The sequence below is a fragment of the Burkholderia sp. BCC1644 genome (assembly GCF_902833225.1).
Lineage (GTDB): Bacteria > Pseudomonadota > Gammaproteobacteria > Burkholderiales > Burkholderiaceae > Burkholderia.
The window spans coordinates 55,554-112,222 of the sequence record NZ_CADFEI010000012.1; the positions used below are offsets into that span (position 1 = coordinate 55,554).

Sequence of the window (56,669 nt, forward strand, 5' to 3'; positions counted from 1 at the left end):
TTCGCGGGCCGCCCATGAACCGAAACGCCGCTTCTTCCGTCCTCCTCGAAGTGATCGCCACGACCGTCGGCGATGCGAAGGCCGCCGCCCGCGCGGGCGCCGACCGCCTCGAACTCGTGACCGCGATCACCGAAGGCGGGCTGACGCCGAGCGTCGGCCTGATCGAGGCCGTCGTGGCCGCCGTGCCGATTCCCGTCAACGTGATCGTGCGCCCGCACAGCCGGTCGTTCGTCTATGACGCCGACGACCTGCGCGTGATCGAGCGCGACGTGCGCGCGGCCGTCGCGGCCGGTGCGAACGGTGTCGTGTTCGGCGCGCTCGACGCGCGCGGCGACGTCGATCTCGGCGCGCTGGCCCGCGTCGCGGCCGCCGCCGATGGCCGTTCGCTCACGTTCCACCGCGCGTTCGACGTCGCGCGCGATCTCAACGCCGCGTTCGACGCGTTGCTGCGCGTACCGGCCGTCACGTCGGTGCTGACGTCGGGCGGCCATCCGTCGGTGCTCGACGCGGTCGCGACGATCACGCGGCTGGTGCGGCAGGCGGCCGGCTCGACCTGCACGGTGCTGGCAGGCTCCGGGCTCACGATCGACGCGGTCGGCGATTTCGTCCGTGCGACCGGCGTGCGTGCGGTGCATTTCGGCTCGGGCGTGCGGCCGCGCGGCGAGGTGCTGGCGCCCGTCGACGAACAGCGCGTCGAGCGCGTGCGCGCGGCGCTCGACGGCGCGGCGGCGCACGTGTGACGTGCCCGGCGGCGGCCGCTGCCGCACACGCCGGCGCCACGCAACAGAACATGAATCGCGAGAGAGGGCCGCATGACCGACGCAACACAGGACGAGCAGGGCGGCGCGGACGATGACACCGCGCCCGGCTGGGACGCGATCGACGGCGCGCTCGCCCGCCTCTATCCGGGCCAGGAGCCGAAGCACTACGGCACGCTGGTCAAGTGGCGGCTCGGCGGTCCCGATCCGCTCGACGGGATCAGCGTGTGGAAGCGCGCGGAGCCCGTCCCGCACTGGCATTTCGTCACGTACGGGTTGAGCGAGCTGTATGCGAAGGAGTCCGACGATCCGGCCGTCAGCGGCTTCGGGTTCGAGCTGACGATGCGCGTCGCGTGCGCGGCCGGCGACGCAGAGCCGCCGCGCTGGGTGTTCAGCTTCCTGCAGAATCTCGCGCGCTACGTGTTCCAGAGCGGCAACGCATTCGACGACGGCCACTGGATGACGGCCAACGGACCGATCGCGCTCGATACCGGCACGGCGCTCTGCTCGATGGGTTTCGCGTTCGATCCGGAACTGCCGGCGATCGACACGCCGCACGGCCGCCTCGCGTTCCTGCAGGTGGTCGGGCTGACGCTCGACGAAGAGCGTGCAGCGAAGCGCTGGCGCACGCGCGCGCTGCTCGACACGCTGGCGCCGCACATGCCGCTCTGGGTGACCGATCTCGGCCGCGCGTCGCTGCTCGAGCGCGCGGACGTGCGCGAGCAGGTCGACGCCGGCACGCAGCGCGACGGCTCGGCGAGCGGCTACCTGTTCACCGACGTGCTCGGATGGGACACGCGCAAGCGGCTGCTGCGCGCGCCCGTGATCGAGATCGCCGTCGGCGCGCGGCAGGTCGAGGAACTCGTCGCGTTGCTGCCGTTGCGGCTGCCGTTCGACCGCCCGTTCCGCCTGGTCGGTCACGACGGCGCGGTGCGGTTCGTGCACGGCGATGCGAACGGCGTGACCGACGAAGACGGCACGCTCACCCTGCGCCTGACCGACGCGACGGTGCAGGCGCTGGCGCGTACGCTGAAGCCGCGTGCCGGCGAGTATGCGATCGACGGGCTCGACGGCGTGCGCTGGCGCGTCGAGAAGACGGTGATCCGCGACGCGAAGGGCAATCCGGTGCAGACGATCGGCTAAGCCGCTGCCGCGCCGTCGCGCTGCCACGGGCGCGGCGGCGTCACGTATTCCGCACGAACCAGGTCCGCTTCGCGGTGCCGAGCAGTGCGCGATAGACGACCCACGACACGACGAAGGTCGCCGGCGCCGACAGCGACGCGGCGAACCCGGTCGCCTGGTTCAGTGCGAGCCCCGCGAACGCGCCCGCGAACCACGCGGTCAGCCCGCCCGGGTTGAACACCGGCACATGCGCGTCGCGGCATTCGACATCGTCGCCGACGAGCTGCCCGTAGCGCGCCGACAGGATGTGCGCGAGCGCGACACCGACCCACGCGACGACGAAGATCCCCTGGTACGCGAGCGCCTGCAGGATCCGCGAGAAGATGTCGGCCATCATCAGCGCATAGACGACCGCGCCGACCACGAGCGCCCACACGAACTTCGGCGCGCGCAGCCCGGCGACCTTCTGGAAGAACGCCTGCATGTTGACGGTCGCGAGGTAGTAGTTCGCGGTGTTGATGCGCGACTGCGTGACCCACACGAACAGCAGCCCCCACACGCCCATCAGCTTCAGCAGCGCGAGTACGACCGACACTTCCGACAGCGTGCCGAGCCCGGGAATCGTGCTGACGAGATAGATGCCGGCCGCGCCGTTGACGAGGAACGTGACGAGATAGAACGGCATCCCGAAGTTGAAGCGGCCGTGATAGCGGGCGTCCTCCTTGCGGCCGAAGCGCGCGTAGTCGAACGTGAACATCATCAGCACCCACACGCCCATGTAGTAGACGAAGCACTGCCACCAGCCGCCGGCCGGCGCGCCGCCCGCCGGCCCGAAATCGAGCCATGCGGCGTGATAGCCGTACTCGGCCGTCGCGAGCCCGACCGCCGCGAGCAGCCCGAGCAGGTAGAACGGCAGCAGCACGCCGTTGAACTTGTCGAGCCAGTGCTGCACGCTGCCGAACACGAGCGGCACGCTGTAGCAGACGACGATCAGCGCGGCCCACTTGTACTCGAGCGCCGGAAACTGGTGATGCGCGGCGACCGCGATCACGGAGCCCTCGAACACCGCGTAGTAGATCGCCGTCGCGAAGAAGATCAGCGTCGCGAGCGCGGCCCCCGCGCTGCCGAACAGCACGCGCGAGAACAGCGCGACCGACAGGCCGGTGCGAATCGCATAGCGGCTGATGATCGAATTGACGACGCCGTACGACACGACCGACAGCGCCATGCCGATCAGCGCGTTGCGTGCGCCGTAGGTGAGCGCGAGCGTCGCGCCGACGACGATGTAGAACACCGCGCTGCAGACGGCCCACCACGCCATCGTCAGCGAGAAGGGCGGCATGCGCGCGTGATCGGGAATGGCGAGCGTCGACAGGTCGAGATCCTCGTCGGTGCGGGCCTGAGCCAGGTTGGCCATGAACGTGCTCCTCGATGAGCAAAACAGCGGACGACGTCTGGGCCGCGGCAGGTACGATCCGCAGGGTTGCCCCGACGTCGGGCGGGCAACCGGTCCGGCAGAAACGGCGCGCAAGCGTCCCCGCCGCGCCGCGCGCGGCCGCGCGGGCGGGAAACGAAAGCGAGGGATGAAAGAGGAAGGCCGCGAACGGCACCCGGCACGGTGGCCGGGCGCCCGGCGCTCAGTCCTGCAGCACGGCGCGCAGCAGCGCGAGGCGCCGCTGGTACTCGCGGCGCGCCGCGAGCGCATCGGCCATCGTCACGCGCACGAAGCGCGCGCGATGGTTCGGCTGCATCTGGCCGATCAGGTCCATGTCGGCGCTGATGACGGTGCCGATCGTCGCGTAGCCGCCGCCCGACACCGCGTCGCGATGCAGGATGATCGGCTCGAGCCCGGCCGGCACCTGGATCGAGCCGATCGGATAACACGCGTCGACGATGTTCGACGGATCGGCGCCCGCGCCGAACGGCTGTTCGCGCGGCCGGAACTGCAGCGCTCGCCCGTTCTTGTAGCGGTAGCCGATGCGGTCGGCTTCGGGCGCGACCGTCCATTCGTCGTCGAAGAACGTGTGCGCCGATGCGTCGGTGAGCCGGTAGTGGTACAGGCCCGTCAGCACGCGCAGTTCGACCTGGCTGTCGAGCGGCCGGACGACCGCCGCCGGCAGCTCGCGCCCTTCGCGATGCATGCCGCGCGCGGCGCCGATCGGCAGCCGGTCGCCCTTCTGCAGGCGCCGGCCCGCGTGGCCGCCGATCGCGCCGAGCGTGTAGGTCGAGCGGCTGCCGAGCACGACCGGCACGTCGATGCCGCCCGCGACGGCCACGTAGGCCCGCGCGCCGCCCTTCACGTAGTTGAACGACAGCACGCTGCCCGCACGGATGCGCAGCGCGATGTTGCAGCACTGCCCGACGCCGTCGATCTTCGGCGTCATCTCGGCGCCCGTGACGGCGACGAGCGCGTCCGCATGGAACAGCAGCTCCGGGCCGAGCAGCGTGCATTCGAGCACGGCCGCCTGTTCGGGATTGCCGACCAGCAGGTTCGCCGCGCGCGACGCGTACTGGTCGAGCGAGCCCGACGGCGGGATGCCGACGTGGTAGTAGCCTTGCCGGCCCGTATCCTGGACCGACGTCGCGAGGCCGGGCTTGATGACCTCGATCAGGTTGTGCGCGTCAGCTGGCATGCAGCACCTCGACGAGAGAACGGTTGACCGCATCGGGATCGCGCAGGAACGCGTCGAGCGAGAATTTCACGGGGCGCACGCGCAGCGAGAACGTGCCCGCTTCGACGGCCGCCACCGCGGCGTCATAGGCGTCGCGATCGATCGGCTGGAACTTCACGATGTCGCCGGGCCGGAAGAACACCATGAAGTCGCGCAGGTAGTCGAGCTGCTGCGCGGGATCGAAGATCGGCGCCGGCGTCACGCCGAACATCTGGTAGCCGCCCGCGCCGCGTACCGAATAGATGCAGCCGAAGCAGCCGCCGTGACCGACCGTCAGCTTCGGCGTGTCGGTGCGCGGGCGCAGGTATTTCGGCACTTCGAGCTGGCGTTCGCGCTCGACCATCTGGTACATGAACGGCAGGCCCGCGACGAAGCCGACCATCGACACGAACCACGGCGAACCCGAGTGCGCGGCGATGAAGTCGTCGATGTCGCGCTTGCCGTTGATCCGCGCCGCATATTCGAGATCGGTCGACGACGGGTCCTGGTGACGCTCGCGAAACCGCATCAGCGTCTCGTGCGTCCACGGGTCGTTGTAGAGCACCGGCACCTCGACGATGCGCGTGTCGAGTTCCAGCGGCGCGTCGCCGACCTCGGCCTCGATCGTCTTCAGCAGCGCGACGAGCGCGTCGGGCTCGATCACGTCCGGGTCGTAGCGCACCTGGTAGGACGCGTTCGCCGGGCAGATCTCGGTGATGCCCGGCACCGCGCGCCGCTGCAGCTCGCGCGTGATCGCCGTGCCCTTGAAGAAGGCGTCGAGCGACATCGCCTCGCTGATCTCGACGAACACGAACTCGTCGCCGCCGAACGTATAACGGGTCGTCACAGGGCCTCCCCGACGCGCGCTGCGTCCGCGGTTTCGGGCTGCCGGGCGGCGGCCGTCGCGGCCTCGCGCCATTGCGGCATCCATGCTTCGAGAAAATTCGTGTGATAGCGGCCCGCGCGCACGTCGTCGTCCGCGAGCAGCGCGGCGTGCAGCGGCGCGGTGGTCTTCAGGCCGCCGACGTGCAGCTCGCCGAGCGCACGGGACAGGCGCCGCAGCGCGGCCGCGCGGCTCTCGTCGTGCACGATCAGCTTCGCGAGCAGCGAATCGTAGAACGGCGGCACGACGTAACCCGGATAGAGCAGCGAATCGACGCGCACACCGGGGCCGGTCGGCCACACCAGTTCGTCGATCCGGCCGGGATTCGGGCGGAAATCCTGCAGCGGATCTTCCGCGTTGATCCGGCATTCGAGCGCCGCGCCGCGCATCGCGATGTCCGGCTGCGCGAACCGCAGCGGCTCGCCGTCGGCGATGCGCAGCGTCTCGCGCACGAGATCGATGCCGGTGATCGCCTCGGTCACCGGATGCTCGACCTGGATGCGCGTGTTCATCTCGATGAAGTAGAACTCGCCGCGCGCGTCGTCGAACAGGTATTCGAGCGTGCCCGCACTGCGATAGCCGACTTCGCGCGCGAGGCGCGTGGCCGACGTGCACAGCGCGTCGCGCTGCGCCGGCGTGAGCGACGGCGACGGCGCTTCCTCGAGGATCTTCTGGCGGCGTCGCTGCAGCGAGCATTCGCGCTCGAACAGATGGACGACGTTGCGGCCGTCGCCGAGCACCTGCACCTCGATGTGCCGGGCGCGCGCGATGAAGCGTTCGAGATAGACGCCGCCGTCGCCGAACGCGGCCTGCGCCTCGCGCTGCGCGAGCGGCAGCTCGGCGTCGAGCTGCGCGGCGTCGTGCGCGACGCGGATGCCGCGCCCGCCGCCGCCCGCGGCCGCCTTGATCATGATCGGATAGCCGATGCGCGCGGCGACCGCCCGGGCCTCGTCGAGCGACTGCACGACGCCGTCGCTGCCGGGCACCGTCGGCACGTTCGCGCGTCGCGCGGTGTCGCGGGCGCGCGCCTTGTCGCCCATCGTCGCGATGACCCGCGAGTCCGGCCCGACGAAGATCAGCCCGGCCGCCTCGACCTGCGCGGCGAACGCGGCATTTTCGGACAGGAAGCCGTAGCCGGGGTGGATCGCGTCCGCGCCGCATTGCCGCGCGGCGTCGAGGATCGCGGCGGGATTCAGATAGCTTTTCGCCGCATGCGACGAGCCGATGTGGATCGCCTCGTCGGCCATGCGTGCGGCGAGGCTGTCGCGGTCGGCGTCGCTGACCACGGCGACCGCGCGCATGCCGAGTTCGCGCGCCGCGCGGATCACGCGCACCGCGATCTCGCCGCGATTCGCGACCAGCACGGTCTTGATCCGCGACGGGCGATAGAACGTATCGGGGGAGGTTGCCGGCGTCATCGCGTCACCCCTCGATCCGCATCAGTACCTGGCCCGCGTCGACCGGTTCGCCGTCCTCGACGAGCAGCTCGACGACGCGGCCGGCCGCGTCGGCTTCGATCTCGGTGAACTGCTTCATCACTTCGACGAGGCCGACCACGGCGCCCGCGGCGACCGTCGCATCGACCGCGACGTAGTAGGCCGCATCGGGCGACGGGCGCCGGTAGAACGTGCCCGGCAACGGGCTGACGATATCGTGCAATGCCATCTGGCGTCTCCTTGAATCGGGTTCAGTGATGGGCGGCGAGCGGTCGCGGGCCCGCGGTCCGGATGCCTTCGCGGACCAGCGCATCGCGCGTCGCGCGGACGAGGTCGAGCGCGCCCGGCGTGTCGCTGTGGATGCAGACCGAATCGAAATCGATGTCGATGTCGTCGCCGTCGATCGTGCGCACCTTGCCGTCGATGCACGCGCGCAGCACCTTGTCGGCGATCTGCTGCGGGTCGAGGCGGCCGACGCGGCGCGTGAACACGATCGAGCCGCTGCGGTCGTAGTCGCGGTCGGCGTAGAACTCGCGGATCACCGGCTGTTCGTACTCCATTGCCACGCGATAGGTGACCGACGCCTCCATGCAGTACAGCCACAGGCCGGGGTCGACGCGCTGCAGCGTCTCGATCAGCAGCCGCGAGAACGCTTCACTGGATGCCGCATGCATGTAGAGCGCGCCGTGCGGCTTGACGTGCTGCAGGCTCACGCCGTTCAGGCGCGCGAACTCGCGCAGCGCGCCGAGCTGGTACAGGATGTCGTGGACGAGCGCCTGCGGCGTTTCGGTGATCGTGCGGCGGCCGAAGCCGACCAGATCGCGAAAGCCCGGATGCGCGCCGATCCCGACGCCGGCGTCGCGCGCGAGCTGCACCGTGCGCGCCATGATGTTCGGATCGCCGGCATGAAAACCGGTAGCGATGTTCGCCGAGCTGATGAGCGGCATGATCTGCTCGTCGACGCCGTCGCCGATCGTCCACGGGCCGAAACCCTCGCCCATGTCGGAATTCAGGTCGACACTGTGCTTCCTCATACGGTTCGTTCCTCCAGGTTCTCCGGTCTCGCTTGCGCTGGGGCGCGGGCCGAAACCGTGTTGAACGCAGGTTAGCCGTGCGGGGTGCGTCAAAATAGTTCTATTTTTATATGCGACCGTATCGATTTTTCAGATATCGCGCGAGTCGACCGCGCAGCGCCGCCACAGGCCCGTGTGCGCGGGTCGGGCGACCACGGATTGCCGCCGGCGGGGCGGTTGATATGATGTTTGCCGTGTACCCATCAGTTTTCCACCGGACATGGCCCTGACGCTCAGACAGCTCAAGTACTTCGTCGCGACCGCCGAGCTCGGACAGATCTCGCAGGCCGCGATCCAGCTCACGATCTCGCAGTCGGCGGTGACGAGCGCCATCAAGGAGCTGGAGGACAGCCTCGGCACGCAGCTGTTCCTGCGCACGTCGGCGGGCGTGACGCTCACGGATACCGGGCGGCGCTTTCTCAATCATGCGTACACGATCCTGTCGTCGGTCGACGAGGCGATGCGGATCCCGAACCTCGAAAGCACGCTGACCGGCACGCTTGCGATCGCCGCGAGCTACACGGTGCTCGGCTACTTCCTGCCGCATCACGTGCTGCGGTTGAAGACGCTCTATCCGCGCCTGACGATCCACCTGCATGAACTGAACCGCGAGTCGATCGAGGAGGGGCTCATCGCGGGCCGCTACGACATGGCCGTGCTGCTCACGTCGAACGTGTCGAATCCCGAGCTCGTGCTGGAGCCGGTGATCCATTCGGTGCGCCGGCTGTGGGTCGGCGCGCATCATCCGCTGCTCAGGCGCGAGAGCGTCACGTTCGCGGAGGTCGCACACGAGCCGTTCGTGATGCTGACGGTCGACGAGGCCGGACAGACGGCGCTGCGCTACTGGAACGAGACGCCGTACCGGCCGAACGTGATCCTGCGCACGTCGTCGGTCGAGGCCGTGCGCAGCATGGTCGCGAACGGCAGCGGCGTCGCGATCCTGTCCGACATGGTGTATCGCCCGTGGTCGCTCGAAGGGCGGCGTATCGAGACGATCGTGCTGCGCGACCCGGTGCCGCCGATGAGCGTCGGCCTCGCGTGGCGCAAGAACATCGAGTTGAGCCCCGCGATGCACGCGGTGCGCGACTACTTCAGGCACACGTTCATGGAGCCGCGCGCGCTGGGCGGCGCGACCTGAGTGCGCGGCGAACCCGCATGAAAAAAGCCGGGACGCATCCCGGCTTGTTCGTGTGACGGACGCATCCGCCGTGCGTTGCGCTTACGCGTTCGCCGACATCGCGTCCGCGTCGCTCGCGCGGATGCCGAGGCGTTCGAACAGCGCGCGGTCCTTCTGCGATTGCGGGTTGCTGGTCGTCAGCAGCTGGTCGCCGTAGAACATCGAGTTCGCGCCGGCGAGGAAGCACATCGCCTGCAGCCCGTCGTCGAGCTGCTCGCGGCCGGCCGACAGGCGCACGACAGCCTTCGGCATCGTGATGCGCGCAACCGCGATCGTGCGCACGAACTCGAACGGGTCGAGCGGCGCGGTGCCTTCGAGCGGCGTGCCTTCGATCGCGACGAGGTTGTTGATCGGCACCGAATCCGGATACGGGTTCAGGTTCGCGAGCTGCGAGATCAGGCCCGCGCGTTCGCGGCGCGATTCGCCCATCCCGATGATGCCGCCGCAGCACACGTTGATGCCGGCGTCACGCACGCGGTCGAGCGTGTCGAGGCGGTCCTGGTACGTACGCGTCGAGATCACCTGGCCGTAGAACTCCGGCGACGTGTCGAGGTTGTGGTTGTAGTAGTCGAGGCCTGCGGTCGCGAGCTGCTGCGCCTGTTCGTCCTCGAGCATGCCGAGCGTCATGCAGGTTTCGAGGCCGAGTTCCTTCACGCCGCGCACCATCTCGGTCAGCGCCGGCATGTGACGCTCCTTCGGGTTGCGCCACGCGGCGCCCATGCAGAAGCGGCTCGCGCCGTTCGCCTTCGCCGCGCGCGCGGCGTCGAGTACCGCGTCGACGTCCATCAGCTTCTCGGCCTTCAGGCCCGTGTCGTGATGCGACGACTGCGAGCAGTAGCCGCAATCTTCCTCGCAGCCGCCCGTCTTGATCGACAGCAGCGTCGACAGCTGCACCGCGTTCGCGTCGAAGTGCTCGCGATGCACCTGCTGCGCGCGGAACAGCAGGTCGTTGAACGGCAGTGCGAACAGCGCGACGACGTCGGCGACGCGCCAGCGCTGCGAGGCCGGTGCAGCCACGGGAATCGCGTCGGGTTGCACGGCGGCGGTCTGGGCTTGGGTCATTTCGGTTTCCTGTCCTGGGCGGGATTGGGGGATCGGTTGGGTCAATGCTGCGCAGCGCGCAGCGTTTCGACGAGCGCGGCGATGTCGAGCATCGCCGCTGCGGATTCGGGGGCGGCCGGGCTCATGTGCGGAATGCGGCCGAGCAGCGGCGCGCCGTGCTCGCGAGCGAGCCAGTCGCGCATCGTCGCGACGTTCTCGTCGGCGAACGACATGGCCGGGTCGACGTGGTTCGCGACCCAGCCCGCGAGGGTAAGGCCGCGTTGACGAATCGCGTCGGCGGTGAGCAGCGCATGGTTGATGCAGCCGAGCCGCACGCCGACCACGAGCACGACCGGCAGGCCGAGCGCGACCGCGAGATCGGCCATGTCCTGCGTGTCGTTCAGCGGCACGCGGAAGCCGCCGGCGCCTTCGACGACGACGATATCCGCGCGCGTCAGCGCTTCGCGATGGCACGCGACGATCGTGTCGATGTCGAGCGTCACGCCTTCCCGCGCGGCGACGATATGCGGCGCGGCCGGCGCCTTCAGCAGGAACGGCGTGCGCAGCTCGGGCGGCAGCACGACGTTCGCGGCCGCATCGAGCTGGTCGGCGTCCTCGTTGCGCCAGACGCCGTCGCGTTCGTACGCGCCGGCCGCGACGGGCTTCAGCGCGGCCGCGCGCAGGCCGTGCCGCGCGAAGCCGTGCAGCATCGCGGCCGAGACGAAGGTCTTGCCGATTTCGGTGTCGGTGCCGGTGACGAACAGGGAGAGCGGGGCGGCGTTCATGCTGCGGCCTCGCTGGCTTCGATCAACGCGGCTTCGAGCCGCGCGAGATCGTCGAACGAATGCGCGGCCGACAGCGACACGCGCAGCCGCGACGTGCCGGCCGGCACCGTCGGCGGCCGGATCGCGGGTACCCACAGGCCGTGCGCGTCGAGCGCGCGCATCGCCGTGAGCGTCGCGTCGTTGCTGCCGATCACGAGCGGCTGCACGGCCGTGTGCGAATCGACCGGCTGCCAGCGCGTGTTGCGCAGCAGCGCGCGCGTGCGCTCGATCAGCGCGGCGAGATGCGCGCGGCGCGCATCGCCTTCGTCGCCGGCGATCACCTTCAGGCTTGCTGACACCGCATGCGCGACGGCCGGCGGTGCGGCCGTCGTGAAGATGTAGCTGCGCGCGCGCTGGATCAGCCATTCGATCACGGTTTCATGCGCGATCACGAACGCACCCGCGACGCCGGCCGCCTTGCCGAGCGTGCCGACGTACACGAGATTCGGCGAACGCAGCGCGGCGGCCGCGAGCGCGCCGCGGCCCTGCGGGCCGAGCACGCCGAAGCCGTGCGCATCGTCGACGACGAGCCATGCACCGTGGCGTTCGGCCAGTGCGACGAGCTCGGCGAGCGGCGCGACATCGCCATCCATGCTGAACACGGTATCGCTGACGATCAGTTTCGTTTCGGCATCCGATGCGTCGAGCAGCGCCGCGAGCGCGGCCGTATCCGCGTGCGGATAGACCTGCACGTTCGCGCGCGACAGCCGCATGCCGTCGATCAGCGACGCGTGGTTCAGCGCGTCGGAGAAGATCGTCGCGTCTTTGCCGGCGAGCGCCGTCATCGCGGCGAGGTTCGCCATGTAGCCGGTGCTGAAGTACAGCGCGCGCGGGGCATCGGAGAAGCCGCCTGCGAAGCCCGCGAGTTCGTCCTCGAGCGTGGCGTGCGCGCGCGAATGGCCGCCGAGCAGGTGCGAGCCGCCGCTGCCTGAGCCGTAGCGCCGCGCGCCTTCGGCGAAGGCGGCGACGAGCGCCGGATGCGCGGCGAGGCCGAGGTAGTCGTTGCTGGCGAAGCCGATGATCTCGCGGCCGTTCACGGTCATGCGTGCGTCGCACGCGGTGTCGGCGATGCGGCGCACGCGGCGCAGCCCCTGGGCGTCGAGATCCGCGAGGCCGCGTTGCAGGGTGTCGAGCAGGCTCATCGGCCGATTTCCTCCAGCGTGGCGTCGAGCGTGTCGCGCGTGCGCTGCGCGAGCCACGCGATGTCGTCGTCGCTCATCACGTACGGCGGCATCAGGTACACGGTCGTGCCGATCGGGCGCAGCAGCAGTTCGCGCTCCAGCGCGCGTTCGAAGAAGCGCCGCGAGAAGCCGCGTGCCGCGTCGCTGTCGAGTGCGACGTCGAATGCGAACAGCGTGCCGCGTTCGCGCAGGTGGCGCACCTGCGGATGCGTGTCGAGGGAGCCCAGCGCGGCGCGCATCGTCGCCGATTTGCGCGCGTTGCTCGCGAGCACGTCGTCGCGCGCGAACAGGTCGAGCGTCGCGACCGCCGCGCGGCACGCGAGCGGGTTGCCCGTGTACGAATGCGAGTGCAGGAAGCCGCGCGTCGTGTCGTCGTCGTAGAACGCCGCGTACACGTCGTCGCGCGTGAGCACGAGCGACAGCGGCAGGTAGCCGCCGCTGATGCCTTTCGACAGGCACATGAAATCGGGCCAGACGCCGGCCTGCTCGCACGCGAAGAAGGTGCCCGTGCGGCCGCAGCCGACCGCGATCTCGTCGGCGATCAGGTGCACGCCGAATTCGTCGCACAGCGCGCGCAGCCCGCGCACGTACGACGGATCGTGCATCGCCATGCCGGCCGCGCACTGCACGAGCGGCTCCACGATCAGCGCGGCGATCCGGTCGCCGCGTTCGGCGAACAGGCGCCGCACGTCCGCGAGCGCGCGGCCCGCGACGTCGGCGGCCGTCTCGCCCGGCAGCGCGCCGCGCGCGTCGGGCGACGCGACGACGTGCGCGTGGCGGATCAGCGGGTCGTACGCGTCCTTGAACAGTGCGACGTCGGTCACGCCGAGCGCGCCGATCGTCTCGCCGTGATAGCTGTTCGCGACGCAGACGAATTCCTGCTTGTTCGCGCGGCCGCGGTTGCGCCACGCGTGGAAGCTCATCTTCAGCGCGATCTCGACGGCCGACGCGCCGTCCGATGCGAAGAATGCATGGCCGAGCGTGCGCGCGGTGAGCGCGTGCAGCCGTTCGGCGAGCTCGATCGCAGGCTCGTGCGTGCAGCCGGCGAGCATCGCGTGCTCGAGCGTGTCGAGCTGGTCCTTCAGCGCCGCGTTGATGTCCGGGTTCGCATGGCCGAACAGGTTGACCCACCACGAGCTGATCGCGTCGAAGTAGCGGCGGCCGTCACGGTCGTACAGCCACACGCCCGCGCCGCGCGCGACGGGGACGAGCGGCAGGCGCTCGTGATGCTTCATCTGGGTGCAGGGATGCCAGACCGCGCGCAGGCTGCGCGCGACCCAGTCGTCGGTGGCTGGCGTACTCAAGGCGACTCCGGGGGGTAAAACGACCGCGCGGCATCGAAGGGATGCCGCGCGGCGGGACACGAAACGCGCTGAGATTAGCGTGTTCCGCGGGACGTTGCACTAGCGGTTACAAACCCCGCAAAGCCTTGCCGGGCGGGAGTTCGGTGCAGTTCGGGGGCGCTCGGAACGGAACGCGGCGGATGCGCGGAAATGACCGTAGATGACGACGTTCGAGTGAACCCCCCTGACAGAAAAAAATCGCGGGACGCGCGCCGGCGAGACCGGGAAAAATGGGGATCGAAGGCGGGCGCGGTGGCGCGGGGTGACGTCACGCCCGCAAGGCAGCGGCCGAATGGTCTACGGAATCAGGAGCGAAAACGGGCGGCCGAAATGGCGGGCGAGACGGCGCGTGGCGTGGCCGCAGGCGCAAGAAAAGCGGCAGGAGGAACCGGATCAACCGGAGAGGATGCGGCGGAGGCCCCGCCGCGCGTCAGCGCGAAGCCAGTGCGTGCGTATCGATGTCGCGAGTGTCGCGCGTGTTGGCGTCGCCGTTGTCGGCCGTCTGCGTCGTGTTCCACACCACACGGTCGTTGACCGCGTACAGCCGGCACGCGCCCGCGCCTTGCTTCGCGCAGTTGTCGAGTGCGAGCGCCATCGGATCGTCGCCGCCTTCCGCCCACGACCAGGCGCCTTCGGACGACACCGCGAACGCGCGGCTCGGATGCTGGCTCAGGAAGCGGCGATAGCCTTCGCGGCCGGCTTCGTCGACATACGGCACCGCGCCGACCGCATCGATCGATGCGTAGCCGGTGGCCTTCGGCTCGTGCGGGTTCGCGACCGCATAGTGCACCGAGGTCGGCAGGTTCAGCTGCGCGAGGAACGCGCTGACGGCCGGCCACCACACGGGCACGCCGTCGCGATCGACGATCAGCCGGTGCGCGTCGTCCTTGTAGCGGCCGAAATCGATGAACTGCGCCTGCGTGCCGTGCGACACGTACGCGTCGTGCATTTGCGCGACGAGCGCGGGCGTCCAGACCGAATCGTTGTCGCCGTACAGCCACAGCGAGCGCACGGCCGTGTGCGCGCCGTACTGGTCGAACGCATCGACGAGATTGCGCTGCCAGCCGTCGCACAGGTCCTGGCGCAGCCCGCCGGAGAAATTGATGATGCCGCGCACGCCCGGTGCGGCTTCGGTGCCGTACGCGACCGATGCGAGGCCGCCGTGCGACGTGCCGGCGACGACGATGCGCGACGCATCGACGTACGGCTGGTGCGACATGTAGCGTACCGTCGCGTCGACGTCGGCGGCCTGTGCGAGGCCGTTCTTGCCGACGTTGCAGCCTTCCTGCTGGTACGTGCCGCCCGAGCCGGCGAAGCCCTGGCGGTTCGGCGCGATCACCGCATAGCCGCGACGCACGAATTCGCGCGCGAACGCGAGCGGCCGGCTGCGCGGCTGCAGATGCAGATCGCCGGTGTTCTTGCCGTGATTGAAGACGACGAGCGGGAACGGGCCGGGGCCGTCCGGCTTGAAGAGCGTCGCCTCGAGCGTGATGGAGCCCGAAGCATCGGCCGGGATGCGGAGAATCTGTTCGTTGAGGTCGGCCGCGACCTGCGGCAGGCTCGAGTCGCTGTAATCGAAGCGCTCGGCATGGGCGAGCGACCCGCTGGTGCCCGCGCCCGTATTTGCGTTCGGCAGCGTACCGGCCTGAGCGGCCGACAGCGCACAGGCCGCCATCCATCCCACCAATACCTTGCTGAACGCCATTCGTAAGCCCTGCCATGCAACATGACCAATTCGAGGTCATCGTAGCCCGACAAAATCGGGTTGTGCAATGCGGGAATTACCCGGCGTCTGACACAGCAACTATTTGTCAGCGTTCACTTACTTCGCCGTCGACATAGCGCCAGAAACCCTGCTCGTCGCGCTCGAAACGGCTCGTCTCGTGGAGCCGGTAAGCGCGCCCGCCGACCTTGTAGCGGGCCACGAATTCGACCTCCGCGTGCCGTTCGTCGAGCGCCGCATGGCGTTTGACCGCGAGGCCGAGCCAGCGCGGCGCGTCGGGTGCTTCGGGGTCGGTATCGAGATCGGGCGGGCAGGTGCGCGCGGCCCAGGTCGCGCGCAGGTAGCCGGTCGCGCCGAGCACGTACGCGCTGTACCGCGAACGCATCAACTCGAGCGCGCTCGGCGCGGCTTCGCCGCCGTCGATGAAGCGGCCGCAGCAGGCCGCATAGCGCGGCGCCGGCGCTTTGCCGGCGGGCGAGGGGGACGCGCCGCCGCACGGGCACGCGTCAGGTCGGTTCAAAATCATGCGAAACGGGAATTAACGACGATCGGTTGTCGGTTCGGCTCACCAGCTCAGCTCGATGCCGTCGTACTGGAAGAAGCGGCCGTTGGCCTGCGACACGTCCGAGCCGGACTCGGCGATCACGCGGCGCATGCCGGTCACGCTGGTTTCCGGGTCGATCGCGGCCTGCGCGCCGCCCATGTCGGTGCGCACCCAGCCGGGATGCAGCGAAATGCACGCCGCATGGCGCGTCTGCAGCGACGCGATGCGAAGCGCGTCGTTCAGCGCGGCCTTGCTCGCGCGGTACAGCCAGCCGGTCGTGCCGGTCGCCTCGGCGATGCTGCCCATCCGGCTCGACACGACGGCCAGCACGCCGCGTGCGTCCTCGACGAGCGGCAGCAGGATCGGCAGCAACTGCATCGGCCCGCGTACGTTCGTGTGCATCACCGCGTCGAAATCCTCGGCGGTGATCGTCTCGACGCCTTCGGTGCGCGGCCCGTACACGCCCGACACGAGCACGGCCGCATCGAGCCGTTCGCCGTCGAGCTTCCAGCCGAGCGCCGCGATCTGCTCGGGCTGCGCGATGTCGAGCGCATGCGCCTGCGCACCGAGCGCGCGCAGCGCGTCGAGCGAGGCTTCGTCGCGCGCGGTCGCGATGACGTTCCAGCCGTCGCGCCGGTATTGCCGGACGAATTCGCGGCCGAGGCCGCGCGATGCGCCGACGATCAATACGGTTTTCATGCCCGTCGCTCCTTTCCGTGGCGCCGCCGTGGCGGTACCGGTGTCAGATCCGTTCGATGCGTATCGCGGCCGCGTGGCGACGGCCGCCCGGCGGCTTTCGCGTTATTTCGCGTCGTCGCACGGCTTCAGCGTGGCGGCGACCGCCTGCGCGACGCCTTCGAGGCGCGCGGCGTCCGCCGCGATCATGTCGTTGTCCGGCGCATGTTCGCCGCCGGCGGTGAGTGCGGCCACGCAGCGCTTGTAGGTCTCGTCGAGCGCTTCGAAGTTCGACACGGCCATCCCGAGGTTGCGCATCCGGCCGTCATGCACGCCGTACACGAGCCCGTGCACGGTGAGCGACTGGCCACGGGCCCATGCGTCGTTGACGATCGTCGTGCGGCACACGTTGACGACCTGCTCGATCGCGTTCAGCTCGATCAGGCGGCGATAGCGCGCTTCGCCGACCGGCCAGTCGTCGAGCAGCGCCGCGTGGCGCTCGCGCACGTCCTGCACGTGATGCAGCCAGTTGTCCGCGAGGCCGACGCGCCGGTTCAGCAGCGCAGCGTTCACGCCCGAGCAGCCGTAGTGGCCGACGACCATGATGTGCTTCACGCGCAGGATGTCGACCGCGAACTGGATCACCGACAGGCAGTTCAGGTCGCTGTGCACGACGACGTTCGCGATGTTGCGGTGCACGAATACTTCACCCGGCGGCAGGCCGATGATCTGGTTCGCGGGTACGCGCGAATCCGAGCAGCCGATCCACAGGTATTCCGGCGCCTGCTGGTCGGCGAGGCGCGCGAAGAACTGCGGATCGTCCTCGAGCTTGCGCTTGACCCAGGCTTCGTTGTTGTCGAACAGATGTGAAAGCGGATTGTCTTGGGTGTTCATCGGTGTGGCTTCCGTTGGCGGAAATCGGGTCGGTATCGGATTCGGTGTCACCGGCGTCAGGCAGCGCGCTGCGCGTCGCCTTCGCCGTCGTTCTGGTCCGTCGCGCCGAAGCGCGCGGGGTAGCGCACGCTGAAGCGCAGCGATGCGTCGTACGGGTAGAAATCGGGCAATTCGCCCTGCAGCAGCTTGTCCTTGCTCGCCTGCCACAGCGCGGGATCGAAAAAGTCCGCGTGATGCTTCATGAACACGCCGCGCACGCGCGGGTCGCCGAGCAGGAACGGTCCGTAGGTCTCCGGAAAGATGTCGTGCGGGCCGACGGTATACCACGGTTCGCCGGACAGCTCGTCTTCCTCGTTGCGCGGCGGCGGCACGCGGCGCACGTTGCAGTCGGTCAGGTACTCGATCTCGTCGTAGTCGTAGAACACGACGCGGCCGTGGCGCGTGACGCCGAAGTTCTTGTACAGCATGTCGCCGGGGAAGATGTTCGCCTTCATCAGCTCCTTCACCGCGTTGCCGTATTCCTTCACGCCGTGCTCGACGTCCGCGTCGCTGCCGTTCTGCAGGTACAGGTTGAGCGGCGTCATCCGGCGCTCGATGTACAGGTGCTTGATCACGAGGTTGCCGTCCTCGTATTCGAGCAGCGACGGCACTTCCTTCTCGAGCTCGCGCACGAGCGCGTGGTCGAGCCGCGCGAGCGGCAGCGCGACGCTCGAATACTCGAGCGTGTCGGCCATCCGCCCGAGACGGTCGTGGCGCTTCACGAGCTGGTACTTCTCCATGATCTGCGCGCGCGTCGTTTCCTTCGGCGGCGGGAAGTAATCCTTGATGATCTTGAACACGTACGGGAACGACGGCAGCGTGAACACGAGCATCACGAGGCCCTTGATCCCGGGCGCGATGATGAAGCGGTCGCTCGAATGCGACAGGTGGTGCAGCAGGTCGCGATAGAACAGGTTCTTGCCTTGCTTCTGCAGGCCGACCGACGTGTAGATCTCGGCCTTCGGCTTGCCCGGCATGATCGTGCACAGGAAGTCGACGTACGCGGACGGCACGCCCATGTCGACGAGGAAGTACGAGTGCGAGAAGCTGAAGATGATCTGCAGCAGGTCGCGGCGCAGCAGCACCGTGTCGAGCGCGAGCAGGCCCGGCCGCACGTGGCGGATCGGCACCGCGAACGGCAGCACGCGATCGGCATTGATGATGCGGCCGATAATGTACGCGCTCTTGTTGCGGAAGAACAGCGACGACAGCACGTGGATCTGGAAATTCGGCGCTTCGTCGAAGCGGCCGAATTCGTCGTCGATCGCCTGCATCACGCAGCCGATGTCGCGCGGGAGATCCTCGAACGCCGGCTCGAGCTGGAAGTTCGTGACGATGCGCTCGAGCGTGGCGGCGAGCCCGTCGGTGCCCGGATAGTACGCGCGGTAGGTCGGCTTGGCGGCCGGCTCGTCGTTCTCCAGGTACTCGGTCGAGATCGCCGGGCGCACGAAGATGAAATCGTTGCTGAAGTACGAGCGGTGCAGGATCTTGCAGCACACCGAATTGAAGAAGGTCTCCGCGCATTCGGGCTGGCGGTGCGACGTGAGCAGGCCGATGTAGTGCAGCTTGATCTGTTGCCACACTTCGTCGTCGATGTTCTCCGCGTCGTATTCGTCTTCCAGCACCTCGACGCATTCCTGCACGCGATCGTCGTACGACGTGATCCGCTCGCGCCCGAGCCGCTGCAGCCCGTGCCAGTCGGCGCGCTCGTACAGCGTCTTCGCGTCGACGGCCGCTTCGCGGAAGATCCGGTAATGGCGGTCGAAGTTTTCGAGCATCGTCTGCGCGACGTCGAAACCGATCTGCGAAGACAGCAGTTTGGGGAAGTGATTCATCGCGTGCAGGCTCGTTCGGGAGGGGCTGTAAGCACTCGCCATTTTAGCGCCCAAGTCGGCGTTTCAATGACTTTCGGGGTGACGCGCCGGCGGCCGTCAATCGGCGTGATGTTCGCCGTTGCGCGCCGTTCGGTGCATCTTCGCGTAAAGATACGGGTACGGAACCGATTCTGGCACGAACTTTTTTTGACCGCCCGGCCGCCGCCGGGCACGCGTTTCGCGCGACGGCGATAGAATCGACGCAACGCCCGCCGTGCCTGCCGCCGGCGTGCATTCGCACCGATAACGACGAGACGCCCCACCGATGAACGCACTGGAACACCAACTCGACTACCCCTTCGCCGACACGCTGCCCGCCGCGGGCGACACGTTCGAGGTCGCGCCCGGCGTGCGCTGGCTGCGCATGCCGCTGCCGTTCTCGCTCGATCACATCAATCTCTGGCTGCTGCGCGACGAGATCGACGGGCAGGCCGGCTGGACGATCGTCGATTGCGGGATCTCGTCGGACGCGATCCGCACGCACTGGGAACAGATCTTCGACACGCATCTCGACGGCCTGCCCGTGCTGCGCGTGCTCGTCACGCACTGCCACCCCGATCACTTCGGTCTCGCGAACTGGCTGTGCGAAGGTGGCGACCAGGGCCGCTGGAACGTGCGGCTGTGGATGACGCTCGGCGAATACATGTTCGGCTGCCTGATGGCGGCAGGCAACGGCTCGAACGCGGGCGGCGCCGCAGCCGCCGATCACTTCGCGCGCCACGGGCTCACCGATCAGGCCGCGCTCGACAAGCTGCGCAACCGCCGCAACTACTACTCGGATCTCGTGCCGGCCGTGCCGCCGCGCTACCGGCGCCTGCGCGAAGGCGATGCGGTGACGATCGGCGCGCGCACGTGGCGCGTCGTCACGGGCTTCGGCCATTCGCCTGAACATTGCGCGCTCCACAGCGAAGCCGACGGCGTGCTGATCTCCGGCGACATGGTGCTGCCGCGCATCTCGACGAACGTGTCCGTGTTCGACCTCGAGCCGGAAGGAAACCCGCTCGCGCTGTACCTGCAGTCGCTCGGCCGCTACGAGACGATGGCGCCCGATACGCTCGTGCTGCCGTCGCACGGCAAGCCGTTCCGCGGCGTGCGCACGCGCATCGCGCAACTGCGCGAACACCACGACGCGCGGCTCGCGGAAGTGCGCGTCGCATGCGCGGAGCAGCCGATGAGCGCAGCGGACATCGTGCCGATCATGTTCCGCCGCCGCGAGCTCGACATCCACCAGATGACGTTCGCGCTCGGCGAGGCGCTCGCCCACCTGAACCTGCTGTGGCTCGCGGGCGAACTCGTGCGCGAGCAGGGCGACGACGGCGTGCTGCGGTTCCGCACGGCCGGCTGACACCGCTTCGTTCTCCTCATGCGACGGGTTCGTAGCGCCACCCGTCGCGATGCCATTGCATCGTGTGCGTCGGGTCGAGCGCCGCGAGAAACGCGGTGTCGTGCGATGCGATCACGATCGCACCGGGGAAGCCGGCCAAGGCGGCTTCGATTGCACGCACCGATTCGAGATCGAGGTGGTTGGTCGGCTCGTCGAGCAGCAGCAGTTGCGCGGGCGTGCCGCGCCACAACGCGCATGCGAGTGCGGCCTTCAGCCGTTCACCGCCGCTCAGCTGGCGCGTCGGCTGCGTCGCGCGCGCCGCGTCGAGCTGCAGCAGCGCGAGCCGGCTGCGCAGGTCGCCTTCGGCGAGCGGCGTATCGAGCAGCCCCAGTTGCTCGACGATCGAGCGCGCCGGATCGAGCAGTGCGAGCCGCTGGTCGAGATACGCGGCGCTCACGTGCGTCGTGCAGGCGCCTGAGCGCGGTGCGAGCTCGCCAGCGAGCATCCGCAGCAGCGTCGATTTCCCGCAGCCGTTGGGGCCCGTCAGCGCGATGCGCACGGGGCCGCTCGCCGACCACGTGATCGCCTCGGCCGCGCCGGCGATGCGCCACGGCAGTTGCGCGTGTTCGAGCGTGAACAGCTGGCGGCGCGCGCTGACCTCGGTGCCCGGCAGCGACACCAGCACGGGCGCATCGGCGTCGACGCGCGCGGCCGCCTGCTGCACGCGTTCGTCGAGCGTTACCTTGAAGTCGTTCTGGTGGCGTCGCACCGTGCCCATGATGCTGCGCGCCGCGCCCTTGCGGCTTTGTTTCGCTCCAGACGACAGGTTGGCCGTCTTCGCATCGCGCAGCGACGCGGCCGCGTGGCGCTGGATCGTGTCGTGTTCCTGTTCGAGCCTGCGCCTGACGCGCCCGCGTTCGGCACGTGCGTTGTCGAGCGCCGCTTGCGCGGCATCCTGATCCGCGTCGCGCTGCGCGCGGTAAAGCGCGTAGTTGCCGCCATACGAGCGCACGCCTTGCGGCGTCAGCTCGACGATGCGCTGCACGCCGGCGAGCAGCGCACGATCGTGGCTCACGATGACGACGCCGCCGCGCCAGCCGTCGAGCGCCGCGCGTAGCCACGCACGGCCCGTCGCGTCGAGATGGTTGGTCGGTTCGTCGAGCACGAGCAGGCCGGCACCGGACAGCAACGCGCCGATCAGCGCGACGCGCGCGAGCTGGCCGCCGCTCAGTGCGTGCGCGGGCGTGTCGGGTCGGACGTCGTGGAGGCCGGCCGCGTCGAGCGCCGTGCGCAGCCGTTCCGCGAGATCCCAGCGATCGCCGATCAGGTCGAAGTCATGCGGTGCCGCGCGGCCTTCAGCGAGACGCGCGAGCGCGCCGAGCGGCGCATCGAGCGCGGCGACCTGCGAGACGGTTCGCGGGTTTGCCGCTGCGTGGTCGTTGTCATGCTGCTGCGCGACGTAGACGACGGGCGTGTGCCGCTCGATCGTCCCCGCGCTCGGTGCACGGCGACCCGCGATCAGTTGCGCGAGCAGGCTCTTGCCGATGCCGTTGCGGCCGACGATGCCGGTCGGCGTGCGATCGATGGACAGGTCGAGCGAATCGAACAGCGTGACGCCGTCGTCGAAGCGGAAGGAAACGTGATGAAGCGCGACGAGCGCGCCGGTGGGCGTGGCTGCAGCCATAAGCACCTCCAAAAATGCATGAAGACCTTCGCGCGCGGCGTGCGTGGCACGGGCGGCGAAAACATTTCGGGAAGGCTTAGTTGTTCACTTTGGCTGGCGTCCGGTATGAGGAATAGGCGCGCAGTGTAGCAAGCGAAACGCGCGGGCTGCAAGCGAGCGGCGCGAACGCCGTCGCTTGCGCGCCACGCGCGGTTACTGCACGGCGACCGTCGTGAAGTTCTGGCGTCCGAACGGACTCACGTGATAACCGCTCACGTTCGTGCGCGTCAGCGCCGCGGCGGTCGGGTAGCCGAGCGGGATCCACAGCGCCTGGTCGTGGATGATCTTCTGCGCCGATTCGTACAGCTTCGCGCGCTTTGCCTGGTCGGCGGTCGACTTGCCGTCGGCGATCAGCTTGTCGAGCTGCGCATCGCAGAAGCGCGCGAAGTTGATGCCCGACTTCACCGCGTTGCAGCTGAACAGCGGCGACAGGTAGTTGTCCGGATCACCGTTGTCGCCGGCCCAGCCCATGAACAGCATGTCATGCTGGCCGAGCTTCGCCTGCTTGATCAGTTCGCCCCATTCGATCACTTTCACTTCGGCCTTCACGCCGATCTTCGCGAGGTCGGCCTGCAGCAGTTCCGCGCCGACCTTCGGGTTCGGGTTCAGCACGCTGCCGGTCGGGCGCGTCCAGATCGTCGTTGAGAAGCCGTTCGGGAAGCCGGCCTGCGCGAGCAGCTGCTTCGCCTTCGCGGGATCGTACGCGTACGGCGAGACGTCCTTCGCGTAGCTCCACGTGTTCGGCGGATACGGGTTGTTGGCGGCCGTCGCGGTGTTGTCGAACACGACCTTCAGGTAGGTTGCGCGATCGAACGCGAGGTTCAGCGCCTCGCGCACCTTGTCGTTGTCGAGCGGCTTCTTCTGCGTGTTCAGCGCGACGAACGCGGTCATGAACGCGGGCGTCTGCACGACCTTCAGCGCGCTTTCGCCCTTCGCGGCGAGCACATCCTGCGGCTTCGGCGACAACGCGATCTGGCATTCGCCGGCCTTCACCTTCTGCAGGCGCACCGACGGGTCGGGCGTGATCGCGTAGATCAGCCGCTCGACCTTCGGCTTCGTGCCCCAGTACGCCGGGTTCACGTCGTAGCGGATCAGCGCGTCCTTCGTATAGCTCTTCAGCACGAACGGGCCGGTGCCGACCGGCTTCGCGTTCAGGTCGGCCTGCTTGCCGGCCTTCAGCAGCTGGTCTGCGTATTCGGCCGAGTAGATCGATGCGAAGCCCATCGTCAGGATCGGCACGAACGTCGCGTTCGGCTCGTTCAGCACGAACTTCACCGTGCTGTCGTCGACCTTCGTGACCGATTTGACGAGCTTCACGAGGCCCATCGACTGCGCGTGCGGGAAGCCGCTCGCGCCGGCCACCTTGTGCCACGGGTTCGAATCGTCGAGCATCCGCGTGAACGTGAACACGACGTCGTCCGCATTCAGCGTGCGGCCCGGCTTGAAATAGTCGGTGGTCTGGAACGCGACGTTCGGGCGCAGATGGAACGTGTACGTGAGGCCGTCGGCGCTTGCTTCCCATTTGTCGGCGAGCGCGGGCACGACCTTCTTCGCGGCTTCGTCGTAGGACACGAGCGTGTTGAAGATCACGTCGGCCGATGCGTTGGTCGTGACGAGCGAGTTGTACTGCACGACGTCGAAGCCGTCCGGGCTCGATTCCGTGCAGACGGTGAGCGGCTTGGCGGCGGCGAGGCCGGGGGCGGCGAGGGCGGCGGCGACGGCGGCCGCCGCGAACAGCTTGACGTGCATAGGATCTCCCACGTGGCTTGTGTTTTTTGCTGGGTGACGGGATGCGGGCGCGGCCCGGAAGCGGGCGGGGCCGGCGCGGCTGGCGAATAGCATACCGTCAAAGCGCGCGACGCGTGAAAAAAGGCGACGGAACGCGGCGAATTGACCGAAAAACGGCTGCGTTCGCGACGGAACGGGTGTTCGGGCGGCGAGCTGGGGGCGCAGGCGCGTCGGCGCTGGGGACGCCGGACAGCGGCGCGGCGGGGACGGCGCGGGCGTGCCGCGAATCGAAGCGTCGAAGCCGTCAGGCGTCGGTGAGGAGAAGCGGAGAAGCGGAGAAGCGGAGAAGCGGAGAGGCGGAGAGGCGGAGAGGCGGAGAGGCGGAGAGGCGGAGAGGCGGCCCGCGATGCTTCGCGCGGGCCGGTTGGCCGATCAGTGCGCGCCGGCCTTCGGCTTGCGCGGCGCCTTCTCGAACAGGCGGTCGTACAGCCAGCGCGGCAGCACGTGCAGCACCTTCGCGACGACGCCCATCTGCCACGGAATCACGCGGAACGCGTGCTGCCGCGCGATCGCGCGCGCCGCGCGTGCGGCGAAGCGGTCGGCGTCCATCAGGAACGGCATCCGGTACGGGTTGTGCGCGGTCATCGGCGTGCGGATGTAGCCGGGCGCGATCGTCACGACGCCGACGCCGGCCGGGCGCAGCTCGACGCGCAGCGCTTCAAGATACTTGATCGCGGCCGATTTCGACGCGCTGTACGCGCCGGAGCCCGGCAGGCCGCGCACGCCGGCGACACTCGCGACGCCGACCAGCGTGCCGTGGCGCGCGGCCGTCATCGGGCCGACGAACGGCTCGAACGTCGTGACCATCCCGTAGTAGTTGATGTCCATCACGTTGCGGAACGTCGCGAGATCGCCCTGGCCCGTGACGGCGCCCTGGCTGATGCCCGCGTTCGCGATCACGACGTCGGGGCAACCGTGCGCCGCGATGAACGACGCGGCGGCCGTCGCGAGCGCGTCGGCGTCGCGCACGTCGGCGGAATAGACCGAGATGGACAGCCTGGGGAATCGCCGCGCGAACGCATCGAGTGCATCGGTGCGTCGCGCGACGAGGGCGAGCGTGGCGCCCTGGCGGGCGTATTCCTCGGCCATCGCGAGGCCGAGGCCGCTCGACGCACCGGTGATGAAGACCTTCAGCGGAGTAGTCATGCCGGTGCGCGGACGGGGATCAGAGCTTCTTGTCCTGAACCTGCTTCACGAGGAAGTCGAGCACCTGGGCCGTGCCCGGGATGCTGTTCGTGTAAGCGGGGCCCGTCTTGTACTTGCCGTTGACGACGACCGTCGGCACGCCGTCGATCGCGTAGTCCTTCAGCAGCTTGGCCGACTGGTTCACCTCGCCCTGCACGCTGAACGAGTTGTACGCGTCCATGAACTGCTTCTTGTCGACGCCCTGCGTGGCCAGGAAGTCGGCCTGCGCCTGCGGCGTCAGCAGGTAGTTCTTCTGCTTGTGGATCGCGTTGAAGATCGCCGGCGTGACCTTCTCGGAGATGCCGAGCGCGGACACCGCGTAGTACAGCTTCGAGTGCGGGACGAAATCGTCACGGAAGGCGACCGGCACGCGCTTGAAGTCGATGTTGTTGCCCTGCTTCTTCACCCAGGCCTCGATCGTCGGCTCGAATTCGTAGCAGTGCGGGCAGCCGTACCAGAAGAACTCGATCACCTCGACCTTGCCGGCCGGCGCGGACACCGGCTGCGGCGACTTCATCACCTCGAAGTCCTTGCCGGCGACCGGTGCGGCGGGCGAAGCCTGGGCAAGGCCGGCAGCCAGGCCCAGGGACAGAAGGAGCGTGCTAAGCAGTTTTTTCATGTTGTGAACGTCGAATCAGTTGCTCGGGTTACGGAACGTAACGGGTTCTGCGTGGGCTCGGCCGGTTGGCTTACTGCTTCGTGAAGCGGATCACCGCCGTGTCGACACCTGCATCGGACAGGCGCTGACGGGCCGAGTTCATCTCCTCGAACTTCGAGAACGGGCCGACGCGCACGCGGAAATAGGTCACGCCGCTGACGTCGCGTTTCGACACCTTCGATTCGAAGCCCTGGAAGCCGAGGCGCGCGCGCTGCTGCTCGGCGTCGCCTTCGGTCTTGTAAGCGCCCACTTGCAGGAAGTAGCCGGTGTTCGCGTCGTTTGCGGTCGGCGGCTTCGCGGCTGCCGCGGCAGCCGACGACGTCGGCTTCGGCGTGTTCGCGGCCAGCTGCTGTTGCTGCTGCTTTTGCGCGGCAGCCTGCTGCGCCTGCTTCTGCGCGGCGAAGCGTGCGAGATCGTCCTCGCCGCCTTGCTGCTGTTGCTGCGCCTGTTGCGTCTTCTTCGGCGGCGGCGTGGTGTCGGCCGATTTCGGTGCGACGGCAACGCCGTTGCCCGACGACGAATTGTTCGACGCGGTCGTGTTGCTGGAGCTGCCGGTGTTGTTCGAGCCGCTCGACCCGTTGGCCGACGGCGGCACTTCGACGATCTGCGGCTCGGGCAGCAGGCCGCCCTGGGTCTGGTTCGCGGCCTGGCCGGGCGCGGTGTTCGGCGGGGCGGGCTGCGCGGCCTGCGGCACCGGCTGGCCGGGCGTCTTGCCCTGCAGCGCGCGGTTCGGGTCGAACTGCTGCGGCTGGCTCGCGCCGTTGTCGGCCGGCGGCGGCGCGACCTTCGACACGAACGGCGACGGCGAGCGCGTGATGTAGAGCGCCACCACCACGGCGATCGCGAGGCCGACAATCAGGCCCAGCACGATTCCAAGAAATGTCCCTCCGGCTTGTTTCGATTGCTTCGAAGTTCGGCGTGGTTGTGCCATTGCTTGAGTTACCTGCAAAAAGAATCGTGAAAGGGCCGCGGCGGGCGCTCCTGTGGCGGGCGCTGCCGCGGCCATTCGCTGCCCGGATCGGGCTGCTTACATCCTTACATCTTGGCGGGCGCGGACACGCCGAGCACCGCCAGGCCGTTCTCGAGCACCTGCCGGGTCGCGGCGAGGAGCGCGGCGCGCGCATTGCGCGGCGCTTCGTCGTCGACCAGCACGCGCTCCGCATTGTAGAACGAGTGGAATTCGCCAGCGAGGTCGCGCAGGTAGAACGCGACCGCGTGCGGCGCCAGCTCGTTCGCTGCGTGCGTGAGCATGTCCGGATACTCGGCCAGCTTCTGCATCAGCGACGTCGCTTGCGCGCTCGTCAGCTGCGACAGGTCGGCGCCCGGCAGCTGCGCGACGTCGACGTTGTAGCGCGACTTCAGTTCGTTGAGCACCGAGCAGATCCGCGCATGCGCGTACTGGACGTAATAGACCGGGTTTTCGTCGTTCTGTTTCAGCGCGAGGTCGATGTCGAACACGAACTCGGTATCGGCCTTGCGCGAGATCAGGAAGAAGCGCACCGCGTCACGGCCGCGCGTGATGGTCGCCTCGTCGATCAGGTCGGGCGCCGCTTCCTGGCCCGACGCCGCGCCGCCCGACCATTCGATCAGGTCGCGCACCGTCACGTAGCTGCCCGCGCGCTTCGAGATCTTCACTTCCTGGCCGTCGCGCATCACGGTGACCATCTTGTGCAGCACGTAGTCGGGGTAGCCCTTCGGGATCCCGATGTGCAGGCCCTGCAGGCCGGCGCGCACGCGCGCGATCGTGCCGTGGTGGTCCGAGCCCTGGATGTTGATCACCTTCGTGAAGCCGCGCTCCCACTTCGTCACGTGGTATGCGACGTCCGGCACGAAGTACGTGTACGTGCCGTCCGACTTGCGCATCACGCGATCCTTGTCGTCGCCTTCGTCGGTCGTGCGCAGCCACAGCGCGCCGTCCTGCTCGTAGGTCATGCCGGCCTTGACCAGCGCGTCGACCGTCTTTTCGACGCGGCCTTCGCTGTACAGCGACGACTCGAGGTAGTACTGGTCGAACTTCACGCCGAACGCCTGCAGGTCCATGTCCTGCTCGCGACGCAGGTAGGTGACCGCGAACTTGCGGATCGCGTCGAGATCCTCGACGTCGCCCGTGCCCTTGACCGGCTCGCCGTCCGACGCGGCGACCGTTTCGCCGGCCAGGAAGTCACGTGCGATGTCGGCGATGTATTCGCCGTTGTACGCGGCTTCCGGCCAGCCCGCGTCGCCCGGCTTCAGGCCGCGTGCGCGCGCCTGAGTCGAGATCGCGAGGTTGCCGATCTGCACGCCCGCGTCGTTGTAGTAGAACTCGCGATGCACCGCGTAGCCCTGGCTCGCGATCACGTTCGCGAGCACGTCGCCGAGCGCGGCCTGGCGGCCGTGGCCGACGTGCAGCGGGCCGGTCGGGTTCGCCGACACGAATTCGAGCAGCACCTGCTTGCCTTTCTCGTGATCCGACATGCCGAACGCGCGGCCCCGGTCGAACACGGCGGCGATCACCGCCTGCTTCGCGGCGGCCGACAGGCGCAGGTTGATGAAGCCGGGGCCGGCAATCTCGGCGGCTTCGACGAGGCCTTGCGCGCCCGGCTGTGCGGTGAGCGCCGCGACGATCTGCTCGGCGAGCTGGCGCGGGTTCGTGCCGAGCGGCTTGGCGAGCTGCATCGCGACGTTGCACGCGACGTCGCCGTGCGCGGCGACTTTCGGGCGCTCCAGCGTGATGGTCGGGGCGACGGACGCCGCGTCGGCGCCTTTCAGCGCGTGTGCGACCTGCTTGACGCTATCCGCGAGCAGGGCTTCGAGGGTCTGTTTGTGTGCTGGCAGCATGCTGGTAGAAGGCTTCGTTGGTGGCGGCCGGAAACGCCGGCCCGCCGGCGCGCTTTTTAAGCGCGCGTTTCAGGGATCGCAGAATTTTAACAGGTGCTAATATGCCGCTCAGGCGGCCCGCGTCCGCGAGGCCGGACGCCGGTCTGCCGGCGTTCCCCAACCGCGCCGCGCAGGCACAACAAGATGAAAAGGGAATTGTCATGATTACGTTCAAGAGCAAGGCGGCACAAGATCTCGACGTGCTGAAGGATTTCGCCGTGTATGTGCTGGGTCTCGTCGGCAAGCAGCTGGGCGAGCGCGGTGTGATCACGCACGACGAGCTGGACCACGCAATCGCCAAGCTGGAAGGCGCCGTTGCGCAGGCGAAGCAGGAACGCGCCGAGCATGCCGGCCACTTCCACGAGGACGAAACCGACCACGCACATCACGAAGTGCCGCCGAGCCTGGCACAGCGCGTCGCACCGTTCCTCACGATGCTGCGCGAAGCGAAGGCCGGCGAGGCCGACGTGCACTGGGGCTTCTGAGCGTTCTTGCCCGGCCGTCCGAAAGGATCGAAAGGCAGAAAAAAGCCCGCTTCCAAGCGGGCTTTTTCTTTTGTCTGATCAAATGGGAGCGAGCAAGCAGGGGTTCGAAAATGGGCCGCCGGCAGGCCGCCCGCATTGACCGCAAGAGGAGAATTTCCTTATAATTCAAACGCAAGACTATGTGAAAGCGGGTGCGAAAACATAGCGCCGCCCGAGTGATCGGGCCCCACCTGGAGTGGGTACTCCGTCGAGAGGCGGAAAGAGAACCCCGCATGCGACGGCTGCCGAAAGGCAGCCGTTGGTTTTTCTATGCCCGGATCTTGCGGCCTTCCAGGCTCGCGCGCAGCAGGGTGCGTAACGCCACCTTCCGCGCTTCCCGCTGGCGTCTCGTCAGGTCGCCATCCAGCATGTAGGCAGACTGCACCCGCAGAATGAGCCGGCGTTTTCTGGTTCGATCCTTCGAGACCTCGAAGAATACGGCGTACACGCGTGGCATGCCGTCCGACGACACCGCCTCCACCGTCACGAAATTGGGCTGCCGTTCGTTCGCAACGACGATCCGGCGCGTCGCCAGCCCGGCAATCACGTCGCGCAACAGTTGTCGCGACGCTCGATACCGATCAGCGCAGAGCACACGCACTTCGCGGCCGTCATCGTAGATTTCGTCGTCCGGAATGGCGTCGCGGGTACGCGGGTCCCACGTAAAGCTGCGCGTGAAACAGTGGCAGGAGAACAGGACAAGAACCGTCACGTCGAATCCTGTTTCCAGGTCGCACGTGAAGGTCATCGGACGCAAATGACTCAAGTCCCAGCTTTCGCCGCGATACCGCGTCGGCGGGAATGGACTGGCCCCGTCGGTTGGCGTTTCGGTGATCCGGATCTCGAAGGTCTGCATGGTGGGGCGTGTTTCGGGCTTGGGACGGGGCATCGATGCGCCGTCGCTCGAGAGCCCGACGCTTCTACAATGACGTTGCTGATTATTGAGATTAGGTATCCTGATTGATTGGCGTATTATGCGACGCGCCTCATGGTCGAGGCGCGTTGTGGCGGGACGCGGCGCAGGCGCCGCGGTTCTGTCGGTTACAGCTGCGGCGCGAGCGCGCGGCGCGCGTCGTCGAGCGACAGCGCCATGCGCTGCGCGTAGTCCTCGAGCTGATCCTGCCCGATTTTACCGACCGAGAAGTACGTACTGTCCGGATGCGCGAGATAGAAACCCGACACGCTCGCGGCCGGCAGCATCGCCAGCGAGTCGGTCACGCTCATGCCGATCTCGCCCGCGTGCAGCACGTCGAACATGTCGCGTTTCACGAGGTGATCGGGGCAGGCCGGGTAGCCGGGCGCCGGGCGGACGCCGGCGTACTTTTCCGCGATCAGCGCGTCGTTGTCGAGCGTCTCGCCGCTCGCGTAGCCCCACAGCTCGCGGCGCACGCGTGCGTGCATCGCTTCGGCGAACGCTTCCGCGAAGCGGTCGGCGAGCGCCTTCAGCATGATCGCGCTGTAGTCGTCGTGGTCGGCTTCGAACTGCTTTTCCTTCACGTCGACGCCGAGGCCGGCCGTCACCGCGAACATCCCGATGTAGTCGGCGACGCCCGATTCCTTCGGCGCGATGAAGTCGGCGAGCGAGCGGTTCGGCCGCATCACGCCGTCGACCACCGGGCGCACGCTCTGCTGGCGCAGGTTGCGCCACGTGAGCAGCACTTCCGAGCGCGATTCGTCGCTGTAGATCTCGATGTCGTCGTCGTTGACGGTGTTCGCCGGCAGCAGCGAAATCACGCCGCTCGCGGTCAGCCAGCGGCCCTGGATCAGGCGCGCGAGCATCGACTTCGCGTCGGAGAACACGCGTCGCGCGGATTCGCCGACGATCTCGTCGTTCAGGATCGCCGGGTACGGGCCCGCGAGGTCCCAGGTCTGGAAGAACGGGCCCCAGTCGATGTAGTTCGCGAGTTCGTTCAGGTCGTAGTTCTTGAACACGCGGCGGCCGATGAATTTCGGCTTCACCGGCGTATAGCCCGCCCAGTCGACCTTCGTCTTGTTCGCGCGCGCCTGCTCGAGCGTGACCATCGGCTGCGCCTTGCGGTTCGCGTGCTGGTCGCGGATGCGCTCGTAGTCGGATTTCAGCTCGTCGAGGTACTTCGCCGCGCCTTCGTCGGACAGCAGGCTCGACGCGACCGACACCGAGCGCGACGCGTCGGGTACGTAGACGACCGGGCCTTCGTAGTGCGGCGCGATCTTCACGGCCGTGTGCACGCGCGACGTCGTCGCGCCGCCGATCAGCAGCGGGATCTTCTTCACGCGGAAGTAGTCGTCGCGCTGCATTTCCGACGCGACGTACGCCATTTCCTCGAGGCTCGGCGTGATGAGGCCCGACAGCCCGATGATGTCCGCGCCCTCGACCTTCGCCTTCGCGAGGATCTCGTTGCACGGGACCATCACGCCCATGTTGACGACTTCGAAGTTGTTGCACTGGAGCACGACCGACACGATGTTCTTGCCGATGTCGTGCACGTCGCCCTTCACGGTCGCGATGACGATCTTGCCCTTCGCGCGCACGTCGCCGCCCGCTTCCGCGAGCAGGCGCTTTTCTTCCTCGATGAACGGAATCAGGTGCGCGACGGCCTGCTTCATCACGCGCGCCGATTTCACGACCTGCGGCAGGAACATCTTGCCCTGGCCGAACAGGTCGCCGACGATGTTCATCCCGTCCATCAACGGGCCTTCGATCACGTTGATCGGACGGCCGCCGGCCGCGTCGATCTTCGCGCGCACTTCTTCGGTGTCCTCGACGATGAAGGTCGTGATGCCGTGCACCAGCGCATGCGAGAGCCGCTTCTCGACCGGCTGGTTGCGCCACTCGAGGTTCTCTTCCTTCTTCGCGCCGCCCGCCTTGAACTTGTCGGCGATCTCGAGCAGGCGGTCGGTGGAATCCTCGCGACGGTTCAGGATCACGTCCTCGACACGCTCGCGCAGCTCGGCGTCGAGATCGGCGTACACGCCGAGCTGGCCCGCGTTCACGATGCCCATGTCCATCCCGGCCTGGATCGCGTGATACAGGAACACGGTGTGGATCGCCTCGCGCACCGGGTCGTTGCCGCGGAACGAGAACGACACGTTCGACACGCCGCCGCTCACCTTCGCGTACGGCAGGTTCTGCTTGATCCAGCGGGTCGCCTCGATGAAGTCGACCGCGTAGTTGTTGTGCTCCTCGATGCCCGTCGCGACCGCGAAGATGTTCGGGTCGAAGATGATGTCTTCCGGCGGGAAGCCGACTTCGTTCACGAGGAAGTCGTACGAACGCTTGCAGATCTCGGTCTTGCGCGCGAACGTGTCGGCCTGGCCCTGCTCGTCGAACGCCATCACGACGGCCGCCGCGCCGTAGCGGCGGATCAGGTTCGCGTGGTGGCGGAACGCGTCCTCGCCTTCCTTCAGCGAGATCGAGTTGACGATCGCCTTGCCCTGCACGCACTTGAGGCCGGCCTCGATCACGTCCCACTTCGACGAGTCGATCATGATCGGCACGCGCGCGATGTCCGGCTCCGATGCGATCAGGTTCAGGAAGCGCACCATCGCCGCCTTCGAATCGAGCATCGCCTCGTCCATGTTGATGTCGATCACCTGCGCGCCGTTCTCGACCTGCTGGCGCGCGACGGCGAGCGCCTCGTCGAACTGGCCGTTGAGGATCATCCGTGCGAACGCCTTCGAGCCGGTGACGTTGGTGCGTTCACCGACGTTGATGAAGAGCGTCCCGGACGTGACGTTGAACGGCTCGAGGCCGGCAAGGCGCATCATGTGATCGGTCATGGCGGTGCGAATTCTTTTGATGAAGGACGTGGGGCGGTCGGGTCAGGCGTTGTCGCTGTACTGGTTCGGCCAGCGGCGCGGCTTCACGTCGGCGAGCGCCTTCGCGATTTCGGCGATGTGTTCGGGGGTCGTGCCGCAGCAGCCGCCCGCGAGGTTCACGAGCCCGGCCTGCGCGAATTCCTTCAGCAGGCCCGACGTGACGTCCGGCGTTTCGTCGAAGCCCGTGTCGCTCATCGGGTTCGGCAGGCCCGCGTTCGGGTAGCACGACACGTAGGTGTCGCACAGTTTCGCGAGCTCGGCGATGTACGGGCGCATCAGCGCCGCGCCGAGTGCGCAGTTCAGGCCGAACGTGAGCGGCTTCGCATGGCGCAGCGAATTCCAGAACGCCTCGACCGTCTGGCCCGACAGGATCCGGCCCGATGCGTCGGTGACGGTGCCCGAGATCATGATCGGCAGGCGCTCGCCGGTGTCCTCGAACAGCTCGTCGAGCGCGAACAGCGCGGCTTTCGCGTTCAGCGTGTCGAAGATCGTCTCGACGAGGAACAGGTCGACGCCGCCGTCGAGCAGCGCCTTCGCCTGCTGGTAGTACGACGTGCGCAGCTCGTCGAACGTGACGTTGCGGGCGCCCGGATCGTTGACGTCCGGCGAGATGCTGGCCGTCTTCGGCGTCGGCCCGATCGCGCCCGCGACGAAGCGCGGCTTGTCCGGCGTCGCGTATTTCGCGGCCGATTCGCGCGCGAGCTTCGCCGATTCGACGTTCATCTCGACGACGAGATCTTCCATCCCGTAGTCGGCCTGCGCGACGGTCGTCGCGCCGAACGTGTTGGTCTCGACGATGTCGGCGCCGGCCGCGAAGTACTGGTCGTGGATCTCGCGGATGATCTGCGGCTGCGTGATCGACAGCAGTTCGTTGTTGCCCTTGATGTCGCGCGGGAAATCCTTGAAGCGCTCGCCGCGATACGCGGCTTCGTCGAGCTTGTAGCGCTGGATCATCGTGCCCATCGCGCCGTCGAGGATCAGGATGCGCGATTTCAGCAGCGCGGGCAGGGCGGCGCCGCGCGTGTAGGGCGCGTCGAGCGGGGCGGAAGCGGCGAGAGGAGTCGCAGACATGGGCGAAAGACCGGCGAAGACGGGAAAACTGCCATTGTAGCCGGTGCGCCTGGGTGCCGCCCGGCCTTGTGCGGCGGTGGCCTGCCCGCCAAATGAAAACCCCCGCCGGCGGACCGGACGGGGGTGTGATCGGAGTGCTCGCGGCGCCGCGTCGGTGCGCGGCGAATGGCCCGGCCGCACGACGCGCCGGGCAGCGGGTCGTCAGTGCAGCACGACGGGCATCATCATCAGGCTGTCGAATTGTCCGAGGAATTCGTCGACTTCGTCGAGCGACGGCTCATCCTCGATCAGCTGTTTCACGTGCGCGCGGAATCGTTCGGCAAGTTCGCCGTCGATGAAGATCTCGCGCTGCGCGTTCTTGTCGACGATTTCGTATCCGCCGGCATTCATCAGGTGATGACCGGCCTGCGGCGCAAATTCGACGACGCAGTAGTTGGGGCTGTTGTAGATCATTTGCATGGCGGCACTCCTCTTCGCAGTGGCATCTGGCCTTGTTGTCCCCTAGGTGGGGCGAGCCTTGCCGGTTTCAAGGGGCTTGCGCTGCACACCCCGTTCCCGTTTGCGTGGGGTGTATCGGTTAGAAGCCGATGTCTATGAAACGTTTCTCATTGTCTGCCGGTGGACGGAAATAGTTGTTAAAGAGTGTCATCGGCCATTTCAAGGAAATCTGTAGTCGGTCGAAATTGCCGAATCGTGCGCGTTCACGCGCGCGTTCACTGTGTGACAGTCGAAGATGCCGGCGGTGCAGCCGGTTGTGCAGCCGGTTGTGCGGGCGGTTGCGCGGTGGCCGGCGGTGCGGGTTGTGCCGGTTCCGCGGCCGGTGCGACCGACGCATCGGGCGCCGGTGCGCCGGCGGGCGCGTTCGCTGCGCCGCCTGCAGGCGCGACGTCGGCGGGCACGTTCGGCGCCGCCAGGCGGCCATGCCACACCAGTTCGATCTGCGCGCCGCTCGGCTCGGTCTGCATGAGTCGCGCGGGCAGCCAGCCGAGCGAGGGCGCGAGCCACATGTCGATGCGGCGCGTGTCGCCGTCGCGGCGCGGCAGGCGCATGAAGTGCCGCGCGTCGATGATGCCGGCCTGCGTCTGCACCTGCTCGTCGCCGATCACGGCGATCGGCCAGGTCTCGCCGCTGTTGTTGTCGATCACGAAGAACTGCTGCGTGACGCCCGGCTTGTACGCGGACGGATTGCCGCGCACGAGGCCCGACAGCTGCATCAGCATGCTGAAGCGATCCTGCACGCCGTCGGGCAGCGGCGCGTTGTTCGGCGTGCGCGTGAACACGACCTGCCGGATCTCGCGGTTGAAGATCGCGATGTCTTCCGGCCGCTTGCCGCGCTTCTCGACGTAACGGTCGGGCGCGATGCCGAACGCGTCGATGCGGCCTTCGCTGCGATAGGTGAACGGGCCGACGAACGGCACGGGCATCGACACCGACAGGTCGTACGTATGCCCGTCCGTGCGCCAGCGGATCGTGCCGATCGTGTTCTGCATGCCGTTGTAGAACGTGTCGTACTGCAGGTCGCCTGACGGCGGCGCGGCGAACTTCACGCCGCTCGTCGCGGGGCCGGGCGTGGCGGCGCTGCCGGCGCCGGCGGCCGACGCGGCGTGCGCACCCGATGCGCCGGATGCGCCCGATACGCCGCTCGCGGCGGACGCCGCAGCCGGCGGTTCGCCGTGCTCGGCCGTCTGCGTCGACGTGAGGACCGGCTCGGGCGACGGCTCGGGCTTCGGCGCGGCGGCCCTGGGTGCGGCCGGCGCAGGCGCGGCCGGATGCTCGACCGGCCTGGGAGCAGGCGGCGCGGGCTGGCGCTCGATCGGTTGCGCTTTCAGCAGTTCGATCTGGACGGGGATCTCGGCCGGCGGCGGCGTGAACGCATCGCGGTTGCGCATCAGCCAGAACGCAGCGAGCGCGTGCAGCACCAGCACGACGACGAGCGCGACGGCCACGCGCAGCCAGCGGCGGGGCAGGGCGTGACTCGGGCGGATGTCGGCAGGCGGCATGGGCATCGGAACAGGATCGGGGCGGTCGCGTGACGTCGGGCGCACGGCGCGCCACAGGAATCGGACCGCCGGATGCGCCGCGCGTTCGCGCGGCGTGACGTGGGGCGAATCGGTGGGGCGAATCCGGTGCGTCAGGCGTCGCGTGCGTCGGGACTATAGCCGAGTTCGTAAGACAGTTTTTGCGCGCATGCGCGCAGCGCGGTGTCGATCTCTCCGCCCCACGCGATGTCGAACGAGCCTTCCTGGCCGAGCGCGACGATCGCGAGCGCGAGTTCGCCGACCGCGTCGAACACGGGCATGCAGAACGCGTGGATCGTCGGCAGCAGCATCCCTTCGACGCGCGCGGCCTCGTGCTTGCGCACGTCGGCAAGCACCGCGTCGACCTCGTCGAGCGTGCGCGGGCCGCCGTGGTGCGGCGAGCGGCGCGTGTCGGCGAGTTCGCGCTCGAGCATCGCGGCGGTCTTGCTGCGCGGCAGGTACGCGGCGAACAGCAGGCCGGTTGCCGAGCCGAGCAGCGGCATCACGTCGCCGAGCTTCAGCGACGCCTTCGCCGGGTGGCTCGATTCCATCCAGTGCACGATCGTCGGCCCCTGGTTGCCCCACACCGCGATGCCGACCGTCTGGTCGAGGCGGTCGCGGAATTCGGTCAGCGCGATCCGCGCGAGCTTCACGCCGTCGACGCGTGCGAGCCGCGCGAGCCCCATCTGCAAGGCGAAGCCGCCGAGCTCGTAGCGCCCGGAGACGGGGTCTTGCGACACGACGCCGAGCCGCGAGAAGCTGACGAGGTAGCGGTGCGCCTTCGCGGGACTCATGCCCGCGCGCTGCGCGAGATCGCGCAGCATCATCGCGCGCGGCTCGCTCGTCAGCACGTCGAGCAGGCGGAAGCCGACCTCGATCGACTGGATGCCGGAACGGACCTTCTCGCCGTTTTCGCCGGAGGCGGCGTCGTCGGTGTCGGAGTCGGCGAGATCGTCGTCGGGAAGCGGGTTGGCGGGCATGGGCAGCGGGTGCGCGAGAATGCGGCAGGAATCGGGGTGAAAACGGCAGGCGCGATCGTCGCGCGCCGCGTGGATTCACCATCGTAAAATAGATTCCCTCCATCGTCACTACACCGGCAGAGTCCCCCTATGAAACTTGCTTCGCTGAAGGACGGCACGCGCGACGGTCAGCTGATCGTCGTGTCGCGCGACCTGCACACCGCGGCGATCGCCGATGCGATCGCGCCGACGCTGCAGCGCGTCCTCGACGACTGGGCGTTCTACGCGCCGCAGCTGCGCGACCTGTACGACGCGCTGAACCACGGCCGCGCACGCAATGCGTTCGCATTCGATCCGGCCAACTGCATGGCGCCGCTGCCGCGCGCGTTCCAGTGGGCCGACGGCTCCGCCTACGTGAACCACGTCGAGCTCGTGCGCCGTGCGCGCGGCGCGGAGATGCCGCCCGAGTTCTGGACCGATCCGCTGATGTACCAGGGCGGCAGCGACGATTTCCTGGGGCCGCGCGACGACGTCGTGTGCCCGTCGGAGGAATGGGGCATCGATTTCGAGGCGGAAGTCGCAGTGATCACCGGCGACGTGCCGATGAGCACGTCGCCCGACGCCGCGCTGAAGGCCGTGCGCCTCGTCACGCTCGTGAACGACGTGTCGCTGCGCAACCTGATTCCGGCCGAGCTCGCGAAGGGCTTCGGCTTCTTCCAGAGCAAGCCGGCCACCGCGTTCGCACCGGTCGCCGTGACGCCCGACGAGCTCGGCGACGAATGGCGCGAAGGCCGCGTGCACCGGCCGATGATCGTCCACTGGAACGGCAAGAAGGTCGGCCAGCCCGATGCGGGCACCGACATGGTGTTTCACTTCGGCCAGCTGGTCGCGCACGCGGCGAAGACGCGCAACCTGCGTGCCGGCTCGATCGTCGGCTCGGGCACGGTGTCGAACAAGGACGCGAAGCGCGGCTACTGCTGCATCGCCGAGAAGCGCTGCCTCGAGACGATCGAGCACGGCGCGCCGCAGACCGGGTTCATGCGCTACGGCGACACCGTGCGCATCGAGATGTTCGACGCGGCCGGCAAGTCGATCTTCGGCGCGATCGAGCAGTCGGTCGCCCCGCCCGACGGCACGGCGTAAGCCGTAAGCCGCGCGGCGCACGCGACGTACCGCGAAACCCGGCTCCGGCCCGCGCGCCGGGTTTCGCCTGATGTTTGACCGCGCGGGCTTGGCTACACTCGACTCGAGAGCCTCGAACAAGGAGCGGCACATGGCCGATCTCGCCGCGTACGGCGGTTACGAAGCATTGAAGGTGACGCGCCGCGACCACGGCGTGCTCGACATCGTGATGAGCGGCGAGGGCGCGAACCGCAGCGGCCTCGCGACCGCGAACGCGCGCATGCATCGTGAGCTCGCCGATATCTGGCGCGACGTCGATCGCGATCCCGACACGCGCGTCGCGGTGATCCGTGGCGAAGGCAAGGGCTTTTCGGCGGGCGGCGATCTCGCGCTCGTCGAGGACATGGCGAACGACTTCGACGTGCGCGCCCGCGTGTGGCGCGAGGCGCGCGACCTCGTCTACAACGTGATCAACTGCAGCAAGCCGATCGTGTCGGCGATGCATGGCCCGGCCGTCGGCGCGGGGCTCGTCGCCGGGCTGCTCGCCGACATCTCGATCGCCGCGAAGGATGCGCGCATCATCGACGGCCATACGCGGCTCGGCGTCGCGGCGGGCGACCACGCGGCGATCGTGTGGCCGCTGCTGTGCGGGATGGCGAAGGCAAAGTACTACCTGTTGCTGTGCGAGCCCGTGAGCGGCGCGGAGGCCGAACGGATCGGGCTGGTGTCGCTTGCGGTCGAGCCGGCCGACCTGCTGCCGAAGGCGTACGAGGTGGCCGAGCGGCTCGCGCACGGTTCGCAGTCGGCGATCCGCTGGACCAAGTACGCGCTGAACAACTGGCTGCGCTCGGCCGGGCCGACCTTCGATACGTCGCTCGCGCTCGAATTCATGGGCTTCGCGGGGCCCGACGTGCAGGAAGGCATCCGTTCGCTGCGCGAGCGGCGCCCGCCAGCGTTCCCCGGCGACGCGCCGTTCTGACGCGCGCTATGATCGAACCACGCGCGGCTGCGCGACGCATGGCGGCCGCCTCGCTCCCCCAGTCAACCAGGATGCCCGTATGACGACCGATGCCTCCGGCGCCAACCCTTTCGCCGGCTTTGCCGGCTTCAAGCCCGCCGACATGATGGACCGGATGTGGGACATGATGCGGATGTCGCCGTTCGGCGGGATGGCGTCGTTTCCGGGCGCCGCGCACGGGCTGCCGCCGTCGCTGTCGAGCATGTCCGACATGATGGCGCCGCTCACGAGCGTCGAGGAACTCGACAAGCGGATCACCGATCTGCGCGCGGTCGAGCAGTGGCTGAAGCTCAATCTCGGGATGCTGCAGTCCGCGATCCAGGCGCTCGAAGTGCAGCGCGCGACGCTCGCGACGCTGCGTGCGTTCGGCGCGTTCGCGCAAAGCTCGATGTCGGCGGCCGAGGAAGCGGCCGTTGCCGCCGCGCAGGCGGCGAAGGCCGCGCCGTCCGGCGACGCGTCGCCGGCGCCGGATGCCGCCGATGCGGCCGCGGGCGACGCCGCGCAGCAGGCGTTCGACCCGGCCGGCTGGTGGAACCTGCTGCAGTCGCAGTTCAACCAGCTCGCGAGCCTCGCGATGGCGCAGCCGGGCATGCAGCCCGCGGCGCCGGGCGACGCGCAGCCGGCCGCGGCCGCCGCACCGGAGCCGGCCGCGAAGCCGGCAGCGGCCGCCGCCGCGCCGCGCAAGCCCGCCGCGAAGCGCGCGAAGCCGACCGGTTCGGCCGCGGCGCGCGCAGCCGCCGCTTCGTCGCCCGAAACGCGTCCGCCGAAGCGCTCGACGTGACACGGCGCCGGTAGCAGGTCGATCATGCGGCTCGCGCTCGTTCTGATGGGAGGCGGTGCGCGTGCCGCCTACCAGGTCGGCGTGCTGAAGGCGCTGGCCGAAATCGCGCGCGAAGCCGATCCGCAGCGGCACACGCTGCCGTTCGCGGTCGTATGCGGCTCGTCGGCCGGCGCGATCAATGCGACGTCGCTCGCGAGCCACGCGGACGATTTCTCTCACGGCGTGCGGCGCCTGCTCGAGTTCTGGGAGCCGTTGCGCGCCGATTACGTGTATCGCAGCGACTGGCTCGGCATCGCGGCCGCCGGCGCGCGCTGGCTCGCGGCGATGACCTTCGGCTGGGCGGCCCGCCGCTCGCCGCGCGGGCTGCTCGACAACACGCCGCTCGCGCACCTGCTGCAGCGCGAGCTGAGCTTCCACCGGATCGAGCAGATGCTCGAGGCGCGCCTGCTGCATGCGCTTTCGATCACCGCGCTCAGCTATTCGAGCGGCCGGCACCTGACGTTCTACCAGGCGGCGCAGCCGATCCAGGCGTGGCGGCGCGCGCAGCGCACCGCGCGGCTCGTCGACCTGTCGGCGTCGCACCTGCTCGCGTCGTCGGCCATCCCGTTCGTGTTCCCGGCCGTGCCGCTCGTGCTCGACGGGCAGATCGAATACTTCGGCGACGGGTCGATCCGGCAGATCGCGCCGCTGTCGCCGGCAATCCACTTCGGCGCGGACCGCATCGTCGTCGTCGGCGCGGCCGACCCGCGGCCCGAGATCCCGGCCGCGAACGGCACCGGGCTGGTGCGCGGCTACCCGACGCTCGCGCAGATCGGCCAGCAGGTGCTCGCGAGCGTGTTCCTCGACTCGATCGGCTCGGACATCGAACGCATCGAGCACATCAACCGGATGATCGAGCACCTGCCGCATCAGGTCGAGGTCGACAGCGGCTGGCGGCACGTCGACGTGCTCGCGATCGCGCCGTCCGAGCGCATCGAGCTGATCGCCGCGAAACACCTGAAGCAGATGCCTGCGACCATGCGCGGGCTGCTCGGCGCGATCGGCGGCAGCCAGCCGGCCGGCGCGTCGTTCGCGAGCTACCTGCTGTTCGAGGAGGCGTTCACGCGCGAGCTGATCGAGCTCGGCTACGTCGACGGGCGCGCGCAACGAGACGCGCTGGCCAGCTGGATCGCGCAGGCGGACGGCGGCAGCGCGCCGGCGGCCGGCAGGCCGCCGGGAGACGGTCTTGCCGCCGGCGAAATACGGGTCTGACGCGCACAGGGAAATGTAAGGTTGCGTTTTCGCGACGGTTGCCCGCGACCGATCGCCGCACCGAGGGTGGCGGCGCGCGACCGGGTAGCCGTCTCGGAACCGTCATTCGCGCGTGCTATCATGGCCGCCGCCGTATACACCATATCGAGCAGCCCGCCGATCCGGCATCCGCACGGGACCCTCCGGGGAACCCGCCTGGGGCAGGGGACGGGCGCGCCAACGAGCCGGCCGGCGCCGGTCCCCAACTCAGGCAAGCGTGGCCGGCTCCGTCCGAACGGAGCGTGGCTGCGGCATGCCCAACGGCGGCGCGCGGCCGCCTGGCTGCCGGACGAGGAATCAGCGTCCGGCGGGTCGGTTTCCCGCGTAAAATTAGAGTCTTGGCCGCAAAAAGCGCGCGCGGCGCGCTTGCGCGGCAACAGTCACGTTTAGAGAAGTCGCATTGCGCAGAACAGGGGTGGGACCATCATGAACACGATGCTTTATCCGGAACTTTACAGGTCGCTCGAAGCTGTCCGCTGGGACATGGAGAAGGACATTCCGTGGGACAAGTTCGACGCTTCGCTGCTCACCGACGAGCAGGCGAAGACGATCAAGATGAACGCGATCACCGAATGGTCGGCGTTGCCCGCGACGGAAATGTTCCTGCGCGACAACCAGCACGACAGCGACTTTTCCGCGTTCATGAGCGTGTGGTTCTTCGAGGAGCAGAAGCATTCGCTCGTGCTGATGGAATACCTGCGCCGCTTCAAGCCGGAAATGGTGCCGACCGAAGAGGAACTGCACGCGGTGCGCTTCCAGTTCGACCCGGCGCCGCCGCTCGAGACGCTGATGCTGCACTTCTGCGGCGAAATCCGCCTGAACCACTGGTACCGCTGCGCGGCCGACTGGCACACCGAGCCCGTCATCAAGCAGATCTACGAAACGATCTCGCGCGATGAGGCACGTCATGGCGGCGCGTACCTGCGCTACATGAAGAAGGCGCTGAACAACTGCGGCGACGTCGCCCGTGCCGCGTTCGCGAAGATCGGCGTGCTGATGGCGTCGGCGCGCCGCACCGAGAAGCCGCTGCACCCGACCAACCTGCACGTGAACCAGGCGCTGTTCCCGCGCGACACCGTGCAGTCGCGCCTGCCCGATCCGGAATGGCTCGAGCGCTGGCTCGACGAGCAGATCCGTTTCGACGGCGAGTGGGAAAAGAAGGTCGTCGAGCGCATCCTGCACAACCTGTCGATCCTGTTCGAGCGCACGTTCGCGACCGCGCAGGAACTGAATCGCTACCGCAAGGAAGTCACCGGCCGCCTGCAGGCCGAAAGCGGCCCGTCGTCGGCCGCGCAGCCGGCCTGAGGCCGGCAGGCCCCGCCGCCGGCGTGAATCGCGCCGGCCGGGTGCCGCCGCCGTGCCGTGTCCGTTGCATGAAGCCCGCCTGGCCAGCCCGGCGGGCTTTTTATCTGGCGCCGCCGTCGCGCGCGCCGTTGCCCATTCCGTCCGACCTCCACCATGTCCGCTACCTTCGAACGCAAGCTGATCACCCGTGATGCCCTCGTTGCGCTGCGCGCGTCGCTGCCGTCGCCCGTCGTGTTCACCAACGGCGTCTTCGACATCCTGCATCGCGGCCACGTCACGTATCTCGCCGATGCGAAAGCGCTCGGCGCGTGCCTGATCGTCGGCGTGAACAGCGATGCGTCGGTGCGCATGCTCGGCAAGGGCGACGACCGGCCGATCAACCGCGAAGAAGACCGCGCGGCACTGCTCGCGGCGCTGGAAAGCGTCGACTGGGTCGTGACGTTCGGGGAACAGACGCCGGTGTCGCTGATCGAGGCCGTCCGTCCTGACATCCTCGTGAAGGGCGGCGACTACGACATGGATGCGCTGCCGGAATCGGCGCTCGTGCGCGGCTGGGGCGGCCGTGCGCTGGCGATTCCGTTCGAGCACGACCGCTCGACCACCGCATTGTTGAAGAAGGTGCGCGCGCAGCAGTCCTGAGCGCGGCCCGGCGCCGTCACGGCGCGGACGCCGCGAGCGGTGCGGTCGTGACGGCTGACGGCGCGATCGGGCCACCGACGACGGGTTGGTCGGTCGCCTGCGCGAGCGGCGTCACGCGCAGCGCATCGGGCCGGACCTGCCGCGACAGCACGCCGGGTTCGCGCGGGCCGGCCGACGGCAGCGGTCCGAACACGCCGCGCGCCACCACGAACGCGAGCATGTTGGCGAGAAAGAGAACAGCGATCAGCCAGCGCAGCATCGTCGAAACTCCTTGTCGTCATCGACGTCGTTCACGTCATTCAGTCGAGCCGGCCGCGTGGCCGGCTTTTTCATGGCTTCCGCCGGTCGATTGTGCGGGCGGTTGCAGCCGCCCCGCGCATCCCGCTTCGTCGGCGTGCCGCATGTCCGTCCGGACCCGCGTCGCCACGCACCGGCGCGATGCCGGCGCCTGTTCCGTCAGTCCTGTACGGCTTCGGCCGCGATCAACGCGAGCCCGGACAGGATCAGTGCATCGTGCCGCGTATGCGGGACAGTCAGCGCGCGTGCGACGTCGTCCGCCGCGCCGCCGGCCAGCACGAGCCGCACGGGCGCCTGCCACGCTTCGGCAAGGTCGCGCCAGGCGCGTTCGATCAGCCCGGCCTGCGCATACAGGCAGCCGGCCGACAGCGAGCGTGGCGTATCGACCTGGAACGGCTCGGCCTGCGCGCCCGCGAGCAGGCCGCTCGCGATGTCGGTCGTCAGCGTCGGCAACTGCGCGGTGTGCGTGCCGAGTGCGCGCATCATCAGTGCCCAGCCGGGCGCGATCAGCCCGCCCGTGAAGCGGCCGTCCGCGCGCAGCGCCTCGAGCGTCGTCGCGGTGCCGAACGTCGCGATCAGCAGATGCTCGCCCGGAAATGCCGCATGTGCGCCGATCAGGCCGGCCCAACGGTCGCTGCCGAGCTGTTCGGGCGTCGTATAGCCGTTCGTCACGCCGCATTGCGTGGGCCGCGAGCGGATTGTGATACGTGGCAGCCCCGGCCAGCGTGCATCGAGCAGCGCGTCGATCCGCGCGGCGACGTCGGCGCCCGCGACGTTCGAGATCCAGGCGCCGCGCGGCTGTGGCAGATGCGACCAGTCGGGATCGGCGCCGCCGTCGCGCGTGTGGCCGAACGCGCCCGTGTCGACGAGCGTGCGCTGCGCGTCGGCGAGCGCCCACTTGATCCGGCTGTTGCCGGCGTCGATCAGCAGGTGCGGCTCGCTCATTGCGCTTCGCGCAGCGACACGTCGCCGGCCGCGATCGTCTGCACGCCGTTCGGCGTGTCGAGCAGCAGCTGCCCGGTCGCATCGATGCCCGTCGCGATGCCGCGCGCGCGTTCGACGCCCTGTTCGAGCAGCACGACTTCGCGGCCGGCGTACGCGTGCAGCGCGTGCCAGCGCGGCAGGAACGGCGCGAGGCCGTCGGTGCCGAACTGCGCGAGCGCGGGCGTGAGTGCGTTCAGCGACGCGGCGAGCGTATCGGTGAGGTTGGCCGACGCGCACGCGATCGACAGCGCGGCCGGCGGCAGCCCGCTCGCGAGTGTCGCTTCGCGCGCACGCAGCGCATCGACCTGCTCGGCGATCGCGTCCGCGCCGCGCACGTTGATGCCGAAGCCGATCACGACGGCGGTGGCGTCGGCGGTGGTCCAGACGGTTTCGATCAGGATCCCGGCGAGCTTGCCGACGATGCGCGGCGCGCCGTCGTCGGTGGCCGTCAGCAGCAGGTCGTTCGGCCATTTGAGCGCGACGCGCGAGCGGGCGTCGAGCGGCAGCGCGGCCAGCCCTTCGGCGAGCGCGACGCCGATCGCGATGCTGAGGCCGCCAAGCGCGTCGACGGGGCGCGGCACGATGCAACCGACCGAGCACAGCAGCGCATTGCCGGGTTGCGCGAACCATGGGCGGCCCTGCCGGCCGCGGCCGGCCGTCTGCTCGAACGCGACGCGCACGAGCGGCGCGGGCAATGCCTTTGCATTGCGAGGCAGCGCCTTGAGCCGCGTCGCGACGTCGGCGTTGGTCGAGCCGGTGGCGGCGACGATGTCGAGCGGCCACGCGCGCGGCGCGGCGTCCAGATGGGCCTCGAGCCGGTTGCGCGCGATGTGCGCGTCGCCGGATTCGGGCGTGTCGGAGGAGGTGGGGGCGTTCATGGTGGCTATTGTAGCGACAGGGGGCGCTGGCGGGCGCCGGACGCCGCGCGCGACCTGCTGCGCGGCGCGCGCCGCCGCGCGGCTCAGTGCTGTTCCATCCGCTCCAGCGCCTTGATGTCTTCTTCTGTCGTCATTTCGCAGGCGAGCAGCGTCTTGCCCTCCAGCGCCGGGCCCTGGCGGGCCGACACGAGGATCAGTGCGCCGCCCGGGCCGCGGACGCTCAGCCGGCGCGAATAGCCGACGGACGATGCGCCCAGCAGGTGACCCTTCTCGGGCGTGAGCTGGTAGCGCTCGGCGAGCCGGCTGGCGACTTCGCCGTCGACGAGCACGCCGATGCCGGTACTGACGAACACGACGTGCCGGGTCGTGAAGCCGTCGCGGCGGATCGGCTCCGGCAGCCGATAGACGGCGGCGCCGAGCATCGACTCGTCCGGCTTCGGATCGGCCGCCTTCGCGGTGTTGTAGATCGAGTCCATCAGGTCCGACGTGAACGGCGGCTTGCAGAGCGCGGCGTTGAAGATGTCGTAGTGGGCGGGCGGTGCGGCGAGTGCCGCGAGCGGGGCGGCCGCGATGGAAATGACGGCCAGGCCGAGGGCGGCGCGAAGCCGCGACAGGCGATCGGACATGATGCAGTTCTCTCAGGTTTTTTTGTGAGGCTGCATGTTAAGGCATGGCGGCGCGCATATTGGCTGGCGCCCCGCGACCGATTCCGGTTCCGGACGATCGATGCGCGGGGCGTCGGGTCAGGCGTGTCCCGGCAGACCTGCCGTCACGGCGCGACGACCGGGTGCTTCAGCGCATGCGCGGTCTCGATCCACTGCGCGTGGAACTCGTCCGCGTCGGGCTTGAGCCCGAGCTCGCCGTTGCGATAGGCCATCGCGAGCGTCTGCACGGCTTCCGGCAACTCGCGCCCGGCCGCCCGGCGATACAGCGCCAGCGCACGCGCGTCGTCGCGCGGCACGCCGCTGCCGTCGCGGTACGCATTGGCGAGCATGAAGTCCGCGGCCGGGATGTCGGCTTGCGACGCGACCTCGAACCAGTGCGCGGCCTGCACCGGATCGGCGGCGATGCCGTAGCCGCTGCGATAGATCAGCCCGAGGTAATACGCGGCGGCCGGGTCGCCTTGCCCGGCCGCTTCGCCGAGCAGCGCGCGGGCGCGCACGTAATCCTTCGGGATGTCGCCGCTGCCGAGCAGCATCGCCTTGCCGAGCGCGAGCTGCGCGCGCCGTGCGGCCGGCGCGTCGGCCTTGCTGTCGGCCGTTGCGGCCGTTTCCAGCCAGCCGCGCCCTTCGTCGCGCAGCCCCGGTTCGTGCGCGTCGACGAGCGCGATGCCGAGCGCCGCCTGCGCGGCGCCCGAGCCGCGGCGCGCGAGCGTGCGCAACTGCGCGAGCGCGTGCGGCTCGGTGGCCTGCGTGACCATCGCCTGCCACTCGTCGAGCTGCGCGGCGCTCGGCGCGGGGCCGGTGCCGCGCAGGCCGGTCGCGGCGACCACGGCCGCGACGGTCACGGCCGCCGCCGCGAGCAGCGCGGCCGGCGGGAGTTTCGCGCGCAGCACGCGCCGCGCGGCGGCGGCGAGGCCGGGTTCGGCCGGCCGCATCGTCCGGATCGGTTGCATCGCGTGTCTCATTGCGTGAGGTCGATCTCGTAGGTGGCGAGGTTCTTGCCCGAGCCGTCGTCGGCCGCGACCTGCGTGATGCCGGTCAGGCCGGCCGCCGCTGCGTCGCCCAGACGGTTCTGCGCGGACGCGAACTGCACGTGCGCGACCGAGCTCGCGAGCTTCGTGAAGCGCCAGCTGCGCTGCGCGCCGTCCGCCGCGCGCGTGATCGCGCCGCGTTTCTTGATGAACGAGATCAGCACGTCGCGGTTCGCATCGGGCGACGCGAAGATCGTCTTGCTGCCGTCGAGGCCCGGGAAGTTGCCGCCGCCGCTCGCGCGGTAGTTGTTGGTCGCGACGATGAACTGCGCGTTCGGATCGATCGGCGCGCCCTTGTACGTCAGGTTCTTGATGCGGCTGCCGAGCGGCTGCGTGACGTCGATTTCATACGCGAGATCGGCCGACGTGAACATGTCGAAGTTGTAGCCGGGGAAGGTGCTGACGAGCGGCTGCACGGTCGCCTTGGTCGGGTCGATCCGGTTGAAGCGCTTCGCGGCCGTCTCGAGCCAGTTCTTCACGTCGGCGCCGCTCACCTTCACCGCGTACACGGTGTTCGGATACAGGTACAGGTCGGCCGCGTTGTTGATCGCGAGCGCGCCCGGCGCGACGTCCGTATAGTCGGTGCCGCCGCCGAAGCCGCTCTTGAACGGCGCGCTGACCGACAGCACCGGCAGCGACGCGTACTGCGGCAGGTTCGCCTGCACGTAGGTCTTCACGTAGTCGGCCTGCGCTTCGTTGACGATCTGGATCGCGCCCGGATCGCCGACATCCGCGAAGTACGAGTTCATCCGGTAGTCGGTCGAGCCGATCGGCGTCTTCACGTAGTCGATCGTCGCCTGGTGCTCGGCGGCGATCGCGGCGGAGACCGACGGATCGGCCGCGACGTAGCTCTTGTCGGCGTTCTGGGTCGAGCGCGCCTCGACGGTCGTCTGCGACTTGTCGACGCTCCACGTCTTGCCGTCGAACTTCAGGCCGAGCTTGATCACGCCGAGGTGCTTGCCCCAGTAGTTGGCCATCACGGTCGGCACGCCGTTGACGGTGCCCTTGACCTTGTCGACGCCCGGCAGGTTGAACTGCGACACGGTGCTGTTCGCGTCCGGGAACACCTGGTGCGAGTGGCCGATCAGCATCGCGTCGATGCCCGTCACCTTCGACAGCCACCAGCTGCCGTTTTCCATCGTCGGCGAGTACGCGGAATTGTCGAGGCCGCCGTGCGAGATCGCGACGACGAGATCGGCGCCCTTCGCGCGCATTTCCGGAATGTACTTCTCGGCCGCTTCCTTCAGGCCGGTCGTGTAGACCTTGCCGTCGAGCCAGCGCTTGTCCCAGTTCATGATCGCGGGCGGCGTGAAACCGATGATGCCGATCTTCACGGGCGCGCTGACCGTCTTGCCGTCCGGCGTCGTGGCCGTCACGGTGCGGGTCAGGATCGTGTACGGCGTGAACAGCGGCGCGTTGGTCTTCGCGCTGATCACGTTCGCGAGCACCTGCGGGAAGTTCGGGCCCGCGCACTTCTTCTGCTGGGCCGGCGCCGGCAGGCCGTCGATCTCGAACGTGTTGCCGGTCACCTGCGACAGGTACGGCAGCCCGTAGTTGAATTCGTGGTTGCCGATCCCGCCGCCGTCGAATTTCGCGGCGTTCATCACCTTGTAGATCGCGAGCGTCTGGTCGCAGCCGACCGGCTTCACGAGCGCCTGGTAGTCCGACAGCGCGGTGCCCTGGATCGTGTCGCCGTTGTCGAGCAGCAGCGTGTTCGGGTACTGCTTGCGCGCCTGGGCGATCAGCGTCGACACGCGCTCGAAACCGAGCGAATTGTCGGCGGCGAGCTTGAAATAGTCATACGACAGCACGTTGGTGTGCAGGTCGGTCGTCTCGAGCAGCGCGAGCGTGGCCGTCGTGCCGACGGGCGCCTGGGCCTGCGGCTGCGACGGCGGCGTGGCGGTGACGTCGTCGCCGCCACAGCCGGCGAGCGTGAAGGCGAGGCCGGCGAGCGCGGCGGCGGCCGGTACGTGCCGGCGGGAAAGCGGGGGGAAACGCATCGGTTGTCCTGTTCGGTGTTCTGTTTTATGAATCGCGAGGGATGCAGCGAATGGCGGCGCGGGGCGCCGACGGCCTGATGTGCGGCGCGTGAGAGTATCGAAAGGAAACGTGACGGAAGAATGAAAGGTCGCGAAGCAGGCAACGTCCTGCCGGCGCGGCCCCGGCGCCCTGGCTGCGCGCCCCGTGCCGGGCGCCCCCGGCTGCACGCCCCGGGCTGCGCCCCGGGCTGCGTGCCCCGACGAAAATCCTCACGTCGCGGCTTCGGGCGGTTCGCTACAATGGCCGCTGTCATCCTTTTGCAAACAACCTGCCCTTGGACTTCGAGACTCCTCCCGGCCTGTCGGTCGACGCCGGCGGTCAGGGCCAGACGGTGCGCCTGTACGGCCAGTGGACCGCGCTCGCGCTTGCGCGCAATCGCGGCGCCGTGGCGCGCCGCGTCGCGAGCATCGCCACCGGGCGCGTGAGCGATTGGGATCTGTCCGGCATCGAGCGGCTCGACCACGTCGGCGGCCAGGCGCTGTGGCGCGTGTGGGGCCGCAAGCTGCCGGCCGGCGTCGAGCTGAGCGCCACGCAGCGCACGATCTTCGAGCGCATCGAACGGCTCGACAGCGAGCGCGAGGCGCCGGAACGCGTCGTGCGCTTCGATCCCGTCACGCGGCTCGGCCAGGCGATCTTCGCGTTCGGCGAGCACCTGCAGGGCGGCATCGCGATGTTCGGTCTCGTGATCCTCGATGCGCTGTCGGTGCTGCGCCGCCCGAAGACGATGCCGTGGAAGGAAACCTCGGCGAACATCTACAGCGCCGGCGCGCAGGCGCTGCCGATCACCGCGCTCGTCGCGTTCCTGATCGGCATCGTGCTCAGCTACCTGTCCGCGCAGCAGTTGCAGATGTTCGGCGCGAACCGCTACATCGTGAACATCCTCGGGTTGTCGGTGATCCGCGAGCTCGGCCCGGTGCTGTCGGCGATCCTCGTCGCGGGCCGCTCGGGCTCGGCGATCACCGCGCAGATCGGCGTGATGCGCGTGACCGAGGAGCTCGACGCGATGCGCGTGATGGGCATCCCGCACGGGCTGCGGCTGATCCTGCCGCGCGTGCTCGCGCTCGGCGTTGCCATGCCGCTGCTCGTGATGTGGACCAACATCATCGCGCTGACGGGCGGCGCCCTTGCCGCGAAGCTCGTGCTCGGGATCGACGTCAATTATTTCGTGCGCTCGCTGCCGGGCGTCGTGCCGATCGCGAACCTGTACATCGGCGTCGGCAAGGGCGTCGTGTTCGGCATGCTGATCGCGCTGGTCGCGTGCCATTTCGGCTTCCGGATCAAGGCGAACTCGCAGAGCCTCGGCGAAGGCACGACGACGTCGGTCGTGTCGTCGATCACGGTCGTGATCCTCGCCGACGCGGTGTTCGCGATCCTGTTCCAGAACGTGGGGCTCGGATGAACGCATCGAACGAAACGTCCGCGCATGCGGCGGCCGCCGGCGCCGGTTCGGTCGGCACGCAGCCGGCCGGGGAGGCCGATGCCGGCGATCTCGTGATCGAGGTGCGCAACCTGACCAAGCGCTACGGGCGCAACATCATTCACCAGAAGCTCGACTTCGACGTGCGGCGCGGCGAGATCGTGGCGATCGTCGGCGGCTCGGGCTCCGGCAAGACCACGCTCGTGCGGCAGATCCTCGGCCTCGAGCGGCCGACGTCGGGCACGATCAAGGTGTTCGGCGAGGATACCGCGACGATCGACGACGCGAGCGCGCGGATGATGCGCACGCGCTCGGGGATGCTGTTCCAGCAGGGTGCGCTGTTCTCGTCGATGACGGTGTTCGACAACGTCGCGCAGCCGCTGCGCGAGCTTGGCCGCGTGCCGCCGGACCTGCTGCACGACATCGTGATGCTGAAGCTCGAGATGGTCGGCCTGCCGTGCAAGCACGCGTCGAAGATGCCGGCCGCGCTGTCGGGCGGGATGGTGAAGCGGGTCGGCATCGCGCGCGCGATCGCGCTCGAGCCCGAGCTGCTGTTCCTCGACGAGCCGACGGCCGGGCTCGACCCGCAGGCGTCGGACGAATTCGTCGAGCTGATCGCGACGCTGCACCGCACGCTCGGGCTGACCGTCGTGATGGTGACGCACGACCTCGACACGATGGTCGCGCTGTCGACGCGTGTCGCGGTGCTGGCCGACCGCAAGGTGCTGGTCGCGGCGCCGGTCGAGGAGGCCGCGAACGTCGACCACCCTTTCATCCACGAATATTTCCTGGGGCTGCGCGGGCGCCGCGCGTTGCAGGCGCTGCCGCCCGAACGGCGCGCGAAGCTGCCGAAGGCGGCCCTCGAACCGGCGCTGTCGAGCGTCGAGCTGTAGGAACGAAGGAATCCGCGAATGGAAAACAAATCACATGCGTTCTGGGCCGGCCTGTTCACGATCGCGCTGACGCTCGCGATCGCGGGCACCGTGTTCTGGTTCAACGTCGACCGCACCGTGCGCGTGCCGTACGACCTGCTCGCGCGCACCAACGTGACGGGGCTGTTCCCGGACGCGGCCGTGCGCTTTCGCGGCCTCGATGTCGGCAAGGTGCAGTCGATCGGCTTCGATCGCACGCATCCGGGCCAGATCCGGATCCGGATCCTCGTCGATCACGACGCGCCGATCACGCAGTCGACCTACGGCAGCCTCGGCTTCCAGGGCGTGACGGGTATCGCGTTCGTGCAGCTCGAGGATACGGGGCGCGACCTGGCGCCGCTGCCGTCGTCGTCGAAGTCGATTGCGCAGATCCCGATGCGGCCGAGCCTGTTCGACCAGATCCAGGAGCGCGGCGACGTGCTGCTGCGGCAGCTCGAACTGGCGGCCAAGAGCGCGAATGCGCTGATGTCGCCCGAGATGCGCGAGCAGTTGCGTGCGACGGCCGAGAGCCTGCAGCACGCGGCCGACGGCGCGACGACGCTGACGAAGCAGCTCGGCCCGGCAGTCACCGCGCTGCCGGAAACGATGCACGAGGTGAACCGCGCGATGGCGTCGGCGAACACGCTGCTGCAGCCGAACGGGCCGCTCGTGTCGAACCTGAACAAGGCCGGCACGGCCGCCGAGCAGGTCGGCGTCGCGCTGAACGACCTGAACGCGCGCGTGCAGTACGACACGCTGCCGCGCTTCAATACGCTGGCCGGCAGCGTCGGCGACGCGTCGCGACAATTGAAGGACGTGGCCGGTGAACTCGGCCGCAACCCGCGCAGTCTGTTGTTCGGTTCGCCCGGCGCGGCGCCGGGGCCCGGCGAAGCGGGCTTCGTCTGGCCCGGTGCGACGGCCGGGAAGTGAAGCGCAAACCCATCGATCGTCCGGCCGGAAACGGCCGGGTCATGACGCCCATCGAAACCGGAAACATCATGCAGGAACACGCCATGCCACGAATCCTTGACCGCGCGCTGCGTCCCGCCGCGGCCGCGCTCGCCGTGCTGACGCTCGCGCTGGCGGCCGGCTGCGCCGGCAACAGCGCGGTGCTGTCGAATGTCCGCTACGACCTCGGGCCGGCCGCATCGGTCGTGACGGCCGGTTCGGGCCCCGCGCTGAAGGTGCTCGACGTCGCCGCGCCCGACGCGCTCGACTCGGACAAGTTCGCGTACCGCCTCGCGTACGCGGACGTGCAGCACGTGGCCGTCTATCGCGACAGCCGCTGGACCGCGCCGCCCGCGCAACTGCTGACGCAGCGGCTGCGCGGCGCGCTGTCGTCGCGCGGCGCGGTGCTCGAAGGGTCCGACGGCGTGCGCGCGCCGACCCTCAAGGTCGACCTGAACGAATTCGAGCAGGTGTTCGACGGGCAGTCGCAGAGCCACGGCGCGGTTACCGCGCGTGCGACGCTGACGCTCGACGGCAAGGTGCTCGGCCAGCGCACGTTCGTCGCGCGCGCCCCGTCGAGCACGCCGGACGCGGCCGGCGGCGCACGCGCGCTCGCGACCGCGAGCGACGAGCTCGTGTCGCAGATCGCGGCATGGGTCGGCATGCAGGCATACGCGGGCACCCCGTGACGCACGCCGCGCAGCCGCGATGAACGCGGCCGGCACGCATCGCGCATCGCCGCTCGCGCGGCAGGCCTTCGCCGCTTACGCGGCGCTCATCGTCTACGCGTCGCTGTATCCGTTCGAAGGCTGGGTGTCGCTCGGCATCGGGCCGTTCGACTACCTGTTCGCGCCGATGCAGCGCTACGTGACCGCATTCGACGTGGTCACGAACGTGCTCGGCTATCTGCCGTTCGGCGCGCTCGGCGTGCTTGCACTGCACCCGCGCTGGCGGGGCGTGGCCGCGACGCTGATCGCGGGCGGGCTCGGCGTGCTGCTGTCGGGCTCGATGGAAGCGCTGCAGACCTACCTGCCGACGCGTGTCGCGTCGAATCTCGATCTTGGCGCCAACGCGCTCGGCGCGCTGCTGGGCGCGGCGCTCGTCGCGCCGGCCACGGGCGCGCTGCTCGACCGCGGCGCGCTGCGCCGGCTGCGTTTCGCGTGGTTCGAGGCCGACGGCGCGACGCCGCTGCTGCTGGCCGCGCTGTGGCCGTTCGCGATCCTGTTTCCGTCGCCGTTCCTGTTCGGCATCGGCGACTGGCCGGCCGCGCTGTGGGAGCGCGCCGACGCGTCGATGCAGGACACGCTGCTCGCGTGGCTGCCGGCTGCCTGGCGCGTGAGCGAATGGCCCGAGCGGGTCGACGGCTGGTTGTCCGATTCCGCGTGGGAGGCCACGCTCGGCGGGCTGATGCTGTTCGCCGCGCTGGCGATCGCGTCGCTCGCGATGCGGCCGCGCGCGCCGCGCATCCGGCTGCTGATCGCGCTGGTGACCGCCGCGCTGGTGCTGAAGGCTGCCGCGACGTTCATGCAGTCGGCCACCGGCCTCGTCGTCGTGTGGGCGACGCCCGGCGCGCGGCTCGGCATCGAGCTCGGCTTCGCCGCGGCGCTCGTTGCGCTGCGCGTGCCGCAGACGTGGCGCGCGACGCTCGCGGCGCTCGCACTGCTGGCCGGTGTGGCGCTCGTGAACCTGCTGCCGGTCAATCCGTTCTTCGACTTCACGCTGTCGGGCTGGCGGCAGGGACGCTACGTGCACTTCAACAGCATCGCGCGCTGGCTCGCGTGGATCTGGCCCTATGCGGCGCTGATCTGGCTCGGCCAGCGCGTCGAGCACGCGTGGCTGCCGGCTGCACTGCGCCGCTGACGCGGATTCAGCGCAGCGCAGGGCGGCCGTATCGCGGGCAGCCGTGCGCGCCGGTCGCTATAATCTTCGGCATGAATGCGGTGTCCGGCACCGATCGGCACTTACGTGCGGCGCCTTCGCACCCGTGGTCGCGTTGCAAATCCTCGCGATGCCACCAGGCATCGCTGCGGTTTGCGCCGTGCCACGAGCACGAGTCCGCTGGCACCTAAGCGCCGCCTAGCACCGAACACTACACGCCCGTCGCCCCGCGCAACGGCAATCGCTCCTCTTTCCGCACGGCCTCGCGCCGGGCCGCTCGCCACCATCATGGATTCCTACTACCAGCACCACGTCTTCTTCTGCCTGAACCAGCGCGACCCGGGCGCCGAACGCCCGAGCTGCGCGCAATGCGACGCGCAGACCATGCAGGAATACGCGAAAAAGCGCGTGAAGGAACTCGGCCTCGCGGGGCCCGGCAAGGTTCGCATCAACAAGGCCGGCTGCCTCGACCGCTGCGAGGAAGGGCCCGTGATGGTCGTGTATCCGGAAGGCACGTGGTACACGTACGTCGACCAGGCCGACATCGACGAGATCGTCGAATCGCACCTGCGCGACGGCAAGGTCGTCGACCGCCTGAAGATCTGAGCGGGCCGGCCGAATGAACGTACATACGCAGAAATCGCTGATCGCGGGCCCGGTCGGGCAGATCGAAATCGCGGTCGACCTGCCGGACGCCATGCGCGAAAGCGGCGCCGCCCCGCGCGGCATCGCGCTGGTCGCGCATCCGCATCCGCTGTTCGGCGGCACGATGGACAACAAGGTCGCGCAGACGCTCGCGCGCACGCTCGTGCAACTGAACTACGTCGTCTACCGGTCGAACTTCCGCGGCGTCGGTGCAACCGAAGGCGTGCACGACAACGGCACCGGCGAAGCCGACGATCTCGTTGCGGTGCTCGCGCACATGCGCGCGCAGCCCGCTTATGCGGACCTGCCGCTCGTGCTCGCGGGCTTCTCGTTCGGCACCTTCGTGCTGTCGCACGTCGCGAAGCGGCTGCGCGACGCGGGCGAGTCGATCGAGCGGATGGTGTTCGTCGGCACGGCCGCGAGCCGCTGGCAGGTGGCCGACGTGCCCGAGAACACGCTCGTGATCCACGGCGAAACCGACGACACGGTGCCGATCGCGTCGGTGTACGACTGGGCACGGCCGCAGGAGCTGCCGGTCGTCGTAATCCCCGGCGCCGAGCATTTCCTCCATCGCAAGCTGCACGTGCTGAAGCGCATCATCGTCGACGCATGGCGCTAACCGGCGTCGGCATGCGGGCGCCTGCGTAAGCGCCGGCGGCCCGTCCCGCGCACCGGCACCCGGGCCGGATGCGCGACCTTTCCCGAACCCTCGCGCGACATCGCGCCGCACCACGCGGCGCGGCGCCTGCCGCGCGACGGCGCAACCCCACTTGCACACCGCCTGCACGCGCCTTTCGCGCGGCTTCGAGCGCGCCTGCCCGCAGCGTGCGCGCGCCATGCTCCCGAAGCCGGTGTGCGGCCGTCCGGCGCCAGGTTCGCGAAAACGCCCTGCGCGGCCACGTATAATGGCCGCATTCCGCGTCGCCCGCGGCCCGGCTGGGCCCATGCGGCGCTCGTTTCGCCGCCTGTCCGCCCGCTCGCGACGGCCGCGAACCGAACGCGTCCGCACGAGTCCAACCGGCGCGTTTCGCGCCGCCCGACGATGTCGGGCGCGTGCCCGGAACGCCCGCCGCCTTGCCGTTCAACCCTGCGCGTTTCGCACCGCACTTTCTGCCATCAGCCTGAATCGATCATGCGTCTGTCTCCCCAAGGCCTCAAGTCCCTCGCTTCCTCCATCGCCTTCGGCACCGCCGCGCGCAACGTCGCGCTCGGCGTGATGCTGCCTGTCGCGCTCGCGTCGACGATCGTCGTCGCCGAGGCGAAGCCGGCCGCCAAGGCCAAGGCCGCGCATGCGGCGCCGGCCGCCGAGCAGTTCACCGGCGCGCCCGCGACCTACATGCCGGGCGCGGTGCCGCCGCCGGGCGTGAACGCACGCTCGTGGGTGCTCGTCGATGCGACCAGCAACACGGTGCTCGCGTCGGGCAATGCCGACGAACGTGTCGAGCCCGCGTCGCTGACGAAGCTGATGACGGCGTACCTCGTGTTCGAGGCGCTCGACAAGAAGAAGATCTCGATGGAGCAGATCGTCACGCCGAGCGACGCCGTGCGCCGCGTCGGCCGCGACGAATCGCGCATGTTCATCGAGGCGAACAAGCCGGTGTCCGTGCATGACCTCGTGTACGGGATGATCATCCAGTCGGGCAACGATGCCGCGATCGCGCTGGCCGAACTCGTCGGCGGC

General features: G+C 68.9%; 52 protein-coding genes (1 of these 52 only partly in view). 19 read left to right on the forward strand and 33 right to left on the reverse strand.

Annotation, left to right across the window (positions count from 1 at the left end):
• Window positions 1-14 precede the first annotated feature (14 nt).
• Window positions 15-740: a copper homeostasis protein CutC gene (locus tag HWX87_RS23535; protein WP_176049527.1), complete on the forward strand. Its 726-nt coding sequence runs from the start codon at window positions 15-17 to the stop codon at window positions 738-740.
• A gap of 72 nt (window positions 741-812) precedes the next feature.
• Window positions 813-1,901 (forward strand): suppressor of fused domain protein, encoded by a 1,089-nt coding sequence (locus HWX87_RS23540; protein ID WP_176049528.1) that lies wholly within the window; start codon window positions 813-815, stop codon window positions 1,899-1,901.
• A 40-nt stretch (window positions 1,902-1,941) separates the two neighbouring features.
• Here HWX87_RS23540 and HWX87_RS23545 read toward each other — a convergent pair whose 3' ends face one another.
• From HWX87_RS23545 to HWX87_RS23570, 6 genes are all read right to left on the reverse strand, one after another.
• On the reverse strand, window positions 1,942-3,297 hold the full coding sequence (locus HWX87_RS23545; protein ID WP_176049529.1) for an allantoin permease: 1,356 nt from the start codon (window positions 3,295-3,297) through the stop codon (window positions 1,942-1,944).
• Window positions 3,298-3,517: 220 nt separating this feature from the next.
• Window positions 3,518-4,513, reverse strand: a complete 996-nt coding sequence (locus HWX87_RS23550; RefSeq protein ID WP_176049530.1) for a biotin-dependent carboxyltransferase family protein — start codon at window positions 4,511-4,513, stop codon at window positions 3,518-3,520.
• On the reverse strand, window positions 4,503-5,378 hold the full coding sequence (locus HWX87_RS23555) for an allophanate hydrolase subunit 1 (protein WP_176049531.1): 876 nt from the start codon (window positions 5,376-5,378) through the stop codon (window positions 4,503-4,505). The genes HWX87_RS23550 and HWX87_RS23555 overlap by 11 nt, the downstream gene beginning before the upstream one ends.
• The gene (locus HWX87_RS23560) at window positions 5,375-6,832 is read right to left on the reverse strand and encodes an acetyl-CoA carboxylase biotin carboxylase subunit (protein WP_176049532.1); all 1,458 of its coding nucleotides are present in this window, start codon (window positions 6,830-6,832) and stop codon (window positions 5,375-5,377) included. Before HWX87_RS23560 ends, HWX87_RS23555 begins: the two co-directional genes overlap by 4 nt.
• A 4-nt stretch (window positions 6,833-6,836) precedes the next feature.
• Window positions 6,837-7,079, reverse strand: coding sequence for an acetyl-CoA carboxylase (locus HWX87_RS23565; RefSeq protein WP_129513097.1), 243 nt, complete (start codon window positions 7,077-7,079; stop codon window positions 6,837-6,839).
• A 22-nt stretch (window positions 7,080-7,101) separates the two neighbouring features.
• Window positions 7,102-7,884 carry a 5-oxoprolinase subunit PxpA gene (locus tag HWX87_RS23570; protein ID WP_176049533.1) on the reverse strand — a complete coding sequence of 261 codons (783 nt, stop codon included), beginning with the start codon at window positions 7,882-7,884 and terminating at the stop codon, window positions 7,102-7,104.
• A 259-nt stretch (window positions 7,885-8,143) separates the two neighbouring features.
• On the opposite strand from HWX87_RS23570, the gene HWX87_RS23575 reads away from it, so the two are divergent.
• The gene (locus HWX87_RS23575) at window positions 8,144-9,061 is read left to right on the forward strand and encodes a LysR family transcriptional regulator (RefSeq protein ID WP_176049534.1); all 918 of its coding nucleotides are present in this window, start codon (window positions 8,144-8,146) and stop codon (window positions 9,059-9,061) included.
• A gap of 81 nt (window positions 9,062-9,142) precedes the next feature.
• On the opposite strand, the gene bioB is transcribed toward HWX87_RS23575, so the two are convergent.
• The 9 genes from bioB to aceK all read right to left on the reverse strand — a co-directional run bounded on the left by bioB (window position 9,143) and on the right by aceK (window position 19,199).
• A complete protein-coding gene (gene bioB / locus HWX87_RS23580) occupies window positions 9,143-10,162 on the reverse strand; it encodes a biotin synthase BioB (RefSeq protein WP_176049535.1) in 1,020 nt (339 codons plus the stop codon).
• A gap of 41 nt (window positions 10,163-10,203) precedes the next feature.
• Entirely contained in the window at window positions 10,204-10,926 is a 723-nt protein-coding gene (bioD, locus tag HWX87_RS23585) for a dethiobiotin synthase (RefSeq protein ID WP_176049536.1), read from the reverse strand.
• Window positions 10,923-12,107, reverse strand: coding sequence for an 8-amino-7-oxononanoate synthase (bioF, locus tag HWX87_RS23590; protein WP_176049537.1), 1,185 nt, complete (start codon window positions 12,105-12,107; stop codon window positions 10,923-10,925). Before bioF ends, bioD begins: the two co-directional genes overlap by 4 nt.
• The gene (bioA, locus tag HWX87_RS23595) at window positions 12,104-13,450 is read right to left on the reverse strand and encodes an adenosylmethionine--8-amino-7-oxononanoate transaminase (protein WP_176049538.1); all 1,347 of its coding nucleotides are present in this window, start codon (window positions 13,448-13,450) and stop codon (window positions 12,104-12,106) included. The genes bioF and bioA overlap by 4 nt, the downstream gene beginning before the upstream one ends.
• 469 nt (window positions 13,451-13,919) lie before the next feature.
• Window positions 13,920-15,194 (reverse strand): prolyl oligopeptidase family serine peptidase, encoded by a 1,275-nt coding sequence (locus HWX87_RS23600; protein WP_176049539.1) that lies wholly within the window; start codon window positions 15,192-15,194, stop codon window positions 13,920-13,922.
• Between the two features lie 106 nt (window positions 15,195-15,300).
• Window positions 15,301-15,738 carry a YchJ family protein gene (locus HWX87_RS23605; RefSeq protein ID WP_176049540.1) on the reverse strand — a complete coding sequence of 146 codons (438 nt, stop codon included), beginning with the start codon at window positions 15,736-15,738 and terminating at the stop codon, window positions 15,301-15,303.
• Window positions 15,739-15,777: 39 nt separating this feature from the next.
• Entirely contained in the window at window positions 15,778-16,455 is a 678-nt protein-coding gene (locus HWX87_RS23610) for an SDR family oxidoreductase (protein WP_175847367.1), read from the reverse strand.
• 102 nt (window positions 16,456-16,557) lie between these two features.
• Window positions 16,558-17,325, reverse strand: a complete 768-nt coding sequence (gene can / locus HWX87_RS23615) for a carbonate dehydratase (protein ID WP_176049541.1) — start codon at window positions 17,323-17,325, stop codon at window positions 16,558-16,560.
• Between the two features lie 56 nt (window positions 17,326-17,381).
• A complete protein-coding gene (gene aceK / locus HWX87_RS23620) occupies window positions 17,382-19,199 on the reverse strand; it encodes a bifunctional isocitrate dehydrogenase kinase/phosphatase (protein ID WP_176049542.1) in 1,818 nt (605 codons plus the stop codon).
• 304 nt (window positions 19,200-19,503) lie between these two features.
• On the opposite strand from aceK, the gene HWX87_RS23625 reads away from it, so the two are divergent.
• Window positions 19,504-20,583 (forward strand): MBL fold metallo-hydrolase, encoded by a 1,080-nt coding sequence (locus tag HWX87_RS23625; protein WP_176049543.1) that lies wholly within the window; start codon window positions 19,504-19,506, stop codon window positions 20,581-20,583.
• Between the two features lie 16 nt (window positions 20,584-20,599).
• On the opposite strand, the gene HWX87_RS23630 is transcribed toward HWX87_RS23625, so the two are convergent.
• From HWX87_RS23630 to argS, 6 genes are all read right to left on the reverse strand, one after another.
• Window positions 20,600-22,246 carry an ATP-binding cassette domain-containing protein gene (locus HWX87_RS23630; protein ID WP_176049544.1) on the reverse strand — a complete coding sequence of 549 codons (1,647 nt, stop codon included), beginning with the start codon at window positions 22,244-22,246 and terminating at the stop codon, window positions 20,600-20,602.
• 192 nt (window positions 22,247-22,438) lie between these two features.
• Window positions 22,439-24,034: an ABC transporter substrate-binding protein gene (locus HWX87_RS23635; protein ID WP_176049545.1), complete on the reverse strand. Its 1,596-nt coding sequence runs from the start codon at window positions 24,032-24,034 to the stop codon at window positions 22,439-22,441.
• A gap of 411 nt (window positions 24,035-24,445) precedes the next feature.
• Window positions 24,446-25,219 (reverse strand): SDR family oxidoreductase, encoded by a 774-nt coding sequence (locus tag HWX87_RS23640; protein ID WP_176049546.1) that lies wholly within the window; start codon window positions 25,217-25,219, stop codon window positions 24,446-24,448.
• Window positions 25,220-25,238: 19 nt separating this feature from the next.
• Window positions 25,239-25,877 (reverse strand): thiol:disulfide interchange protein DsbA/DsbL, encoded by a 639-nt coding sequence (locus HWX87_RS23645; protein WP_176049547.1) that lies wholly within the window; start codon window positions 25,875-25,877, stop codon window positions 25,239-25,241.
• Window positions 25,878-25,947: 70 nt separating this feature from the next.
• Entirely contained in the window at window positions 25,948-26,847 is a 900-nt protein-coding gene (locus HWX87_RS23650; RefSeq protein WP_176049548.1) for an SPOR domain-containing protein, read from the reverse strand.
• A gap of 104 nt (window positions 26,848-26,951) precedes the next feature.
• Window positions 26,952-28,733 carry an arginine--tRNA ligase gene (gene argS / locus HWX87_RS23655; protein ID WP_176049549.1) on the reverse strand — a complete coding sequence of 594 codons (1,782 nt, stop codon included), beginning with the start codon at window positions 28,731-28,733 and terminating at the stop codon, window positions 26,952-26,954.
• A gap of 200 nt (window positions 28,734-28,933) precedes the next feature.
• Between argS and HWX87_RS23660 the strand changes: the two genes are divergently transcribed.
• The gene (locus HWX87_RS23660) at window positions 28,934-29,257 is read left to right on the forward strand and encodes a DUF1840 domain-containing protein (RefSeq protein WP_124496591.1); all 324 of its coding nucleotides are present in this window, start codon (window positions 28,934-28,936) and stop codon (window positions 29,255-29,257) included.
• A 307-nt stretch (window positions 29,258-29,564) separates the two neighbouring features.
• On the opposite strand, the gene HWX87_RS23665 is transcribed toward HWX87_RS23660, so the two are convergent.
• The 6 genes from HWX87_RS23665 to HWX87_RS23690 form a co-directional block, all read right to left on the reverse strand.
• On the reverse strand, window positions 29,565-30,152 hold the full coding sequence (locus HWX87_RS23665; RefSeq protein WP_176049550.1) for a hypothetical protein: 588 nt from the start codon (window positions 30,150-30,152) through the stop codon (window positions 29,565-29,567).
• Window positions 30,153-30,337: 185 nt separating this feature from the next.
• Window positions 30,338-33,076, reverse strand: a complete 2,739-nt coding sequence (gene metH, locus HWX87_RS23670) for a methionine synthase (protein WP_347880183.1) — start codon at window positions 33,074-33,076, stop codon at window positions 30,338-30,340.
• A 21-nt stretch (window positions 33,077-33,097) separates the two neighbouring features.
• On the reverse strand, window positions 33,098-34,165 hold the full coding sequence (locus HWX87_RS23675; protein ID WP_176049552.1) for a homocysteine S-methyltransferase family protein: 1,068 nt from the start codon (window positions 34,163-34,165) through the stop codon (window positions 33,098-33,100).
• A gap of 201 nt (window positions 34,166-34,366) precedes the next feature.
• Window positions 34,367-34,624 (reverse strand): DUF3567 domain-containing protein, encoded by a 258-nt coding sequence (locus HWX87_RS23680; protein WP_006477667.1) that lies wholly within the window; start codon window positions 34,622-34,624, stop codon window positions 34,367-34,369.
• A gap of 254 nt (window positions 34,625-34,878) precedes the next feature.
• Complete coding sequence (locus HWX87_RS23685; protein ID WP_176049553.1) at window positions 34,879-36,171, reverse strand: DUF3108 domain-containing protein; 1,293 nt, start codon at window positions 36,169-36,171, stop codon at window positions 34,879-34,881.
• A gap of 125 nt (window positions 36,172-36,296) precedes the next feature.
• Window positions 36,297-37,163 (reverse strand): IclR family transcriptional regulator, encoded by an 867-nt coding sequence (locus HWX87_RS23690; protein ID WP_176049554.1) that lies wholly within the window; start codon window positions 37,161-37,163, stop codon window positions 36,297-36,299.
• A 129-nt stretch (window positions 37,164-37,292) separates the two neighbouring features.
• On the opposite strand from HWX87_RS23690, the gene HWX87_RS23695 reads away from it, so the two are divergent.
• The 6 genes from HWX87_RS23695 to rfaE2 all read left to right on the forward strand — a co-directional run bounded on the left by HWX87_RS23695 (window position 37,293) and on the right by rfaE2 (window position 43,297).
• Window positions 37,293-38,285: a fumarylacetoacetate hydrolase family protein gene (locus HWX87_RS23695; RefSeq protein ID WP_176049555.1), complete on the forward strand. Its 993-nt coding sequence runs from the start codon at window positions 37,293-37,295 to the stop codon at window positions 38,283-38,285.
• Between the two features lie 130 nt (window positions 38,286-38,415).
• Entirely contained in the window at window positions 38,416-39,243 is an 828-nt protein-coding gene (locus HWX87_RS23700; protein WP_176049556.1) for an enoyl-CoA hydratase/isomerase family protein, read from the forward strand.
• Window positions 39,244-39,322: 79 nt separating this feature from the next.
• Entirely contained in the window at window positions 39,323-40,063 is a 741-nt protein-coding gene (locus HWX87_RS23705; protein WP_176049557.1) for a PhaM family polyhydroxyalkanoate granule multifunctional regulatory protein, read from the forward strand.
• Between the two features lie 24 nt (window positions 40,064-40,087).
• Window positions 40,088-41,314, forward strand: a complete 1,227-nt coding sequence (locus HWX87_RS23710) for a patatin-like phospholipase family protein (protein ID WP_176049558.1) — start codon at window positions 40,088-40,090, stop codon at window positions 41,312-41,314.
• Between the two features lie 465 nt (window positions 41,315-41,779).
• Window positions 41,780-42,658, forward strand: a complete 879-nt coding sequence (locus HWX87_RS23715) for a diiron oxygenase (RefSeq protein ID WP_011353352.1) — start codon at window positions 41,780-41,782, stop codon at window positions 42,656-42,658.
• 153 nt (window positions 42,659-42,811) lie between these two features.
• Window positions 42,812-43,297 carry a D-glycero-beta-D-manno-heptose 1-phosphate adenylyltransferase gene (gene rfaE2, locus HWX87_RS23720; protein ID WP_176049559.1) on the forward strand — a complete coding sequence of 162 codons (486 nt, stop codon included), beginning with the start codon at window positions 42,812-42,814 and terminating at the stop codon, window positions 43,295-43,297.
• Between the two features lie 16 nt (window positions 43,298-43,313).
• Here rfaE2 and HWX87_RS23725 read toward each other — a convergent pair whose 3' ends face one another.
• The 6 genes from HWX87_RS23725 to HWX87_RS23750 form a co-directional block, all read right to left on the reverse strand.
• Entirely contained in the window at window positions 43,314-43,556 is a 243-nt protein-coding gene (locus tag HWX87_RS23725) for a hypothetical protein (RefSeq protein ID WP_176049560.1), read from the reverse strand.
• A 197-nt stretch (window positions 43,557-43,753) separates the two neighbouring features.
• Window positions 43,754-44,539, reverse strand: a complete 786-nt coding sequence (locus tag HWX87_RS23730; RefSeq protein ID WP_176049561.1) for a type III pantothenate kinase — start codon at window positions 44,537-44,539, stop codon at window positions 43,754-43,756.
• Window positions 44,536-45,456 (reverse strand): biotin--[acetyl-CoA-carboxylase] ligase, encoded by a 921-nt coding sequence (locus tag HWX87_RS23735; RefSeq protein ID WP_176049562.1) that lies wholly within the window; start codon window positions 45,454-45,456, stop codon window positions 44,536-44,538. Before HWX87_RS23735 ends, HWX87_RS23730 begins: the two co-directional genes overlap by 4 nt.
• A gap of 83 nt (window positions 45,457-45,539) precedes the next feature.
• Entirely contained in the window at window positions 45,540-46,082 is a 543-nt protein-coding gene (locus HWX87_RS23740) for a hypothetical protein (RefSeq protein ID WP_176049563.1), read from the reverse strand.
• 143 nt (window positions 46,083-46,225) lie between these two features.
• Window positions 46,226-47,071: a tetratricopeptide repeat protein gene (locus HWX87_RS23745; RefSeq protein ID WP_176049564.1), complete on the reverse strand. Its 846-nt coding sequence runs from the start codon at window positions 47,069-47,071 to the stop codon at window positions 46,226-46,228.
• 8 nt (window positions 47,072-47,079) lie between these two features.
• The gene (locus HWX87_RS23750; RefSeq protein WP_176049565.1) at window positions 47,080-49,149 is read right to left on the reverse strand and encodes a bifunctional 2',3'-cyclic-nucleotide 2'-phosphodiesterase/3'-nucleotidase; all 2,070 of its coding nucleotides are present in this window, start codon (window positions 49,147-49,149) and stop codon (window positions 47,080-47,082) included.
• A gap of 314 nt (window positions 49,150-49,463) precedes the next feature.
• On the opposite strand from HWX87_RS23750, the gene HWX87_RS23755 reads away from it, so the two are divergent.
• From HWX87_RS23755 to HWX87_RS23790, 8 genes are all read left to right on the forward strand, one after another.
• On the forward strand, window positions 49,464-50,588 hold the full coding sequence (locus HWX87_RS23755; protein WP_176049566.1) for an ABC transporter permease: 1,125 nt from the start codon (window positions 49,464-49,466) through the stop codon (window positions 50,586-50,588).
• Window positions 50,585-51,499, forward strand: coding sequence for an ABC transporter ATP-binding protein (locus tag HWX87_RS23760; protein WP_176049567.1), 915 nt, complete (start codon window positions 50,585-50,587; stop codon window positions 51,497-51,499). Before HWX87_RS23755 ends, HWX87_RS23760 begins: the two co-directional genes overlap by 4 nt.
• 18 nt (window positions 51,500-51,517) lie before the next feature.
• Complete coding sequence (locus tag HWX87_RS23765) at window positions 51,518-52,447, forward strand: MlaD family protein (RefSeq protein ID WP_176049568.1); 930 nt, start codon at window positions 51,518-51,520, stop codon at window positions 52,445-52,447.
• Window positions 52,448-52,530: 83 nt separating this feature from the next.
• Window positions 52,531-53,154 (forward strand): ABC-type transport auxiliary lipoprotein family protein, encoded by a 624-nt coding sequence (locus HWX87_RS23770; RefSeq protein ID WP_176049569.1) that lies wholly within the window; start codon window positions 52,531-52,533, stop codon window positions 53,152-53,154.
• 19 nt (window positions 53,155-53,173) lie between these two features.
• Window positions 53,174-54,325, forward strand: coding sequence for a VanZ family protein (locus HWX87_RS23775; protein WP_176049570.1), 1,152 nt, complete (start codon window positions 53,174-53,176; stop codon window positions 54,323-54,325).
• 306 nt (window positions 54,326-54,631) lie between these two features.
• Window positions 54,632-54,949, forward strand: a complete 318-nt coding sequence (locus HWX87_RS23780; protein ID WP_006485233.1) for a ferredoxin — start codon at window positions 54,632-54,634, stop codon at window positions 54,947-54,949.
• A gap of 13 nt (window positions 54,950-54,962) precedes the next feature.
• Window positions 54,963-55,607, forward strand: coding sequence for an alpha/beta hydrolase (locus HWX87_RS23785; RefSeq protein WP_176049571.1), 645 nt, complete (start codon window positions 54,963-54,965; stop codon window positions 55,605-55,607).
• Window positions 55,608-56,120: 513 nt separating this feature from the next.
• Window positions 56,121-56,669: the start of a D-alanyl-D-alanine carboxypeptidase family protein gene (locus HWX87_RS23790; protein WP_176049572.1), read on the forward strand. Its footprint extends 762 nt past the window's final position; only the first 549 of its 1,311 coding nucleotides appear in the window; the start codon lies at window positions 56,121-56,123; the stop codon falls past the right edge of the window.

Coding starts and splice junctions, on each gene's coding strand:
- HWX87_RS23535 (WP_176049527.1), top strand. CDS start 15: ATGAACCGAAACGCCGCTTCTTCCGTCCTCCTCGAAGTGATCGCCACG.
- HWX87_RS23540 (WP_176049528.1), top strand. CDS start 813: ATGACCGACGCAACACAGGACGAGCAGGGCGGCGCGGACGATGACACC.
- HWX87_RS23545 (WP_176049529.1), bottom strand. CDS start 3,297: ATGGCCAACCTGGCTCAGGCCCGCACCGACGAGGATCTCGACCTGTCG.
- HWX87_RS23550 (WP_176049530.1), bottom strand. CDS start 4,513: ATGCCAGCTGACGCGCACAACCTGATCGAGGTCATCAAGCCCGGCCTC.
- HWX87_RS23560 (WP_176049532.1), bottom strand. CDS start 6,832: ATGACGCCGGCAACCTCCCCCGATACGTTCTATCGCCCGTCGCGGATC.
- HWX87_RS23565 (WP_129513097.1), bottom strand. CDS start 7,079: ATGGCATTGCACGATATCGTCAGCCCGTTGCCGGGCACGTTCTACCGG.
- HWX87_RS23570 (WP_176049533.1), bottom strand. CDS start 7,884: ATGAGGAAGCACAGTGTCGACCTGAATTCCGACATGGGCGAGGGTTTC.
- HWX87_RS23575 (WP_176049534.1), top strand. CDS start 8,144: ATGGCCCTGACGCTCAGACAGCTCAAGTACTTCGTCGCGACCGCCGAG.
- bioB (WP_176049535.1), bottom strand. CDS start 10,162: ATGACCCAAGCCCAGACCGCCGCCGTGCAACCCGACGCGATTCCCGTG.
- bioD (WP_176049536.1), bottom strand. CDS start 10,926: ATGAACGCCGCCCCGCTCTCCCTGTTCGTCACCGGCACCGACACCGAA.
- bioF (WP_176049537.1), bottom strand. CDS start 12,107: ATGAGCCTGCTCGACACCCTGCAACGCGGCCTCGCGGATCTCGACGCC.
- HWX87_RS23600 (WP_176049539.1), bottom strand. CDS start 15,194: ATGGCGTTCAGCAAGGTATTGGTGGGATGGATGGCGGCCTGTGCGCTG.
- HWX87_RS23605 (WP_176049540.1), bottom strand. CDS start 15,738: ATGATTTTGAACCGACCTGACGCGTGCCCGTGCGGCGGCGCGTCCCCC.
- HWX87_RS23610 (WP_175847367.1), bottom strand. CDS start 16,455: ATGAAAACCGTATTGATCGTCGGCGCATCGCGCGGCCTCGGCCGCGAA.
- can (WP_176049541.1), bottom strand. CDS start 17,325: ATGAACACCCAAGACAATCCGCTTTCACATCTGTTCGACAACAACGAA.
- aceK (WP_176049542.1), bottom strand. CDS start 19,199: ATGAATCACTTCCCCAAACTGCTGTCTTCGCAGATCGGTTTCGACGTC.
- HWX87_RS23625 (WP_176049543.1), top strand. CDS start 19,504: ATGAACGCACTGGAACACCAACTCGACTACCCCTTCGCCGACACGCTG.
- HWX87_RS23630 (WP_176049544.1), bottom strand. CDS start 22,246: ATGGCTGCAGCCACGCCCACCGGCGCGCTCGTCGCGCTTCATCACGTT.
- HWX87_RS23635 (WP_176049545.1), bottom strand. CDS start 24,034: ATGCACGTCAAGCTGTTCGCGGCGGCCGCCGTCGCCGCCGCCCTCGCC.
- HWX87_RS23640 (WP_176049546.1), bottom strand. CDS start 25,219: ATGACTACTCCGCTGAAGGTCTTCATCACCGGTGCGTCGAGCGGCCTC.
- HWX87_RS23645 (WP_176049547.1), bottom strand. CDS start 25,877: ATGAAAAAACTGCTTAGCACGCTCCTTCTGTCCCTGGGCCTGGCTGCC.
- HWX87_RS23650 (WP_176049548.1), bottom strand. CDS start 26,847: ATGGCACAACCACGCCGAACTTCGAAGCAATCGAAACAAGCCGGAGGG.
- argS (WP_176049549.1), bottom strand. CDS start 28,733: ATGCTGCCAGCACACAAACAGACCCTCGAAGCCCTGCTCGCGGATAGC.
- HWX87_RS23660 (WP_124496591.1), top strand. CDS start 28,934: ATGATTACGTTCAAGAGCAAGGCGGCACAAGATCTCGACGTGCTGAAG.
- HWX87_RS23665 (WP_176049550.1), bottom strand. CDS start 30,152: ATGCAGACCTTCGAGATCCGGATCACCGAAACGCCAACCGACGGGGCC.
- HWX87_RS23675 (WP_176049552.1), bottom strand. CDS start 34,165: ATGTCTGCGACTCCTCTCGCCGCTTCCGCCCCGCTCGACGCGCCCTAC.
- HWX87_RS23680 (WP_006477667.1), bottom strand. CDS start 34,624: ATGCAAATGATCTACAACAGCCCCAACTACTGCGTCGTCGAATTTGCG.
- HWX87_RS23685 (WP_176049553.1), bottom strand. CDS start 36,171: ATGCCCATGCCGCCTGCCGACATCCGCCCGAGTCACGCCCTGCCCCGC.
- HWX87_RS23690 (WP_176049554.1), bottom strand. CDS start 37,163: ATGCCCGCCAACCCGCTTCCCGACGACGATCTCGCCGACTCCGACACC.
- HWX87_RS23695 (WP_176049555.1), top strand. CDS start 37,293: ATGAAACTTGCTTCGCTGAAGGACGGCACGCGCGACGGTCAGCTGATC.
- HWX87_RS23700 (WP_176049556.1), top strand. CDS start 38,416: ATGGCCGATCTCGCCGCGTACGGCGGTTACGAAGCATTGAAGGTGACG.
- HWX87_RS23705 (WP_176049557.1), top strand. CDS start 39,323: ATGACGACCGATGCCTCCGGCGCCAACCCTTTCGCCGGCTTTGCCGGC.
- HWX87_RS23710 (WP_176049558.1), top strand. CDS start 40,088: ATGCGGCTCGCGCTCGTTCTGATGGGAGGCGGTGCGCGTGCCGCCTAC.
- HWX87_RS23715 (WP_011353352.1), top strand. CDS start 41,780: ATGAACACGATGCTTTATCCGGAACTTTACAGGTCGCTCGAAGCTGTC.
- rfaE2 (WP_176049559.1), top strand. CDS start 42,812: ATGTCCGCTACCTTCGAACGCAAGCTGATCACCCGTGATGCCCTCGTT.
- HWX87_RS23725 (WP_176049560.1), bottom strand. CDS start 43,556: ATGCTGCGCTGGCTGATCGCTGTTCTCTTTCTCGCCAACATGCTCGCG.
- HWX87_RS23730 (WP_176049561.1), bottom strand. CDS start 44,539: ATGAGCGAGCCGCACCTGCTGATCGACGCCGGCAACAGCCGGATCAAG.
- HWX87_RS23735 (WP_176049562.1), bottom strand. CDS start 45,456: ATGAACGCCCCCACCTCCTCCGACACGCCCGAATCCGGCGACGCGCAC.
- HWX87_RS23740 (WP_176049563.1), bottom strand. CDS start 46,082: ATGTCCGATCGCCTGTCGCGGCTTCGCGCCGCCCTCGGCCTGGCCGTC.
- HWX87_RS23745 (WP_176049564.1), bottom strand. CDS start 47,071: ATGCAACCGATCCGGACGATGCGGCCGGCCGAACCCGGCCTCGCCGCC.
- HWX87_RS23750 (WP_176049565.1), bottom strand. CDS start 49,149: ATGCGTTTCCCCCCGCTTTCCCGCCGGCACGTACCGGCCGCCGCCGCG.
- HWX87_RS23760 (WP_176049567.1), top strand. CDS start 50,585: ATGAACGCATCGAACGAAACGTCCGCGCATGCGGCGGCCGCCGGCGCC.
- HWX87_RS23765 (WP_176049568.1), top strand. CDS start 51,518: ATGGAAAACAAATCACATGCGTTCTGGGCCGGCCTGTTCACGATCGCG.
- HWX87_RS23770 (WP_176049569.1), top strand. CDS start 52,531: ATGCCACGAATCCTTGACCGCGCGCTGCGTCCCGCCGCGGCCGCGCTC.
- HWX87_RS23775 (WP_176049570.1), top strand. CDS start 53,174: ATGAACGCGGCCGGCACGCATCGCGCATCGCCGCTCGCGCGGCAGGCC.
- HWX87_RS23780 (WP_006485233.1), top strand. CDS start 54,632: ATGGATTCCTACTACCAGCACCACGTCTTCTTCTGCCTGAACCAGCGC.
- HWX87_RS23785 (WP_176049571.1), top strand. CDS start 54,963: ATGAACGTACATACGCAGAAATCGCTGATCGCGGGCCCGGTCGGGCAG.